The 54,976-nt window shown below is 67.5% G+C and carries 60 protein-coding genes, 2 pseudogenes and 1 riboswitch (2 of these 63 only partly in view); of the genes and pseudogenes, 29 read left to right on the forward strand and 33 right to left on the reverse strand.

Annotated features, from left to right (window positions below; all coding sequences use genetic code 11):
- A protein-coding gene (locus tag C6A87_RS28210) for a rhodanese-like domain-containing protein (protein WP_311115250.1) crosses the window boundary here: on the reverse strand, positions 1-238 show its 5' portion. Its footprint begins 1,142 nt before the window's first position; only the first 238 of its 1,380 coding nucleotides appear in the window; the start codon lies at positions 236-238; its stop codon lies off the left edge, out of view.
- 198 nt (positions 239-436) lie between these two features.
- Between C6A87_RS28210 and C6A87_RS28215 the strand changes: the two genes are divergently transcribed.
- Genes C6A87_RS28215 through C6A87_RS28235 form a run of 5 tightly spaced genes read left to right on the forward strand, consistent with a single transcriptional unit; the run spans position 437 to position 4,023 of the window.
- Positions 437-1,018 carry a rhodanese-like domain-containing protein gene (locus C6A87_RS28215; protein WP_311115251.1) on the forward strand — a complete coding sequence of 194 codons (582 nt, stop codon included), beginning with the start codon at positions 437-439 and terminating at the stop codon, positions 1,016-1,018.
- Positions 1,015-1,890 carry a sulfite exporter TauE/SafE family protein gene (locus C6A87_RS28220; protein WP_311115252.1) on the forward strand — a complete coding sequence of 292 codons (876 nt, stop codon included), beginning with the start codon at positions 1,015-1,017 and terminating at the stop codon, positions 1,888-1,890. Before C6A87_RS28215 ends, C6A87_RS28220 begins: the two co-directional genes overlap by 4 nt.
- A gap of 57 nt (positions 1,891-1,947) precedes the next feature.
- Complete coding sequence (locus C6A87_RS28225) at positions 1,948-2,217, forward strand: metal-sensitive transcriptional regulator (RefSeq protein ID WP_311115253.1); 270 nt, start codon at positions 1,948-1,950, stop codon at positions 2,215-2,217.
- A gap of 34 nt (positions 2,218-2,251) precedes the next feature.
- Positions 2,252-2,659, forward strand: coding sequence for a DUF302 domain-containing protein (locus C6A87_RS28230; RefSeq protein WP_311115254.1), 408 nt, complete (start codon positions 2,252-2,254; stop codon positions 2,657-2,659).
- A gap of 17 nt (positions 2,660-2,676) precedes the next feature.
- A complete protein-coding gene (locus tag C6A87_RS28235) occupies positions 2,677-4,023 on the forward strand; it encodes an MBL fold metallo-hydrolase (protein ID WP_311115255.1) in 1,347 nt (448 codons plus the stop codon).
- Positions 4,024-4,025: 2 nt separating this feature from the next.
- Here C6A87_RS28235 and C6A87_RS28240 read toward each other — a convergent pair whose 3' ends face one another.
- The 4 genes and pseudogenes from C6A87_RS28240 to C6A87_RS28255 form a co-directional block, all read right to left on the reverse strand.
- Positions 4,026-4,364, reverse strand: coding sequence for a DUF202 domain-containing protein (locus C6A87_RS28240; RefSeq protein ID WP_311115256.1), 339 nt, complete (start codon positions 4,362-4,364; stop codon positions 4,026-4,028).
- A 1-nt stretch (position 4,365) separates the two neighbouring features.
- Positions 4,366-4,719, reverse strand: coding sequence for a DUF202 domain-containing protein (locus tag C6A87_RS28245; protein WP_311115257.1), 354 nt, complete (start codon positions 4,717-4,719; stop codon positions 4,366-4,368).
- A 150-nt stretch (positions 4,720-4,869) separates the two neighbouring features.
- Positions 4,870-5,367 carry a TetR/AcrR family transcriptional regulator gene (locus C6A87_RS28250; RefSeq protein ID WP_396837135.1) on the reverse strand — a complete coding sequence of 166 codons (498 nt, stop codon included), beginning with the start codon at positions 5,365-5,367 and terminating at the stop codon, positions 4,870-4,872.
- Positions 5,368-5,505: 138 nt separating this feature from the next.
- Positions 5,506-6,351, reverse strand: a pseudogene (locus C6A87_RS28255) (oxidoreductase); the annotation flags it as partial.
- A gap of 109 nt (positions 6,352-6,460) precedes the next feature.
- On the opposite strand from C6A87_RS28255, the gene C6A87_RS28260 reads away from it, so the two are divergent.
- On the forward strand, positions 6,461-7,036 hold the full coding sequence (locus C6A87_RS28260; RefSeq protein ID WP_311115258.1) for a TetR/AcrR family transcriptional regulator: 576 nt from the start codon (positions 6,461-6,463) through the stop codon (positions 7,034-7,036).
- A gap of 23 nt (positions 7,037-7,059) precedes the next feature.
- Here C6A87_RS28260 and C6A87_RS28265 read toward each other — a convergent pair whose 3' ends face one another.
- On the reverse strand, positions 7,060-7,683 hold the full coding sequence (locus C6A87_RS28265; protein WP_311115259.1) for a DUF308 domain-containing protein: 624 nt from the start codon (positions 7,681-7,683) through the stop codon (positions 7,060-7,062).
- 522 nt (positions 7,684-8,205) lie between these two features.
- Here C6A87_RS28265 and C6A87_RS28270 point away from each other — a divergent pair.
- On the forward strand, positions 8,206-8,856 hold the full coding sequence (locus C6A87_RS28270) for a cutinase family protein (RefSeq protein ID WP_311118113.1): 651 nt from the start codon (positions 8,206-8,208) through the stop codon (positions 8,854-8,856).
- 69 nt (positions 8,857-8,925) lie between these two features.
- Here C6A87_RS28270 and C6A87_RS28275 read toward each other — a convergent pair whose 3' ends face one another.
- Entirely contained in the window at positions 8,926-9,684 is a 759-nt protein-coding gene (locus C6A87_RS28275; protein ID WP_311115260.1) for an SCO6745 family protein, read from the reverse strand.
- A gap of 296 nt (positions 9,685-9,980) precedes the next feature.
- Between C6A87_RS28275 and C6A87_RS28280 the strand changes: the two genes are divergently transcribed.
- The 4 genes from C6A87_RS28280 to C6A87_RS28295 all read left to right on the forward strand — a co-directional run bounded on the left by C6A87_RS28280 (position 9,981) and on the right by C6A87_RS28295 (position 16,075).
- Entirely contained in the window at positions 9,981-10,496 is a 516-nt protein-coding gene (locus C6A87_RS28280; protein WP_311115261.1) for a DUF3592 domain-containing protein, read from the forward strand.
- Between the two features lie 64 nt (positions 10,497-10,560).
- Positions 10,561-11,187: a TetR/AcrR family transcriptional regulator gene (locus C6A87_RS28285; RefSeq protein ID WP_396836950.1), complete on the forward strand. Its 627-nt coding sequence runs from the start codon at positions 10,561-10,563 to the stop codon at positions 11,185-11,187.
- 99 nt (positions 11,188-11,286) lie between these two features.
- Entirely contained in the window at positions 11,287-13,155 is a 1,869-nt protein-coding gene (locus C6A87_RS28290) for a S9 family peptidase (RefSeq protein ID WP_311118115.1), read from the forward strand.
- Between the two features lie 67 nt (positions 13,156-13,222).
- Positions 13,223-16,075 (forward strand): cation-translocating P-type ATPase, encoded by a 2,853-nt coding sequence (locus C6A87_RS28295; RefSeq protein WP_311115262.1) that lies wholly within the window; start codon positions 13,223-13,225, stop codon positions 16,073-16,075.
- A 96-nt stretch (positions 16,076-16,171) separates the two neighbouring features.
- Here the strand turns inward: C6A87_RS28295 and C6A87_RS28300 are convergent, their stop codons facing one another.
- Positions 16,172-17,740, reverse strand: coding sequence for a PTS ascorbate transporter subunit IIC (locus C6A87_RS28300; protein WP_311115263.1), 1,569 nt, complete (start codon positions 17,738-17,740; stop codon positions 16,172-16,174).
- A gap of 7 nt (positions 17,741-17,747) precedes the next feature.
- On the reverse strand, positions 17,748-18,515 hold the full coding sequence (locus C6A87_RS28305; protein WP_311115264.1) for a PTS sugar transporter subunit IIA: 768 nt from the start codon (positions 18,513-18,515) through the stop codon (positions 17,748-17,750).
- Positions 18,516-18,658: 143 nt separating this feature from the next.
- Here C6A87_RS28305 and C6A87_RS28310 point away from each other — a divergent pair, with 143 nt between their 5' ends.
- Positions 18,659-19,597 (forward strand): aromatic alcohol reductase, encoded by a 939-nt coding sequence (locus tag C6A87_RS28310; protein ID WP_311115265.1) that lies wholly within the window; start codon positions 18,659-18,661, stop codon positions 19,595-19,597.
- Between the two features lie 26 nt (positions 19,598-19,623).
- Here the strand turns inward: C6A87_RS28310 and C6A87_RS28315 are convergent, their stop codons facing one another.
- Both C6A87_RS28315 and C6A87_RS28320 read right to left on the reverse strand, forming a co-directional pair.
- Positions 19,624-21,345 carry an MOSC and FAD-binding oxidoreductase domain-containing protein gene (locus C6A87_RS28315; protein ID WP_311118116.1) on the reverse strand — a complete coding sequence of 574 codons (1,722 nt, stop codon included), beginning with the start codon at positions 21,343-21,345 and terminating at the stop codon, positions 19,624-19,626.
- Between the two features lie 50 nt (positions 21,346-21,395).
- Positions 21,396-21,863 (reverse strand): nuclear transport factor 2 family protein, encoded by a 468-nt coding sequence (locus C6A87_RS28320; RefSeq protein ID WP_311115266.1) that lies wholly within the window; start codon positions 21,861-21,863, stop codon positions 21,396-21,398.
- A gap of 134 nt (positions 21,864-21,997) precedes the next feature.
- Between C6A87_RS28320 and C6A87_RS28325 the strand changes: the two are divergent.
- Positions 21,998-24,245: pseudogene (locus C6A87_RS28325) on the forward strand (glycoside hydrolase family 3 C-terminal domain-containing protein).
- Here the strand turns inward: C6A87_RS28325 and C6A87_RS28330 are convergent.
- Both C6A87_RS28330 and C6A87_RS28335 read right to left on the reverse strand, forming a co-directional pair.
- Entirely contained in the window at positions 24,202-24,873 is a 672-nt protein-coding gene (locus C6A87_RS28330) for a histidine phosphatase family protein (RefSeq protein ID WP_311118117.1), read from the reverse strand. The pseudogene C6A87_RS28325 and the gene C6A87_RS28330 sit on opposite strands and share 44 nt — an antisense overlap.
- Positions 24,874-24,904: 31 nt before the next feature.
- Entirely contained in the window at positions 24,905-25,342 is a 438-nt protein-coding gene (locus tag C6A87_RS28335; RefSeq protein ID WP_311115267.1) for a hypothetical protein, read from the reverse strand.
- Positions 25,343-25,381: 39 nt separating this feature from the next.
- Positions 25,382-25,522, forward strand: a riboswitch (cobalamin riboswitch).
- 35 nt (positions 25,523-25,557) lie between these two features.
- Between C6A87_RS28335 and C6A87_RS28340 the strand changes: the two genes are divergently transcribed.
- On the forward strand, positions 25,558-26,268 hold the full coding sequence (locus tag C6A87_RS28340; protein WP_311115268.1) for a (2Fe-2S) ferredoxin domain-containing protein: 711 nt from the start codon (positions 25,558-25,560) through the stop codon (positions 26,266-26,268).
- 15 nt (positions 26,269-26,283) lie between these two features.
- Here the strand turns inward: C6A87_RS28340 and C6A87_RS28345 are convergent, their stop codons facing one another.
- Both C6A87_RS28345 and trxA read right to left on the reverse strand, forming a co-directional pair.
- On the reverse strand, positions 26,284-26,766 hold the full coding sequence (locus tag C6A87_RS28345) for a glucose-6-phosphate dehydrogenase (protein ID WP_311115269.1): 483 nt from the start codon (positions 26,764-26,766) through the stop codon (positions 26,284-26,286).
- Between the two features lie 99 nt (positions 26,767-26,865).
- Entirely contained in the window at positions 26,866-27,324 is a 459-nt protein-coding gene (trxA, locus tag C6A87_RS28350) for a thioredoxin (protein ID WP_311115270.1), read from the reverse strand.
- 195 nt (positions 27,325-27,519) lie between these two features.
- Here trxA and C6A87_RS28355 point away from each other — a divergent pair, with 195 nt between their 5' ends.
- The gene (locus tag C6A87_RS28355) at positions 27,520-28,524 is read left to right on the forward strand and encodes a 1-aminocyclopropane-1-carboxylate deaminase (protein WP_311115271.1); all 1,005 of its coding nucleotides are present in this window, start codon (positions 27,520-27,522) and stop codon (positions 28,522-28,524) included.
- 16 nt (positions 28,525-28,540) lie between these two features.
- On the opposite strand, the gene C6A87_RS28360 is transcribed toward C6A87_RS28355, so the two are convergent.
- The 6 genes from C6A87_RS28360 to C6A87_RS28385 all read right to left on the reverse strand — a co-directional run bounded on the left by C6A87_RS28360 (position 28,541) and on the right by C6A87_RS28385 (position 32,478).
- Positions 28,541-29,227 carry a response regulator transcription factor gene (locus C6A87_RS28360; RefSeq protein ID WP_311115272.1) on the reverse strand — a complete coding sequence of 229 codons (687 nt, stop codon included), beginning with the start codon at positions 29,225-29,227 and terminating at the stop codon, positions 28,541-28,543.
- A complete protein-coding gene (locus C6A87_RS28365) occupies positions 29,215-30,438 on the reverse strand; it encodes a histidine kinase (protein ID WP_311115273.1) in 1,224 nt (407 codons plus the stop codon). Before C6A87_RS28365 ends, C6A87_RS28360 begins: the two co-directional genes overlap by 13 nt.
- Complete coding sequence (locus C6A87_RS28370; protein ID WP_311115274.1) at positions 30,438-31,310, reverse strand: CPBP family intramembrane glutamic endopeptidase; 873 nt, start codon at positions 31,308-31,310, stop codon at positions 30,438-30,440. The genes C6A87_RS28365 and C6A87_RS28370 overlap by 1 nt, the downstream gene beginning before the upstream one ends.
- A gap of 69 nt (positions 31,311-31,379) precedes the next feature.
- Entirely contained in the window at positions 31,380-31,502 is a 123-nt protein-coding gene (locus C6A87_RS28375) for a hypothetical protein (protein WP_311115275.1), read from the reverse strand.
- Complete coding sequence (locus tag C6A87_RS28380) at positions 31,478-32,071, reverse strand: hypothetical protein (RefSeq protein WP_311115276.1); 594 nt, start codon at positions 32,069-32,071, stop codon at positions 31,478-31,480. Before C6A87_RS28380 ends, C6A87_RS28375 begins: the two co-directional genes overlap by 25 nt.
- A gap of 272 nt (positions 32,072-32,343) precedes the next feature.
- On the reverse strand, positions 32,344-32,478 hold the full coding sequence (locus C6A87_RS28385; protein ID WP_311115277.1) for a hypothetical protein: 135 nt from the start codon (positions 32,476-32,478) through the stop codon (positions 32,344-32,346).
- Between the two features lie 155 nt (positions 32,479-32,633).
- Between C6A87_RS28385 and C6A87_RS28390 the strand changes: the two genes are divergently transcribed.
- The 7 genes from C6A87_RS28390 (at position 32,634) to C6A87_RS28420 (ending at position 39,134) form a co-directional block, all read left to right on the forward strand.
- Positions 32,634-33,461, forward strand: a complete 828-nt coding sequence (locus C6A87_RS28390) for an MOSC N-terminal beta barrel domain-containing protein (RefSeq protein WP_311115278.1) — start codon at positions 32,634-32,636, stop codon at positions 33,459-33,461.
- A 30-nt stretch (positions 33,462-33,491) separates the two neighbouring features.
- Complete coding sequence (locus C6A87_RS28395) at positions 33,492-34,685, forward strand: macrolide family glycosyltransferase (protein WP_311115279.1); 1,194 nt, start codon at positions 33,492-33,494, stop codon at positions 34,683-34,685.
- A 30-nt stretch (positions 34,686-34,715) separates the two neighbouring features.
- Positions 34,716-35,195, forward strand: coding sequence for an SRPBCC family protein (locus tag C6A87_RS28400; protein ID WP_311115280.1), 480 nt, complete (start codon positions 34,716-34,718; stop codon positions 35,193-35,195).
- 72 nt (positions 35,196-35,267) lie between these two features.
- Positions 35,268-35,945 (forward strand): class I SAM-dependent methyltransferase, encoded by a 678-nt coding sequence (locus C6A87_RS28405; RefSeq protein ID WP_311115281.1) that lies wholly within the window; start codon positions 35,268-35,270, stop codon positions 35,943-35,945.
- A gap of 464 nt (positions 35,946-36,409) precedes the next feature.
- Complete coding sequence (locus tag C6A87_RS28410) at positions 36,410-37,180, forward strand: hypothetical protein (RefSeq protein ID WP_311115282.1); 771 nt, start codon at positions 36,410-36,412, stop codon at positions 37,178-37,180.
- A 248-nt stretch (positions 37,181-37,428) separates the two neighbouring features.
- Positions 37,429-38,004: a dihydrofolate reductase family protein gene (locus C6A87_RS28415; protein ID WP_311115283.1), complete on the forward strand. Its 576-nt coding sequence runs from the start codon at positions 37,429-37,431 to the stop codon at positions 38,002-38,004.
- Positions 38,005-38,105: 101 nt separating this feature from the next.
- Positions 38,106-39,134: an alpha/beta fold hydrolase gene (locus tag C6A87_RS28420; protein WP_311115284.1), complete on the forward strand. Its 1,029-nt coding sequence runs from the start codon at positions 38,106-38,108 to the stop codon at positions 39,132-39,134.
- A gap of 60 nt (positions 39,135-39,194) precedes the next feature.
- On the opposite strand, the gene C6A87_RS28425 is transcribed toward C6A87_RS28420, so the two are convergent.
- The gene (locus C6A87_RS28425) at positions 39,195-39,779 is read right to left on the reverse strand and encodes a TetR family transcriptional regulator (protein WP_311115285.1); all 585 of its coding nucleotides are present in this window, start codon (positions 39,777-39,779) and stop codon (positions 39,195-39,197) included.
- 84 nt (positions 39,780-39,863) lie between these two features.
- On the opposite strand from C6A87_RS28425, the gene C6A87_RS28430 reads away from it, so the two are divergent.
- Together C6A87_RS28430 and C6A87_RS28435 are read left to right on the forward strand one after the other, a co-directional pair.
- Positions 39,864-40,910 (forward strand): NAD(P)-dependent alcohol dehydrogenase, encoded by a 1,047-nt coding sequence (locus C6A87_RS28430; RefSeq protein ID WP_311115286.1) that lies wholly within the window; start codon positions 39,864-39,866, stop codon positions 40,908-40,910.
- A 97-nt stretch (positions 40,911-41,007) separates the two neighbouring features.
- Positions 41,008-41,379 (forward strand): nuclear transport factor 2 family protein, encoded by a 372-nt coding sequence (locus tag C6A87_RS28435; RefSeq protein WP_311115287.1) that lies wholly within the window; start codon positions 41,008-41,010, stop codon positions 41,377-41,379.
- Here the strand turns inward: C6A87_RS28435 and C6A87_RS28440 are convergent.
- Positions 41,358-41,960: a TetR/AcrR family transcriptional regulator gene (locus tag C6A87_RS28440; RefSeq protein ID WP_311118118.1), complete on the reverse strand. Its 603-nt coding sequence runs from the start codon at positions 41,958-41,960 to the stop codon at positions 41,358-41,360. The two genes, C6A87_RS28435 and C6A87_RS28440, sit on opposite strands and share 22 nt — an antisense overlap.
- A gap of 113 nt (positions 41,961-42,073) precedes the next feature.
- On the opposite strand from C6A87_RS28440, the gene C6A87_RS28445 reads away from it, so the two are divergent.
- Positions 42,074-42,820, forward strand: a complete 747-nt coding sequence (locus tag C6A87_RS28445) for a 3-oxoacyl-ACP reductase family protein (RefSeq protein WP_311115288.1) — start codon at positions 42,074-42,076, stop codon at positions 42,818-42,820.
- Between the two features lie 126 nt (positions 42,821-42,946).
- Positions 42,947-43,903 carry a threonine/serine dehydratase gene (locus tag C6A87_RS28450; RefSeq protein ID WP_311115289.1) on the forward strand — a complete coding sequence of 319 codons (957 nt, stop codon included), beginning with the start codon at positions 42,947-42,949 and terminating at the stop codon, positions 43,901-43,903.
- A 15-nt stretch (positions 43,904-43,918) separates the two neighbouring features.
- Here C6A87_RS28450 and C6A87_RS28455 read toward each other — a convergent pair whose 3' ends face one another.
- From C6A87_RS28455 to C6A87_RS28465, 3 genes are all read right to left on the reverse strand, one after another.
- Complete coding sequence (locus tag C6A87_RS28455) at positions 43,919-44,845, reverse strand: LysR family transcriptional regulator (protein ID WP_311115290.1); 927 nt, start codon at positions 44,843-44,845, stop codon at positions 43,919-43,921.
- A 231-nt stretch (positions 44,846-45,076) separates the two neighbouring features.
- Positions 45,077-45,478, reverse strand: coding sequence for a tautomerase family protein (locus C6A87_RS28460; protein WP_311115291.1), 402 nt, complete (start codon positions 45,476-45,478; stop codon positions 45,077-45,079).
- 60 nt (positions 45,479-45,538) lie between these two features.
- Positions 45,539-46,606: an alcohol dehydrogenase catalytic domain-containing protein gene (locus C6A87_RS28465; protein ID WP_311118119.1), complete on the reverse strand. Its 1,068-nt coding sequence runs from the start codon at positions 46,604-46,606 to the stop codon at positions 45,539-45,541.
- 262 nt (positions 46,607-46,868) lie between these two features.
- Between C6A87_RS28465 and C6A87_RS28470 the strand changes: the two genes are divergently transcribed.
- On the forward strand, positions 46,869-47,786 hold the full coding sequence (locus C6A87_RS28470; protein ID WP_311115292.1) for a LysR family transcriptional regulator: 918 nt from the start codon (positions 46,869-46,871) through the stop codon (positions 47,784-47,786).
- A gap of 60 nt (positions 47,787-47,846) precedes the next feature.
- Here the strand turns inward: C6A87_RS28470 and C6A87_RS28475 are convergent, their stop codons facing one another.
- From C6A87_RS28475 to C6A87_RS28490, 4 genes are all read right to left on the reverse strand, one after another.
- The gene (locus C6A87_RS28475; protein ID WP_311115293.1) at positions 47,847-48,497 is read right to left on the reverse strand and encodes an NAD(P)H-binding protein; all 651 of its coding nucleotides are present in this window, start codon (positions 48,495-48,497) and stop codon (positions 47,847-47,849) included.
- Positions 48,498-48,636: 139 nt separating this feature from the next.
- Positions 48,637-48,942, reverse strand: a complete 306-nt coding sequence (locus tag C6A87_RS28480) for an antibiotic biosynthesis monooxygenase family protein (protein ID WP_311115294.1) — start codon at positions 48,940-48,942, stop codon at positions 48,637-48,639.
- Positions 48,942-49,625, reverse strand: a complete 684-nt coding sequence (locus C6A87_RS28485; RefSeq protein WP_311115295.1) for a type 1 glutamine amidotransferase domain-containing protein — start codon at positions 49,623-49,625, stop codon at positions 48,942-48,944. Before C6A87_RS28485 ends, C6A87_RS28480 begins: the two co-directional genes overlap by 1 nt.
- A 211-nt stretch (positions 49,626-49,836) precedes the next feature.
- Positions 49,837-50,835, reverse strand: a complete 999-nt coding sequence (locus C6A87_RS28490; protein WP_311115296.1) for an AraC family transcriptional regulator — start codon at positions 50,833-50,835, stop codon at positions 49,837-49,839.
- 199 nt (positions 50,836-51,034) lie between these two features.
- On the opposite strand from C6A87_RS28490, the gene C6A87_RS28495 reads away from it, so the two are divergent.
- Positions 51,035-51,835: an IclR family transcriptional regulator gene (locus C6A87_RS28495; protein WP_311115297.1), complete on the forward strand. Its 801-nt coding sequence runs from the start codon at positions 51,035-51,037 to the stop codon at positions 51,833-51,835.
- Positions 51,836-51,940: 105 nt separating this feature from the next.
- On the opposite strand, the gene C6A87_RS28500 is transcribed toward C6A87_RS28495, so the two are convergent.
- The 3 genes from C6A87_RS28500 to C6A87_RS28510 form a co-directional block, all read right to left on the reverse strand.
- Positions 51,941-52,756, reverse strand: a complete 816-nt coding sequence (locus tag C6A87_RS28500; RefSeq protein WP_396836951.1) for an SDR family oxidoreductase — start codon at positions 52,754-52,756, stop codon at positions 51,941-51,943.
- A 124-nt stretch (positions 52,757-52,880) separates the two neighbouring features.
- Positions 52,881-53,246, reverse strand: coding sequence for a cupin domain-containing protein (locus C6A87_RS28505; protein WP_311115299.1), 366 nt, complete (start codon positions 53,244-53,246; stop codon positions 52,881-52,883).
- A 75-nt stretch (positions 53,247-53,321) separates the two neighbouring features.
- Positions 53,322-54,710: an NADP-dependent succinic semialdehyde dehydrogenase gene (locus C6A87_RS28510; RefSeq protein ID WP_311115300.1), complete on the reverse strand. Its 1,389-nt coding sequence runs from the start codon at positions 54,708-54,710 to the stop codon at positions 53,322-53,324.
- A gap of 243 nt (positions 54,711-54,953) precedes the next feature.
- Here C6A87_RS28510 and C6A87_RS28515 point away from each other — a divergent pair, with 243 nt between their 5' ends.
- A protein-coding gene (locus C6A87_RS28515) for an alpha/beta hydrolase (protein ID WP_311115301.1) crosses the window boundary here: on the forward strand, positions 54,954-54,976 show its 5' end (the start). 790 nt of this gene lie beyond the right edge of the window; the window shows 23 of its 813 coding nt (coding positions 1-23); its start codon is at positions 54,954-54,956; its stop codon lies off the right edge, out of view.

Below are 54,976 nucleotides of genomic sequence, written 5' to 3' on the forward strand. Positions count from 1 at the left end.
ACGAGTACACGATCTTGGCGCCGGTGGCTGCGGCCAGTTCCAGGTGGCCGGACAGGAAGTCGGCGTGGAAGTGCGTCTCGATGACCAGTTCGATGGTGTAGCCGTTCTCCTTCGCGTCGGCCAGGTACTCGGCGATATCCCGCTGCGGGTCGACAACGACTGCGCGGCCGCTGTTTTCGTCGGCGATCAGGTAGGACGCGTGCGACAGACAGTCCAGGTAGTACTGGGTGAACTTCATGGTGAACGGACCTTTCGTCGGTTGGGCGGGTCGGGCTCCTGATCCCAGGGTGCCTATACCCCTCTGGGTATGTCAAGTACCCTCGGGGGTATCCATATTCCACTTCGCGCGTACCCCCGGGGGTATGTGTACCCTGAGTAGGGTATACCCCCGCCGGTATCAGATCGACGACCGGCCACCCTCTCGGAAAGGACCGCGATGACTTCGCCCGCCTCGACGCCCACCACGATCAACTCGCACGCACTCGACCAGATGCTCACCTCGGCCACCCCGCCGCGGGTGCTCGACGTGCGAACTCCCGGCGAGTTCGAGACCGCCCACATCGCGGGCTCTTACAACGTGCCGCTGGACCTGCTGCGCGAGCACCGCGACGAGATCGTCAAGCACCTCGACCAGCAGGTTGTGCTGGTGTGCCGCTCGGGTCAGCGCGCCACGCAGGCCGAGGCCACGCTGCGCGAGGCCGGCTTGTGCAACGTGCACGTCCTCGACGGCGGCATCACGTCATGGGAGGCCAGCGGCTTCACCGTCAACCGCGGCGCCCAGCGCTGGGACCTCGAACGCCAGGTCCGCCTGGTCGCGGGCTCGATCGTCCTCACCAGCATCCTGGGCAGCATCGCGGTGCCCAAGCTCAAGTGGGTCGCCGGCGCGATCGGCGGCGGACTGACCTTCGCCGCACTGTCCAACACCTGCGCGATGGGCATGCTGCTGGCCAAGCTGCCGTACAACCGCGGCGGGTCCTGTGACGCCCGGACCATCGTGTCGCAACTGGTCGACGAATGATCGCACTCGCCATCGGTCTGGCGGTGTTCGTCGGGATAGCGCTGGGCCTGCTCGGCGGCGGCGGATCGATCCTGACCGTCCCGCTGCTGGCCTACGTCGCGGGCATGGACGCCAAACAGGCCATCGCGACGTCACTGCTGGTCGTCGGCGTGACCAGTGCGGTCGGCGCCGTGTCCCACGCTCGCGCCGGCCGGGTGCAGTGGCGCACCGGCCTGATCTTCGGCGGGGCAGGCATGGCCGGCGCCTATGCCGGCGGTGTGCTGGCCCGGTTCATCCCGGGCACCGTGTTGCTGATCGGGTTCGCCGTGATGATGGTGGCCACCGCGGTGGCGATGCTGCGCGGCCGCAAGTCAGTCGACGAGAGCAGCACCGGTGACGATGCCGGGCGCAGGCTCCCGGTGCCGAAGATGCTGTCCGAGGGTCTGGTGGTGGGCCTGGTCACCGGCCTGGTCGGCGCGGGCGGTGGATTCCTGGTGGTCCCGGCGCTGGCGCTGCTGGGCGGGCTGCCGATGCCGGTCGCGGTCGGCACCTCGCTGATCGTGATCGCGATGAAATCGTTCGCCGGGTTGGGCGGCTACCTGTCCAGCGTCCAGATCAACTGGACCGTCGCGCTGGCAGTGACCGCCGCGGCCGTGGTGGGGGCACTGGTCGGTGCCCGGCTGACGGCGAAGGCCGACCCCGACGCGCTGCGCAAGGGTTTCGGCTGGTTCGTGCTCGCGATGGCGTCGGTGATCCTGGCCCAGGAGCTCCACCCAGGCGTCGGAATCGCCGCGGCGGTGCTGACTGCCATCGCCGTGATCATGACCGTGGCCTGCACCCGCTACACCCACTGTCCGCTGCGCCGGCTCGGTGCCCGGGGCGCCGCGGCATGACACCGGGAATACCCCCGCGGGTACCATCGCTGCCATATCCGAGGAAAGGAATCCGCCATGGTTGGTGACGAAGAAGCGATCGCTGCGGTGCTGAACAGGCTGCGCAGGGCACAGGGCCAACTCGCCGGCGTGATCGCGATGATCGAACAGGGCCGCGAGTGCAAGGACGTCGTCACCCAGCTGGCCGCCGTGTCGCGCGCGCTCGACCGGGCGGGTTTCAAGATTGTCGCCACCGGTTTGCGGGAATGCCTGACCGGAGACGCCGCCGACGGCCAGCAGCCGATGACCGAAGCGGAGTTGGAGAAGTTGTTCCTGGCCCTGGCCTGAATCGGGCGGGTCCGACGAGAGACCGGAGGAGACAATGGGTTACGCGTTGTCCACGACTCTGCACACCACGTTCGAGGACGCGGTCGAGCGCACCCGGAAGGCGTTGGCCGATCAGGGTTTCGGCGTGCTGACCGAGATCGACATGAAGGCCACGCTGAAGGCGAAGCTCGGCGAGGACATCGAGGACTACCTGATCCTGGGAGCCTGCAATCCGCCGCTGGCGCACCGCGCGGTCAACGCCGACCGCCAGATCGGGTTGCTGCTGCCGTGCAACGTCGCGGTGCGCTCCGACCCGTCGGCCGACGACGCCGTGATCATCGACGCGATGGATCCTCAGATCATGGTCCAGGTCTCGGATGCACCGGAGCTGCGTGAGGTGGCCGACGAAGCGGCCACCAAGCTGAGGGCTGCGATCGACGCTCTCGGATCCGCCGACCACTGACAGGAGGGCGCGACTTCGTGGACGTCGCCGTCATCGAGACTTCAGGCCTGGGCGACCGCAGCTATCTGGTGTGCGCCGACGGCATCGCCGTGGTGGTCGACCCGCAGCGCGACATCGACCGCGTTCTCAGCCTGGCCGGGGAACGCCAGGTACGGATCACCCATGTGCTGGAGACACATATCCACAACGACTATGTGACCGGAGGCCTCGAGCTGTCCCGGGTCACCGGCGCCGAGTACGCGGTGCCGGCCGGCGACGAGGTGGGCTATCCGCGGCGGGCCGTCGGCGACGGGGACGTCATCGACGCAGGCCCGATCACGTTGCAGGTGGTGCACACCCCCGGCCACACGCACCACCACGTCAGTTACGTGCTGCACGACTCCGACGGGTCGGTCGCCGGCGTCTTCACCGGCGGGTCGATGCTGCACGGGACGACCGGCCGCACCGACCTGCTGGGTGCCGAGCACACCGAGGAACTCAGCCACGCGCAGTACCACTCCGTCCGCCGATTGGCCGACGAGCTGCCCGATGCGGCCGAGGTCTACCCCACCCACGGCTTCGGCAGCTTCTGTTCGGCCACCCCCGCCAGCGGCGACTCCTCCACCATCGCCGAACAGCGCCGCACCAATCCCGCACTGACCCAGGATGAGCAGACCTACGTCGACGAGTTGCTCGCCGGTCTGGGCGACTACCCCGCCTACTACGCGCACATGGGCGTGATCAACGCGCAGGGTCCGGAGCCTGTCGATCTGTCCCTGCCCAGGCCGCTGGACCCCGACGAACTCCGGCGCCACATCGCGGCCGGCGACTGGGTGGTGGATCTGCGCACCCGCACGGCCTTCGCGACCGGCCACCTCGATGGCACGCTGTCTTTCGAGTTGTCCGATTCTTTCGTCAACTATCTCGGCTGGCTCTACTCATGGGGGTCTCCGTTGGTGCTGGTCGCCGACGACGTCGACCAGATCGCCGACGCCCGGCGAGAACTGGTGCGCGTCGGCATCGACGAAGTCAGCGGGGCCGCGGTCGGTGACATCGGCACGCTGGCCGGCGACACTCCGCTGCGGTCCTACCGGGTGGCCGAGTTCACCGATCTCGCCGGGGAACTGGGCGATTCGCCGCCGACCGTGCTCGATGTCCGGCAGAGCCGCGAGCACGACGAGGGCCATGTCCGCGGCGCGCTCAACATCCCGTTGCACGAACTCGGCAAGCGGCTGGCCGAGGTTCCGTCGGGCGAGATCTGGGTGCACTGCGCGTCCGGGTACCGCGCGGCGATCGCCGCGTCGATGATCGACAGCGACGACCGCCGGGTGGTCCTCGTCGACGACACCTTCGAGAAAGCCGGCGAGCTGAACATCGTCGGGTAGCCCTACCAGGCGAACAACAGCACCCCGGCCACGGCCAGTGCGAAGGCGATCGTGGCAGCCCCGATCAGCACGACCTCATTCTGCGGCGCGGCGAGGACCACCCGACCGGCCACCACCGGGCTGTCCCTGATCTGCCGGGACCGCCGGTAGCCGAGCACGAGGACCAGCAGGGCCAGCAGCGCCGCGAGCACCGCCAGCCATATCCGCTCCGGACCGAGCGGCCCGTGCTGGCGCAGCAGGACCAGCGCCCCACCCACCAGGAATCCGAACGAGCTTCTCTCCCAGGACAACAGGGTGCGCTCCCCCGGCAGCCCCGGCTTGCTCGGCGCGCGGCGAGCCATGTCACTGACCGGCCGGCGGCCAGACCACCAGTACCACGAGCACCACCATGGTCACCACGAAGATCCCGCCGCCCAGCAACAACGGCACATGGGTGGTCGGCAGGTCCTCGTCGCGCCGCATCGCGGTCTGGACGTGCTGCCAGCGCCGCACCGCCAGGGCGGCCAGCACTCCGCCGCCCGCGGTGAGCACCACGCTCAGGCCGTGGCGTACCCCGGGAATGCCGAAGGACGGCACGAACTGGACCACGGCGATGCCCCCGGCGATCAGCGCCAGCGCCGTCCGGATCCACGCCAGGAAGGTCCGCTCGTTGGCCAACGTGAAGCGATAGTCGGGTTCCTGCTCCCCCGAGCTCATCGGCGCACGTCCCTTCGAGCACACATCGCGGTCAGCCTACGTCGCCACCGGGCGAGAACGGACCATCCACGTCACGTGATCGGCGGGTTCCTCGTGATGGTCGGTCATGCCGCCCCCGTGTCCGTCCCGTTGCACATCGGGCACGGCGGCTCAGCCCGATGTGGCCATGCGCTTCCATACCGCCTCGCAGGTCTGCGCCGCGCGGTCGAGTGCCTCCGGGGAGACTTTGGACGCCTGGTAGAAGCTGCGTTCGATCATCCAGCACAACGCTCGTGCCAGCGCCTGCGCATCGGCCGGCCCGTCACCGGTCGGTACGCCGCCGCGGCGCAGGACCTCGGCGATGGCGTCGATGGACACCTCGGCGGCGCCGGTCCACATCCGGTCGACCTCCGGCACGGTGGAGCCGAGATCGACGGCCATGCGCATCACCGGGCCGTGCTCGCGCCACAGCTGTGCGGTGCGCTGCAGTGCGGCGGCGATGACCTCGTCCACCGGACCGGTGTCGGTGCGGGCGGAACCCGCCTTCTCCTGCAGGGCCTGCACGGTGCGGGCGACCAGCGCCGTGAGCACCTCTTGCTTCGACCCGAAGTAGAAGTACAGCGCGCCGCGGGTGATTCCGGCCGCCGCAGCGATGTCACCGACGGTCATGCCGGCATAGCCGGTGGACGAGAGCAGGTCCTCGGCGGCATCGAGGATCTGCCGCTCACGCAGGTCACCCTTGCGTACCGCGGGGGCCGTGCGCCGCGAGGGCCAGGATTTGGTCACCGTTCTCCGAACACTCCTACCGGCGGCCAGTTGTGCACCGTCAGCGAAATCGGTACTGCGAGAGAGGCGGTCCCACCGCCTGATGTCCTCCTCGACGGCAGCCCGGGCCGCGCCGATCAACCTCAGAGCGTCCGAGCCGAGAACGAGATGCGCCGGCGGGTCAGCCTCGTCCAGTATCGCCAGGACCGCATCGGCGGCCTTCGCGGGGTTACCCAGCTGATTACCGCTCGCGTGGACACGCGCCTCGCGAAGGGGTTCGAACAACGCGTCGTAGTCGGCGATGGAACGCTGCGCACGGGTCATCGATCGGCCCGCCCAGTCGGTGCGGAACGATCCCGGCTCTATCGCTGTGACGTGAATGCCGAACGAGGCCACCTCTTTACGGAGGCCTTCCAGCATCCCCTCGACGGCGAACTTGCTCGCACAGTAGGCGGACATCCCCGGGACCGCCATCAGACCGGCCATCGACGTGACGGCCATCAGGTGGCCGGCACGCCGTTCGCGCATGTACGGCAGCGTGGCCTGCAATGTGGCTGCGACGCCGAAGACGTTGGTGGCGAACTGCGCCCGGAGTTCCGACAACGGCGTCTCCTCGAAGACTCCTTCGAGGCCGTATCCGGCATTGGCGATCACGACGTCGATGGGCCCGACTGTCGATTCGACGTCAGCCACCGTCGCGAAGACGGCCGAATCCGCGGTCACATCGAGGATGCGGGCGTGGGCACGCCCGGGCGCCAGCGACCTGAATGCCGCGGCGTCCTCGGTTCTGCGCACCGTGCCCACCACCTGGTGCCCGGCCTCCAATGCCCCGATCGCGAACGCCCGCCCCAGGCCGCTACTCACGCCGGTGATGAGAAAAGTCCTCACAAGTCCTCCTGGAACGTCACTGATCTACACAGTGTCGACTCTGTTCGACGGTCCGTCAAGTAAGTACCTCCTCGTCCGCTCCGGCCGAGTCGGGCGCTAACGTAGTCGGGTGACTACGGCAGAAGGTGGCCCCACCGATGCCGCAGCACGCATCCGACCGGTCGTGCTGTCGCACGCGGCTGACCTGTTCGCCGAACGCGGCCCGGCGGCGACGACCCTGCGTGACATCGCCGCCCGTTCGAAGGTCAACGCGGGACTGATATTTCGTCATGTCGGCAACAAGGACGCCGTGGTGGCGGCCGTGCTCGACCACCTCGCCGACGAGCTTGCGGTCGCGCGGGACTCGGACATGCCGCCCGACGAGATCGAAGCCCGCGCCGAACGGAGCTGGCGGGTGATCGCCCGCGCGCTGCTGGACGGATTCGACGTGGGCGGGCTCCAGCACCGGTTTCCCAACATCGAGCAACTCGTCGCGGCCGCCCGCGAACACTGCGACGACGATTACGCGGCTCGGGTTGCCACCGCGGACGCCCTCGCCCTCCAGCTGGGCTGGCGACTGTTCGGCCCTTACCTGAGGGCCGCGACCGGGTTGAGCGACCGCCGCGGCCGTACCGTCCCCAAACCACCGGTGACCGGTCCGCTCGGCGAGCATCTCGCCGACCCCCGCGGCCTACCGCAGGACTGAGGCATCGCCGCTCCGCGCCGACGTCAGCGACTCCCCTCCAAGGACGAAGCGCCCGCGGCGGTGTCGGCCGAGCGCCGGCGTCGTCGCGCAGCCGACACGATCAACCAAGCGGCCGAGACGAGGAAGTAGAAGGCGCCGAACGCGGCATACGGCGCGATGTCGGCGACGCTGGGCACCTCCGGGGCGCCGGCCGCCCGCAGGAACATCGCGCCGGCAAACGCCGATTGCGCACCGCTGATGATCATGACCCACTGGCCTCCGGCGAGCTTCCAGCGGCGCACCGCCGTCGCCAACTGGAGCAGACCCGACAGGGCGGCCCACACTCCGAATACGCCCAGAACGGCGTTCATGCTCGCAGCGAGCGCGAACGCCACGGCGACTGTGGTCACGATGCTGACCGCGGCGTTGAACGTCTGGGTGGGATTACGCCGGAGACCGCCGTTGCGCCGGGCGTCGACGACATTCGCCAGGGCGTCCCAGGCCGGATAGATCAACAGCAAGGTACTTGCGACGATCGGGGACTGAGGGCCGACAGCCACCGCGGCCGCAACCCAGACGAGCGAAACCACACCCCGCAGTGCGTAGTAGGACTTCAGCCACCGGTCGGTATCCGAGGACTCCCGGCCGTTGAGCGCGTTGTCTGTCATCGTCTCTCCTCAAACGAGGCGCAAGCGTGAGGCGCTCACTCCTCCTGTTGTGCCACAGGGATTTTCGCTATTGGCACCCGTTGGACGACGTTGTGGTACGGGATGCCGGCCTGCGCAGCGGGGGTGGTTACCCAAATTCCGGATGCGCATGCAGTCAGCTGACTACACGCTAATGTAGTCAGCTGACTACGGCAAGGCGTGGCTGGCAGCCTGAACGTGGACGCCACTCGTTGCCAGAACTTCCGCGGTCTGGATGCCGACCTTGCGGAGCCGGGGGTAGCCTTCGAGTGGGTCCTCTCGCTTTCGACGCGGAATGCGATGGGAAGAAGCGGTGTTGACCAGAACGGTGCCGCATCGATGCCGATGCGGCAAAGTCGTGTCTTGTTGCGTGTAAACCACTGCGCACCAACACGTTCCGCGCGTGTGCACCGTTACCTGCTTCAATGGGGTCGGAGCTCGGGAGGGGAGTTGAAGGTGGGTATCAGAAAGGTCTTGGCGTTACCCGGCGCGGCGGCACTGGCGATGATGGCGGTGTCGACCAGCCTGGCGTCGCCCGTTTCTGCCCAGGAGTGTCCGGACGTCGAGGTGATATTCGCCCGCGGAACCAATGAGCCACCGGGTGTGGGCCCTACGGGGCAGGCGTTCATCGATGCACTACGCCCGCAGATCGGCGATAAAACGCTGGCCGTATATCCGGTCAACTACCCGGCCATCGACCAATGGGCCACCGGCGTGGAAGGCGTCAGGGACGCGAGCACCCGCATCCTCTCGATGGCAAGTACCTGTCCCAGTACGGATCTGGTGCTCGGCGGGTACTCACAGGGCGCGGCCGTGGCCGGGTTTGTCACCTCGGCGGCGGTGCCCGCCGGCGTGGATCCCGCGACGGTGCCCAAGCCACTGGATCCCGAGGTCGCCGAGCACGTCGCCGCCGTTGTGCTGTTCGGTATGCCGAACCCTCGGGCGATGGGTTTCCTCGGCGAGCCGACGGTGACCATCGGTCCGCTTTACGTGTCGAAGACGAGCGCGTTGTGCGCCGTCGAAGACCCGGTGTGTTCGGACGGACTGAATTTCGCCATGCACACCCCTGGCAGCTACAACGGCGACCTGACCCAGCGGGGAGCAGAGTTCGCCGCCAGTCGCCTCAACGGAACCGGCGACGTGACGCCGCGCTGAGTTCGCCCTCGACACGCACCGGCCTGCCCGGGACGCAGACCGATTGGGGGGCAGGGCAAGTCGCGGAGATCAGCTCGGTACGGCCGCCTTCAACGTCGCCAGCGCGGCGGCACTGAGCCGGGCAAGCTCCTCGGCGCCCTCGGGATCCAGTGCGCTGCCGACGATCTCGGCCATCCGCCGGTTGGTCGCCTGCTCGGCCTCGGCAAAGCGGTCCTTCTTGTCCGCGCCGTCGCCGTACGGCTCGGGCCAGCCGAACATCGCGGTATACCCCGGGCCCTTGTTGAGCATGTGCGCTTCCACCGGGGTGACGCCCGACAGGGACAGCGCGTTGAAGTGCAGCCCGGCGCGCAACTCCCGCAGCACGAACATCACCTGAAGCGCCCTGGCGGGGGCATCGTCGGCCAGCGGCATCGCGCGCCAGCCGGCGAACAACGGCAGGCTCGCGATCGGCGTCGCCGCGATGATCTTCTCCCCCAGCGCCGCAATGCGGTCCAGCCCGTCGGCTGCCGCGAGGTACTGACGCCCGAACTCGGCGGTCTGGTCCCAGTAGACCTCCGCCGCCCCGGCCGCGCCGCGCACAGCGATCCCCTCGTCCCACATCGCCGCCAGCCCGGTCGGCTCGAACACCGCGAACACCGCGGCGACGGTGGTGCCGGTGGCCTCGCCCAACACCCCGCCCCGGCCGGCGACATAACCCGCCAGCGGATTCTCGTAGCCGGCGGCGACGCTGCCGGCGTACGTCTGTGGATGCAGCATGAACACCGCAACCGCTTCCTCGATGGCCGCGCCGGCGGCTGCCACGGACTCGATCAGGCCGGTATCACTCATGGGGGGAAGGGTAGCGCTGCCACTTGTGGCAGCGCGACAAACGCGGCGCGATGTCCTTGTGTCGCTGGTCCAAGCCCCGCACGGCGATTCTGGCCACCATGGAGAGTGTCGACGTCTGTCCGTCGCCGGAGACCATTGCACAGGAGGCAAGCACAGTGCGCCCGCACAGAGCCAGGAGTGAGCACGAGGCCGGTACCGATCGGGCCGGGGACGACGGCTGGACGCCGTTCAGTCTCGACGTTCCTCGGCTCCCCCTCGTCACGCGGCTGCGGGGGCGCCACCCGCTCGTCCGTTCCGTGGACCGGATCGAGGCCGCGTTGCTGGTGTTGGCAGTGGCGATGTCGCTCTTCGCTCTTCCGATCGCCGCCGCGGCGGGCACGGCCGTCTACGACTCGCTGCGCCACAGCCACGTCGAGCAGACCGCGAACCGCCAGATGGTCGAGGCGACGGTCGGTGAGGTGTCGGTGCGGGGTGATCGGACCCGCCGCGCCGATGTTCCGGCCACCTGGATCGTCGGCGGCGTCCAGCACAGCGGCACGGTGCGGGCGCCGGCGACCGTCGAGCCCGGCGACACCGTCGAGGTGTGGGTCGACGAGGCCGGCAGGCAGGTTCCAGCACCGGCGTCGGTCGGTTCGGCCCCGGCGCAGGCCGTGACCACGTCGGTGCTGATCTGGGCGGGCGCCGTCGTCGTCGCGGCGTCGATGTTCGGGATCGGCCGCGCGCTGTGCTCCCGCGCTCGTGACACCCGCTGGGACAGCGGTCTGCACAAGCTGGCGGATTCCGGCGGCGGGCCCGCGCGGGACCGCCCCTGATCACACCTTTGACAACATTGTCACTTAGTGACACAGTGGTGCTGTCACTAAGTGACAGGAGGTTGTGAACATCGGCACCAAAGACAAGCAGGAGCACGCACGCCTGCAGGTGTCGCGGCACGCGTGTGAATTGTTCTGGGACCGGGGCGTCTCTGCCACCAGCGGGGACGACATCGCCTCGGCGGCAGGGCTTTCCACCCGCACGGTGTGGCGTTACTTCCGCAGCAAGGAAAGCTGCGTGGAGCCGGTGCTCGCGCAGTCCGCACAGCGTTTCATCACACTGGCCCGGCAGTGGCCGAAAGAGTTGTCCCTCGCCGACCACCTGGCCGCCTACACCGCCCGCAATCCGCTGACCGAAGAGGAGATCGTCGATGTGCGGAGCGCACTGCGCATCGCGACCGTGTCGGTGCGGGAACCCGCGTTGCGGACCTCCTATCTGATGGTGCACGACCAGATGGAGCGTGACTTCATACCCGTTGTCGCCGAACGGCTTCGCCTACCCGAGCAACACCTGACCGTTCGCCTGTGCGCCGCCGCGGTCACCGGCGCGTTCCGCGTCATCGACGAGGAGGTAGGCCGTCGGGTGATCACCGACAACGAGAAGGTCAGCCAAGCCGAGGCACTCGACATGATCGACCGGGCCGTCACCGACGCCACCAACGGCCGGTTCGGCGGACCCGTCGCGGACTGACCGGAAACACCCAGTACGACAACCGCATACGCACGCATCCCGGCCGTGGACACCCGCCCGGTGATCGACTCTGCGCTGCTGACCCCAGGAAGGGCCCACATGGCACTGCCCGAGCACATCTCCGTCGAAGACTTCTTCAACCCGCCCACCCGCGCCGGAGCGATCATTTCGCCCGACGGCCGTCGCATCGCGTTCCTCGCACCGTGGAAGAACCGCCTCAACGTGTGGGTCCAGGACCTCGACTCCGACGAGGCGCGGTGCGTGACGGCCGACGACCAGCGCAGCGTGCACCATTTCGACTGGACCGACGACCCGCGCTGGATGATCTATCTCCAGGACACCGCCGGTGACGAGAACTGGCACCTCTTCCGCATCGATCTCGACGATCCCGAGGCCTTACCCGTGGACCTGACCCCGTTTCCCGGTGTGATCGCCGCACCGATCCGGGAGGTCAAGAACGGCAAGGCGGTGGTGATCACGAACCGGCGTGACGTCCAACTGTTCGACGTGTACGAAATCGACATCGCCACCGGTGAGTTGACACTGCTCGCCGAGAATCCCGGAAACGCGTCCGACTGGCTCTGCAGCGACAACGGTCACCTGTTCGCGACGTCGCTGACCCCCGACGGTCATGTCGAACTGTCCCGGTGGGACGGCGACGCGGCGACACTGACCCCCATCGCGACGTTCGACGGGTCGGATCGCCCGTTGGGCATTTACCCCCTCGTGCTCACCCCGGACGGCACCGGGGCGTGGATGGGTTCCAGCAAGGGCACCGACCGGACCCGCCTGGTCCGCGTCGATCTGACCACGGGCGAGGAGACCGAGGTGGACAGCCACCCGGAATTCGATCTCGACATCCACGGCCTCTTCGATCCCCTCCGGTCACAAACCCTGATCCAGGACCGGAGCACCGGCGCGCTCATCGGTGTCCGCTACCAGCGTGAGCGACAGGTGATCCATGCGCTCGAGCCGCACTTCGCCGACGTGCTCGCGAATCTGGAGAAGTTGTCCGACGGTGACCTCGGCCGGATCACATCCGACGAGAAGGGCCGGCGCTGGGTGGTCAGCTTCACCCACGACCGCGATCCCCACGCCACCTATCTGTACGACCACGACACCGGCGAGAGTCGGCTGCTGTACCGGCCGTACCCGCACCTCGATCCCGAGCAGCTGGCCCCGATGCAGCCGGTGGCGATCACCTCACGGGACGGCCTCACGCTGCACTCGTATCTGACCCTGCCGGTCGGGGTGGAGCCGAACGGGCTGCCGATGGTCCTGATGGTGCACGGTGGCCCGTGGTATCGCGACAGCTGGGAGTACAACCCCGCCGCGCAGCTACTGGCCAACCGGGGATACGCGGTGTTGCAGGTCAACTTCCGCGGCTCGCTGGGCTTCGGCGCATCGTTCCTGAAGGCCGCGATCGGCGAGTTCGCGGGCAAGATGCACGACGATCTGATCGACGCTGTGGACTGGGCCGTCCAGCAGGGCTACGCCGACCGGGATCGGGTCGCGATCTTCGGCGGGTCCTACGGCGGCTACGCGGCGCTCGTCGGCGTCACGTTCACCCCGGACGTCTTCGCCGCCGCGGTGGACTACGTCGGCATCTCCGACCTGGCCAACTTCATGCGGACCCTGCCGCCGGTGGGACGCCCGCACCTGGCCAACAACTGGCACCTCTACGTCGGCGACCCCGACGACCCCGAGCAGCTGGCCGACATGATGGCCCGCTCGCCCATCACCAGGGTCGACCAGATCCGCACACCGCTGATGGTGATCCAGGGCGCCAACGACGTCCGCGTGGTGCACGCGGAGTCCGACAACCTGGTGAACGCTCTGCGTGCCCGCGGCGTCGAGGTGGAGTATCTGGTCCAGACCGACGAAGGCCACGGCGCGGTCAACCCCGAGAACGTGATCGAGATGTACCACGCGATCGAACGATTCCTCGCCCGCCACCTGAAGGATTGACCTCGGCGGGGAGACCGTCGCCGCTTTCCCCTTGGTTCGGCGCGTCGCCGGGAGCATCATCGGTCAGGTGACGGTGTCTGTCGGCGCGTCGCAAGATCCGTCGACACGCGACGCCGCCGAGGTGGCACGTGACCTTGCAGTCGAACCTGCGACCGGCCTCACCTCGGCGGAGGCCGACCGCCGCCTCCAGCGCGACGGACCCAATACGTTGCGGGCCAAGGCGCCGGTGCCGATGTGGCGGAAGGTCCTTCGCCAGTTCCAGGATCCCCTGGTCTATCTGTTGCTCGTCGCGGCTGCGATCTCGATGGCGGCCTGGGCGGCCGAGGGGGCGGCCGGCGCACCGATCGACGCGCTGGTCATCGCCGCGATCGTCCTGCTCAACGGCATCCTCGGGTTCGTCCAGGAGAGCAGGGCCCAGGCAGCGGTCGACGCGCTGCAATCGATGACCGCGGCGACCTCGACGGTGCTGCGTGACGGAGAACTGCGCACGGTGTCGTCGACGGACCTGGTGCGCGGGGACGTTCTCGTGCTCAACGAGGGCGACGCCGTCGGCGCCGATGCGCGGCTGCTCACGGCCGCGGCGCTGCGCCTGGCCGAGGCGTCGCTGACCGGCGAGAGCGAACCGGTGACCAAGGCCGCCACCACGTTGGCACACCCGATGCCCCTCGGTGACCGCACGGACATGGTGTTCCGCGGCACCTCGGTGGTCCAGGGAGTGGGTCGCGCGGTCGTCACCGCCACCGGGATGGGCACCGAGGTCGGTGCGATCGCCGAGATGCTGGAGACCACCAAGGAGGACACGACCCCGCTGCAGAAGGAGATCGCGGGGGTCAGCAGGCTGCTGGGCGTCACGGTCATCGTCATCGCCGTGGTGGTCATGGCCGTCACCGCGCTGGTGAACGAGATCTCCACGTTGAGCCATCTGGTCACCGTGCTGCTGCTGGGCGTCTCCCTCGCCGTTGCGGCGGTTCCCGAGGGGCTGCCCGCCATCTTGTCCGTCGTGCTGGCCATCGGGGTCCAGCAGCTGGCCAGGCGCAACGCGGTGGTGAAGCAGCTGCACTCGGTGGAGACCCTGGGTTCGGCCACCGTCATCGCGTCGGACAAGACCGGCACCCTGACGAAGAACGAGATGACGATCCAGCGCATCCGCACCGCCTCGGGCGAGGTCGAGCTGACCGGCGTCGGTTACCGCCCCGACGGCGCGGCACTGACCGGCGGCCGGCCGTTGACCGATCCGGCGCTCTCACGCGAGGCGCGGATGGTGCTCACCGGCGGCACCCTGGCCAACAACGCGCAGCTGACCGTGCACGACGACGAATGGCAGATTCAGGGCGACCCGACCGAGGCGGCGTTCCTGGTGGCCGCCCACAAGCTCGAAGGCGCCGCCGATCGTGCGCGGCAGTTCGAGCGGCTGGGCGAGATCCCGTTCACGTCGGAGCGGAAGATGATGTCCGCGTTGGTCGCTCGGAGCGACGAAAACACCGGGGTCGCTCGGAGCGACGAGGACACCGGTGTCGCCGGCGACGACACGGGCACCGCAGTGGTGGCCAAGGGCGCGCCCGACGTGCTGCTGAAGCGCTGCACCGCCGTCCAGGTCGGGGATCAGGTGGTACCGCTCGATCCCGACCGGCGCGCGGCGGCAGCCGCGGCCGTCGAAGAACTGTCCGCGCAGGCCTACCGCACGCTGGGGGTCGCCTACCGCCGGGTCGATGCCGACACCGCCGACGATCTCGACGCCGATGACGAACAGGATCTCGTGTACCTCGGCGTCGTGGGGATCATCGACCCACCCCGCCCCGAAGTGGCAGCCGCCGTCGCCGAGGCCCACCGGGCGGGCGTGCGGGTCATGATGATCACCGGCGATCACCCCACCACCGCGGCGCGCATCGCCGAGGACCTCGGCATCGTCGGGCCGGGAGCCGTCGCGGTCACCGGCGCCGAACTCGACGCGCTGTCCCCCGATCGGCTTGCACAGGTGACGGCCGCGACGTCCGTCTACGCCCGGGTCGCACCGCGGAACAAACTCCAGATCGTCGACGCGCTACAGGCCCGCGGTGAGGTCGTGGCGATGACCGGCGACGGTGTCAACGATGCGCCCGCACTGAAGGCAGCCGACATCGGTGTGGCGATGGGGATCACCGGGACACAGGTGACCAAGGAAGCCGCGAAGATGATCCTCGCCGACGACAACTTCGCCACCATCGTCATCGCGGTCCGCCAGGGCAGGGCCATCTTCGACAACATCAAGAAGTTCCTGCGCTACCTGCTGTCGTCGAACATGGGTGAGGTCTTCACCGTGTTCTTCGGCGTGGTGCTCGCCGGCTTCATCGGGATCACCGCCGCGGAGGGCGAGACGATCGTCGTACCGCTGCTGGCCACTCAGATCCTGTGGATCAATCTCGTCACCGACTCCGGGCCCGCGCTCGCGATGGGCGTGGATCCGGAGATCGACGACGTGATGTCCCGGCCGCCGCGACGCCCGACCGATCGCCTCATCAACCGGGAGATGTGGCGGGGCATCATGTCCATCGGGTTGGTCATGGGCATCGCCACGCTGTTGACGATGGACATCTTCCTGCCGGGCGGTCTGGTGGCGGGATCGGATTCGCTGGACGTGGCGCGCACCGCCGGGTTCACCGCGCTGGTCTTCGCGCAGTTCTTCAACGCGTTCAACTCCCGCTCCGAGACCACCAGCGCGTTCCACGGTCTGTTCAGCAACCGCTGGCTGTGGGCCTCGGTCTGCCTCGGCGTGGTGCTGCAGGTTGCGGTGGTGCAGATACCGCTGCTGCAAACCGCTTTCGGCACGGCCTCACTCGACCTGACCCACTGGGCGGTGGCGATCGCGATGGCCTCGACGGTGCTGTGGTTCGACGAGCTCCGCAAGCTGGCGTTGCGCACACGGCGGACAGGACGGAGATGACGACGATTTCGCGGACCGTGCACGCCGCACACGACCTTGCCGGCCACCTTGAGTAGTTCCCCGACGCCGTCGCCCAGCAGCATGTGCGGCTGCCCGTCAGGCCCGCGGCGGCGGTGGCGGCGGCGCTCCGGCGGGCGGGGGGATCTTCGGGTAGCTGCGCCCACCCGTCGGCGCCGAGGTGGAGGTGGCCGCGGCGGCGGCGCCGGCACCGACCGGAAGCGGCCGGCCCGGAGAGGGATCCCAGTCGGTGTCGACCAGGCGCTTCTGCACCAGGATCGCCAGGCTCAGCAGGATGACGCCGATCATCAGCATCGTCACCATGCCCCACACGGTGCCTAGCTTGGCGGCATTACCCAAAAGAATTCCGTACCAACCGAAGTCGGTGTCACCGAAGGTGGTGTTCTCCGAACCGAAGGAGCCGAGCACCCGCACCAGCAGCGCAGGCAGGAACGTGATCAACAGGCCGTTGACGAACCCACCCGCGACCGCCCCTCGTCTACCGCCGGTGGCGTTGCCGTACACCCCCGCCGCGCCGCCGGTGAAGAAGTGCGGCACCAGGCCGGGCAGCACCAGCACCCAGCCGAACGCCGGTCCCAGCCACACCGAGAGCACTGCCAGCCCGACCAGACCGGCAACGAAGCTTGAGATGAATCCGATCAGCACCGCGTTCTGCGCGTACGGGAACACGATTGGTGCATCGAGGGCGGGCACCGCGCCCGGCACCACCCGTTCGGCGATTCCTTGAAATGCCGGTACCAGTTCACCCAGGATGGTGCGCACGCCGAACAGGATCACCGCAACGGACACTCCGAAGCTCAGTCCTTCGGTGACGCCCCTCATCAAGAAGTTGCCGACATCCACGGCAGCCCCGGCGCCGGTGTCGTCGGCGTAGGCGGCGAATGCGGTCTCCTGACCCGCTCTGGCCAGATACAGCAACGAGACGGCCAGATACATCAGCACCATCGACAAGGCGGTGGCGACCATCGAATCACGCAGGAACCGCAGAGATTCGGGCAGTTTGAGATCTTCGGTGGACCGGCTCTTGGACCCGCCCACGAACCGGCCGGTGACGCCCGAGGCGATATAGCCCAGGGTGCCGAAGTGGCCGATGGCGATGCTGTCGTCACCGGTGATGCGTCTGGTCCAGGGTTGAGAGATCGCCGGTAGCGACACCATCACCACGCCGAGTAGGAAGCCGCCGAGAAGGATGACGACGGGGGTGTCCAGTCCTGCGGTGGCCAGCACGATGGTCAACAGCGTCGCCATGAACAGCGCGTGGTGACCGGTGAGGAACACGTAGTGCAGCGGCGTGAACCGGGCCAGCACCAGGCTGACGGCGAAGCCCAGGATCATCAGCCAGGCCACCTGCGCCCCGTACTCGTCCTGCGCGATACCGACGATGGCCTCGTTGGTCGGTACCACGCCCTGGGTGCCCGCGGCGCCCTGGATCATCACACCCAGCGGTTCCAGCGAACTGACCACCAGTCCCGCTCCGGCGTTGATCAACAGGAAGCCCAGCGTGGCCTTGAGCGCGCCGCCGATCACCTGACCGGCGGACTTGCGCAGCGCGATCAGGCCGACGGCGGTGATGATGCCGATCAGATATGCAGGGACTGCGAGGATCTCGTTGACCAGGAATTCGGCGATGCCGACCAGCCAGTTCATCGGGCTCCTAGACGTCGTAGGAATCGCGCAGCGCGCTGTCCACTTCGGCGGTGGAGGTGAAGTTGTCGATCACCTTGACCGGTACCCCGACGTCGCCGAGGGTACGGGCGATCTCACCGGAGGTCAGAATCAGGTCGGCGCTCTTGGCCTTGCCCTTCGCCGAGATGGTGTCGGTGGCCTCGACGGTGATGAACGGCGCCCAACCCCAGGTCTGCAGCACCTGCTCGAGCGTGTTCTTCAGGAAGAGGCTGGTGCCCAGCCCGTTTCCGCACACCGTGAGGATCAGGTTGTTGGTCTGTGCGCGCGCGGCTGCGCTCGTCGCCGGCCGCGCACCACCGAGCAGCTCCATGACCTCGGCGGGCGTCGTCGCGGAGTCCAGCGCCGCGCGCTTGGCCTGGTCCCCGAGCACCTTCGCCAGTTGCGCCATCGCCGCGTTGTGCGCGCCCGCGTCGACCGCGGCCAGCGCCACCACCAGAGTCACCGGGTCGTTGGTCTTGTGTCCGAATTCGACCGGTTCGGCCAGCCGGACCCAGGACATCCCGGTGCGGTGCACCGCAGGCGAGGACCGGGCGTGCGCGAACGCGAAGCCGGGGGCCACCACGATGTACGGGCCGTTGGCCTCGACATTGGCGATCATCGAGTCGGTGTAGGCGGCGTCGGCGATCCCTGCCTGGTCCAGGAGCCGACCGGCGGCCTTGATCGCCGCCTGCCAGGTGTCGGCGTGCACGTCGAGCGCGATGCGCTCTTGGGACAGCAGATCGGCCAGCTCCGCCATGAACCCCACCCTAGACTCCCGCGGCCGGGCCGATGCGCTTTCCGGCCCCCGCCGTCCGCAGACCGGGAAACACATTCCGCGTGCACTGCGTTGCACCCTCCTGCCCGGCATCAGCGGGATCAGCCGGCCAAGGGAGGTACGTCGTGAAAATCCGTGACACCGAATCGTTCCTGATCGTCGGTGCCGGCGAACTCGGGACGGCAGTCGTCGACGCGCTGTCTGCACATATCCGCAAACGCCGAAGCGGTGACACGATCGCAGTCCTGCTCCGCCCGGCAGCCTCCCCGTCGGCGGGCAGAGCGCAACTGCTCCGCGACCTCGACACCTCTGGAGTCACCGTGGAATACGGCGACGTCGCCACCGCGTCGGTACCGGAACTCGCCGACCTTTTCGGCCGATACGACACCGTGATCAGCTGCCTGGGCTTCGCCGCCGGGGCGGGCATCCAGGTCAAGCTCGCCGAGGCGGCCCTGTCGGCGCAGGTACGGCGGTATCTTCCTTGGCAATTCGGAGTGGACTACGATCTGATCGGCAGAGGGAGCCCGCAGACCCTGTTCGACGAGCAGCTCGATGTGCGCGACATGCTGCGAAGCCAGGAGCACACCGACTGGCGCATCGTCTCGACCGGCATGTTCACCAGCTTCCTGTTCGATCCCTCATTCGGAGTGGTCGACCTACCCTCGCGCACCGTGCACGCGCTGGGCGATTGGGACACCGAGGTCACCGTCACCACCCCCGAGGACATCGGCACGCTCACGGCCGCGGTCCTGCACGCTCCACCGGGCGCCACCGACAAGGTCGTCCACGTCGCTGGGGACACCCTCAGCTACGGCCGGCTCGCGGACGTCGTCGAGGACGTGCTCGGTACCGAGGTGCGCCGGGTGCGCTGGTCGACCGAGCATCTCGATGCCGAACTCGCGGCGGATCCGCAGGACTCCATGAAGAAGTACCGCGCCGTCTTCGCCCGCGGCGTCGGCGTGGCCTGGCCGAAGTCGGCGACGTTCAATGCCCGCAATGGCATCGACACGACGACTGCACACGAGTGGGCCAGGAAGAACCTCGCACCGGCGCTCGAGTCCTGACTATGTTGTCGGACTGACGGATTCGGTCAGAGATCCAGGACGACGGGTGTCGCCGGCGCCGCGACACAGGGCAGGCAGTTGCCGTCGGCGGGCTCTTCCAGAGGTTCGGGGCCGTAGCGGATCCGTCCGGCCAACAGCCCCGTTTCACAGGTGTGGCAGACCCCGGTGCGGCACGACCATCGGGTGGGGATGTCGCACGCTTCGGCGAACTCCAGCAGGCTGGCATATCCGGAACCCCAGGGCGCGGAGATGCCACTGCGCGCGAACTGGACGACCGGCCCGTCGCCCACCGGTCCTGCGGGTTGATGCGGTGGCAGGGCGGACGCGGCGGCGATGCCCGGGGTGACGGCGGCGCGGCCGCCGAAGGCCTCGACGTGGATGGCGTCCCGGCGCATTCCGTGGTCGACCAGCACGCGGGCGATGTCGGCCATGAACAGATCCGGTCCGCATACGAACACCGATGCGTCCCTGGGTATCTGCAGCTCGGCGAGGGCTTCTGCGGTGATGCGGCCCCTGCGGTCGTAGTCGGCGCCGGGCCGGTCGGATCGTCCCGGCCGGCTGTAGAAGACAGCGCTGCGACTGCGCGGGAGGCGACGCAGCACCGCGCGTGCCTCGTCGGCGAACGGGTGTTCCGCACCATTGCGGGCGGTATGGATCCACCACAGCGGCCGATCGGGCCGGTCCGCGCTGAGTGCATGCAGCATCGACAGCACCGGGGTGACGCCCACCCCGGCCGACAGCAACACCAGGGGCCGTGCCGCGTCGTCGAGAACGAAGTCACCGCGCGGTGCGGCAATATCGATCTCGGCGCCGACCGGCAACTGGTCGTGGAGGTAATTGCTTGCAGTACCGCTGGTTTCCCGTTTGACCGCTATCCGGTACAGGTGTGCGGTCGGACTGTTGCACAACGAGTAGCTGCGTACCGCCGTCGCGTCCCCGACAGGGACGCGCACCGCAATCGACTGCCCGGCCCGCCGCGGCGGTAGGGGTGCGCCGTCGGGATCGCCGAGGGTCACCGAACGGACGTCACGGCTCTCGGCCCTGGCCGCGACGACGCGCAGTGCGCGGAACCCCGGCCAGGCCGGTGGCCCGGTGGCGGCGCCGGTCAACCCGCTGTTCCCCGATACGGCGGAATCACTCTGCGCCAGCAGGCTTTCCACCGATCCCTGCCATCCCGGGCTGAGCGCCGGGATGCGCAGCGCGCGTTCGAGGCTGTCGCGGGGGTGCCCCGGCAGATAGAGCAGCCCGTCGATGTCGGCGACCGTCACGGCCTCTGGCCCCTGGCTGATCTGTTCGATCGGGTGCCCCGCTTCGATCTCGCCCTCGGCGAGCACGCGGCAGTAGAAACCCGGCCGACGGTGGGCGACGAGCAGCGCCGCCATCCGGGGCTCGCGGATTCGGATCCCGACGCGGTAGCAGGTCACCCGGGGCTGGGTCACTTCCAGCACCACGTCGCCGATGCGGTAGCGGTCGCCGATGCACACCTCGCTGTCGGGCAGGCCGTCGACGGTGAGGTTCTCCCCGAACACGCCCGGCGAGAGGTCGTCGCGGCCGAGTTCGCGGGCCCAGTGGCGGTAGGACTCCATCTGGTAGACCAGCACGGCGCGGTTCTCCCCGCCGTGTCCGGCCAGGTCGCCCTGACCGTCGCCGTCGATGTTCAGCCGCCGGACCGTACGCGGCCCCGCCACCGGCGTTTTCCAGATACCCGTGTGCACCACGCGGCCGTTCCAGTCGACGTCCGCGGGCATTCCGACGTTCACCGACAGCAGCGTGGCCGGGCCTCTGGTGTCGGCGGCCGTCAGCACAGCGGAAGCTCGGCGTCGGGACCGCGTTCGTCGTCGCCGCGGGGACCGAAGATCCGGCGCTCGGCCGGCTCGATACGTACGTCGTTGATGCTGGCCTCGCGCCTGCGCATCAGGCCGTGGTCGTCGAACTCCCACAGTTCGTTGCCGTAGCTGCGCCACCACTGGCCGGAGCCGTCATGGCATTCGTACTGGAACCGGACTGCGATGCGGTTTCCGCTGTAGCTCCACAGGCTTTTGCGCAACGCGTAGTCGAGTTCCCGCTCCCATTTGGCGGTGAGGAACTCGACGATGGCGTCCCGGCCCGTGACGAACTGGTCGCGGTTCCGCCACACGCTGTCGACGGTATAGGCGAGGCTGACCCGGTGCGGGTCGCAGCTGTTCCAGGCGTCCTCGGCCGCCTGGACCTTCTGCCGGGCGGTGTCGAGATCGTAGGGCGGAATGGGCGGGCGGGCCTCGGTCATCCCCGATGCTCCCATGAACCGAAGCAGCCCCGCCGGACAATGATTCCAGCCAACGATCCAGCCACGGCTCTGGCCGGTCCGAGGAATCGGCCCTATGCTCGGCCGCACGACCGCGCCGATCCGCTGGGAGCAGGATGAGCATCTCCGACCCCCCGCACGGAACCTCCCCCGGCGCTGCAGCGGACGCGTCGACCTTGCCGTTGCGGGTCAAAGCCGGGCTAGTTAGCGGCGAATCGTTCTGGCACACCAAGTCCGCCGCCGGACTGCCCGCGGTGACACTGACCGACGGCCCCCACGGCGTGCGGATTCAGCCTGGCCTGTCAGATCACCTCGGACTCGCCGCAAGCGAGCCGGCGACCTGCTTCCCCCGCCGCCGGCCTGGCGCAGAGCTGGGATCGCGAGCTGGTCGAACGGGTGGGTCGCGCGCTCGCCGACGAGGCCCGCGCGCTCGGGGTCGACGTCCTGCTCGGTCCCGCGGTCAACATCAAGCGCGATCCGCGCTGCGGGCGCAACTTCGAGTACTTCTCCGAAGATCCCCTGCTGAGTGGAACATTGGGCGCCGCGTGGGTCGAGGGAGTGCAGGCCGGTGGTGTGGGGGCGTCGGTCAAGCACTTCGCGGCCAACAACGCCGAGTACGACAGGATGCGCTCGGACTCCCTGGTCGGGCCGCGGGCGCTGCGGGAGATCTACCTGAAGAGCTTCGAGCGGGTGGTCACCGCATCCCGGCCGTGGACGGTGATGTGCTCCTACAACAAGATCAACGGCGTCTACGCGTCCGAGAACCGTTGGCTGCTCACCGATGTCCTGCGTGAGCAGTGGGGCTTCGCCGGTGCGGTGGTCAGCGACTGGGGCGCGGTCGCCGACCGGGTCGCGGCGCTTGCGGCGGGTCTGGACCTCGCCATGCCCGGCGGCGACCCGTCCCTGGACGAGGACGTCGTCGACGCCGTCGAGGCCGGACGACTCGACCCGACCGTCGTCGACGAAGCAGCGGCCCGGGTCCTCGACCTGCTTGCCCGCGCCGCCCGCAACACCGAGCCCGCAACCGCGGTCGACCTGGACGCCCACCACGCGCTGGCCCGCGAAGCCGCCGCCCGCAGTATCGCGCTGCTGAAGAACACCAGTGACCTGCTGCCCCTGCGGCACGACGCCACGCTGGCCGTCGTCGGCGCGTTTGCCGCGCACCCCCGGTACCAGGGTGGCGGGAGTTCGCACGTCAACGCCGCCAGGCTGGACATCCCGCTGGACGAGATCCGTGCCCGCGCGGCCGGTGCGGTCACCTATGCGCCCGGATACGGCGGCGGCGACGACCCGCAGCGCCTCACCGACGATGCGGTCGCGACCGCGGCGGCCGCCGACGCCGCCGTGCTGTTCCTCGGACTACCCGACAGCGCGGAATCCGAAGGATACGACCGGACCGACATCGAGCTGCCGGCTGAGCAGTTGCGTCTACTGGCGGCTGTCGCTGCGGCGCAACCTCGCACGGTCGCCGTGCTGTGCCACGGCGGTGTGGTCCGGCTGGCCGACGTGGACCGGCTGGCGGCGGCGGTCCTCGACGGCGCCCTTCTGGGCCAAGGCGGGGGTGCGGCGGTCGCCGACGTGCTGTTCGGCGTGGTCAACCCCAGCGGTCGGCTCGCCGAGACGGTGCCGGAGCGTCTGCAGGACACGCCGTCCTTTCTGAACTTCCCGGGCGAACACTCCCGGGTCCTCTACGGCGAGGGGATCTTCGTCGGGTACCGCGGCTACGACGCCCGAGCCGTCGAGGTGACCTATCCGTTCGGGCATGGGTTGTCCTACACGACGTTTCGCTACGACGCCGCCACCGCCGTCGTCGAGGGCGACGAGATCGTGGTCACGGTCGCGGTGACCAACACCGGACCTCGCGACGGTCGCGACGTGGTGCAGGTCTACTCCGCCAAGCCGGTGTCCGGCATCGCCCGGGCCCCGCAGGAGCTGCGGGGATTCCAGGTCGTCGAGCTTGCCCGCGGAACCACCAGTCCGGTGACGGTGCGCATCCCGCGCACGGATTTCGCCTACTGGGACGATCGCGTCGACAAATGGGTGGTCGAAGGTGGCGAGTACAGCCTGCGGATCGGGCAGTCGAGCCGGAACATCCTCCACACCACCGTGATTCACCTCGACGGTGACGACGTGCGAGTCCCGCTCACCGAGAACTCGACGATCGGCGAGGTGTTCGCCCATCCGGTCGCCGGGCCGCGGCTCATCTCGATCTTCCAACAGAACATGGCGGCCATGCCCGACCAGGACAGCCTGGGGACCGAGACGTTGAAGATGATCGAGTCCATGCCCCTGGGGCGACTGAAACTCTTCGGGGTCGCGCTCAGCCGCGACGTGCTCGACCACCTCCTGCAAGCCCATCCGTGACGGCCGCGGTGTCGTCGGCGAGGTGGCTGATATCGGCGAGGACGCTGACCTGCCTGTTGTGGAAGTAGTCGTCCTCAACGAGGGTCGTGATGCTCCCCGGGGCCGCCGTGAAGCCGGCGCGGTCGACATGCGCGATCGGTACCCCGAGCCAATCGGTGATCACGTAGGTCAAGGCGAAACCGTGGGTCACGATCACGATGTCTTGTGTTGAACCAGAGAGTATTTCGTCCACGGCAGAGTAGATCCTCGCGGCGAACTCACCTTTGGTCTCCGCACCGGGGATTCCTTCGTCATGGGACATTCGGTCGCCGGTGACCGGCGGCGGGATGAATCGCGCATCGAGCCAGCTCTGCGGCCTGCCTTCGGCTACCCCGTAGGACTTCTCGCGCAATCGCTGGTCGAGCACCGGGACGGTGTTCAGTGCCGCCGCGACGACCTCGGCCGTGCGTCGGGCGCGCAGCAGATCAGAGGAGAACACCTCGGCCCCGCAGCCCGTGAGCACGTCACCCAGCGCACGGCCGATGGCGGTGGCATGCCGGGCGCCACGCGCCGTCAGGTCGGAGTCGTGCCAGCCTCCGACCACGCCGTCGACGTGGTGCGTCGCCTCCGGGTGGGTGACGACATAGATGCGCCTGCCATGCCCTCACGGTAGCGGGCGGCTACGCGGTGACCCGCAGTTCGGCGCCGGGGTGCGAGCTGAGCGTGACGACCACGGTGCCGGCGCCGGTCTGGAACATCGTGTTGGCGTACCCGATGAACCCGTAGTGCCCGTCGATCGTCGAGACCGCGGTGATGTCGCCGTGTCCGGAGGCTCCGGTGTCGAGATTGGCCCACGCCGCGGTGACGGTCAGCGAGCAGGACCCGTCGTATCGACCGGCGTCGTAGTTGATCGCCACCCGGACACCGTTCTCCACCTGATCGAAGGTCTGCACGGGTGCCACCTGTGCCTCCGCCCTGACGGTGCCCCCGCACGTCGGCGATGCCACCACCGGGACCGCGGGAAGCTGCGCGAACGACTGGGCGTGCGCGGTCGCCATCCCCGGCCAGGGCGCGATCAGCGCGACGGCGAGCGCGGCGGCAGCACGGACGAGAGCCATACCTTGCTATCGCCGGCTCTGACGACGGCGTTAGCAGTGGGCGTCCTGCTAGCCTCTGGTCCGTCCATTGCGATGGGATCCGAGGAAGCCGGTGTGAATCCGGCGCGGTACCGCCACTGTCAGCGGCGCTTCGTCCAGCGTGCGTGAGCCAGACACTCGACCCACCGCACCTTGCGAACTCGGGGCGGTCTACCCCGAGAAAGGTCGTGCCCGTCGTGCACCCATCTCATGCCCACACCGAAGCGGTCCGAGTCCTCGTCGGGATGTCGATCCGGGAGGCCAATGCCGCCGAGGATCTCGCGGCCACCGCTGCCGCCCTCGGCGCCCGCCTGGCCTTCCTGCAGATCACCGAACCCTCCCTGCGCACCGTGCTCACCGAGCTCGCCGACGGCGGGACCGGGCGGATCGAACTGGTCGGCGTCGCGTTCGGACAGCTGGCGCCCGGTAACTCGTGGCTGCGCCGGATCGCCTCGCACTGGTGGCGCGAACGTGGGGCGGGAGCGCCGGAAGTCGTCGTCGCCACCAGGCTGCTCGACACCGACCCGATCGACCCTGCCGCGGTCACCGCAGCGCTGGAGAAAGCGCGGCCGGTCACCGGCTCGGAGTCGCCCCTGACCTCGGCGGCCTGGGCCGAGGTCCCCGCCTACCGTCACCACGTGCTGGTCTGCCGGGGCCCCCGGTGCAGCGCCCGCGGCGCCGAGAAGACCTGGGCCGCCCTCGCGGAGGGACTGTCACGGCGACGCCTCCGGGACAGTGACGTCCTGACGACCGCGGCGGGCTGCATGTTCCCCTGCAACCACGCCCCGGTCGTCGCGGTCCAGCCCGACGACGTCTGGTACGGCGGCATGACCCCCGACCGCGTGGACCGGCTGATCGACGGCCACCTGACTGCCGGCGAGCCGATCGAGGACGCCCGGATCCGGTAGCCCGTCAGCCGGGGTTCAGATCGCCGGCCCGGTTCGCGGCAGGGTCACCCGCAGCGCCAGATGCTCGTCGAGGATGCGGCGCAACGCGGCGTCCATCGGGTGGGCTGAGGCCAGCTCGCGGCCGAACCGGCTGTCCACGACCACGACCTCGCCGTCGCGGAGTTCGGACGTTTCGGCCTGGTCGACGAACGGATCGAACAACGCCGGCGGCGTGGCCAGGTAGTGCAGCGCCCGGTGGACCCCGTTCACCTCGGCGGCGTACATCAGGCCGTGCTGGGTGATCACGAAGAACTCCTCGGCGATCCGGGCGTGCGGGATCTCGGTCCGACCCCACTCCATGGCGCCGTGGCGGCTCTGTTCCAGCGGATCCTGAACGGCGTCGGTCAGCATGAACATCCGCTCGACGGCCCCTACGCCCCATGGCGGATACATGTCCATCGCGGGCTGGAAGTACCGCGCGCAGACCTCACCGAAGAAGTCGTGAAGTTGCTCGCTCATCGCGGCCCCCTAAATTCGAACGACACCTCGAGTGTGCGCCCCGAATCGCCGGTTCGGCCAGACGTCCCGGCCAGAGGTCATGAACTCCGCGCAACGGGATCAGCGGTGCGCCGGACCGGAAGTCGACCCCGCCCCACTCAGCGCCCGATCCAGCCAGGCCCGCAAACAGGCCACCGGGGCGGCGCCCGCCTGACGGGCCAGCACCGAACCGTCCGCCAGGACGAGCAAAGTGGGCACCGACTGGACCGAGAACCGTGCCGCGGTCCGCCGCGCGGTGTCCACGTCGACCTTGACGACCTTCAGCTCTCCCGCGTGTTCGGTGGCGAGTTGCTCGAGTGCCGGACCGACCGTCTGGCACGGACCGCACCACGCGGCCCACAGATCCACCAGCACCGGTACCTTGGAGCGCTCGGCGACCTCGGCGAAGTCGGCGTCACCGGCGACGGCGATCCACGGCAGCGGCTCATGACATCTGGCGCAGCCGGGAGTGCCGTTCGCGGCGGCGGGAATCCGGTTGACCGTCGTACAGTGCGGACATTTCACGTTCGTGGTTGTCATGGTGCTCCACGCTCACTCAGGTCTGAAAGCCAGTTCCTGCACCTAAGCCTAAGACGGGACGCGGCACCGGGTCAGCGGTTCCGGCCGGACGATTTCGGAGAATTTCTTCGCGGTCGGCGTGCGGTAATATATTGCATGTTGCACACTGGACGGAGAGCCCGCGCCCGCGGGCGGGCGACGAACTCTGGAGAACGCATGGCCATCGAAGACTTCCCGCGCTACCCGCTGACCTTCGGCCCCAGCCCGATCCATCCGTTACCCCGGCTCAGCGCGCACCTCGGGGGCGCTGAGATCTGGGCCAAGCGCGAGGACGTCAACTCCGGTATCGCGTTCGGCGGGAACAAGACCCGCAAGCTGGAGTACGTCATTCCCGACGCGCTGGAACAAGGCGCCGACACCTTGGTCTCGATCGGCGGGGTGCAGTCCAACCACACCCGTCAGGTGGCCGCAGTCGCAGCCAAGCTCGGCCTGAAAGCGGTACTGGTGCAGGAGAAATGGGTCGACTGGCCCGATTCGGTGAACGACAAGGTCGGCAACATCCTGCTGTCGCGGATCATGGGCGCCGACGTCCGTCTCGACCCCGCCGGATTCGGCATCGCGTTCAAGGACAGCTGGCATCACGCCATCGAGGACGTGCGCCGCGCCGGTGGCACCCCGTACCCCATCCCCGCGGGGGCGTCCGATCACCGTCTCGGCGGACTCGGTTTCGCCAACTGGGCCTATGAGGTGCAGCGCCAGGAGGACGAACTCGGGATCTTCTTCGACACCATCGTGGTCTGCACGGTCACCGGCTCGACCCACGCGGGAATGATCGCCGGGTTCGCCGGTCAGCGACGCCCGCGCCGGGTCATCGGTATCGACGCGTCGGCGACACCGGCAGAGACACGCGCTCAGGTCGCCCGCATCGCACGCAACACCGCCGAACTCATCGGGTTGGGCCGAGACCTGACCGACGACGAGATCGTCGTCCTGGAGGGTTGGGCCGGTGACCGCTACGGCATCCCGGTGCAGTCGACCGTCGATGCCATCAGGCTGACCGGCCGGCTCGAAGGGGTCATCCTCGACCCGGTGTACGAGGGAAAGTCCATGGCAGGACTGATCGACCTGGTCCGGTCCGGCCAGATCGGGCCCACCTCCAAGGTTCTCTACGCGCACCTGGGTGGGCAACCCGCGCTCAACGCCTACAGCGGCGTCTTCTGAATCGGCGCGCCGGCGGTCACGACTCGTTGAGATAGGTCAGCACGGCGAGGACTCGCCGATCCCCGTCGTCAGCCAGCGGGAGCTTCGCGAAGATGCCGCCGACGTGTTTCCGGACCGCCGCCTCGGACACGACGAGCCGCTGCGCGATGCGGGAGTTGGTCAGGCCCTGCGCCATCAGGCTGAGCACCTCCTCCTCACGCGGCGTCAGTGTCGACAGCACGCCTCGTCTGCGGGAGGCGCCGACCAGTGCGACCACGATGTCCGGATCGATGATGGTTGCCCCGCCGGCGATGTCGCGGACCGCGTCGAGAAAGTGCCGCACGTGCGCGACACGGTCCTTGAGCAGGTAGCCCAGCCCGCCGCGCCCGGCAGCAGCGGTGCGGTCCAGCAATTGGTCCAGCGACCCGACCGACGTGTACTGCGACAGGATCACCACCGGGAGGCCCGGTGTGGCGCGGCGCAGTTCGATCGCGGCCCGGATGCCTTCGTCGGTGTGGGTGGGCGGCATCCTGACATCGGTGACCACCACGTCGGGCTGGTGGGTCCGCGCCGCCGCCCGCAGTTCGTCGGCGGTCTCGACGGCCGCGCACACCTGATGGCCGTCGGATTCGAGCACCGTCACGATCCCGGCGCGCAGCAACGGCGCGTCCTCGGCCAGGACGATGCGCAGCCCTTCGCCGGGACGAGGCGTCACACCGGGCATCGCATGCTCATCTCGGTGGGTCCGCCGTCCGGGCTGGAGATGGTCAGCGTGCCGTTGACGGCCTCCACCCGGGCGGCCAGTGTGGCCAGCCCGCGCCCCGGGCGCACGCTGGCGCCGCCGCGGCCGTCGTCGCGGACAGTGAGCCACCACCTGCCGTCCTGCCGGTCGGCGGTGATCGTCACGGCCGACGCCGACGAGTGTTTGACGACGTTGCTCAGCGCTTCGTTGATGACCAGATAGGCGGTGTGCTCGATCACCGCGGGCAGGCGCCCCGGTCTCTCGGTGGCCCCGAAGTCGGTGCTGACCGGCAGCGGGTAGGCGCCGATCAAGTCGGTGACCGCCGCCGCGAGCCCGTGTTCGGTGAGCGCCCGCGGGAGGATGCCCAGCAGCACCGCCCGCAGTTCGGCGAGGGTGTCGTCGAGCTGCCGGTGCGCGTCGGCGGCCAGCCGGCCCGTCTCGTCGTCGCCGTGCACGCTCTCGGCGATGCCCAATGTCAGCGCCAACGCCACCAGACGGTGCTGCACCCGATCGTGCAACTCGCTTTCGATACGCCGCCGCTCCTGTTCGACCGCGTCCAGAAGCGCGGTGCGCGACTGCTCGAGCCGGGCCACTTCCCGTTGCAGCGCTTGGGGATCGGTCATCGCGATGACAGTCAGCTGCCCGAGCGCCGCGGCGTAGGCCCCGACGAGGTAGGCGGTCAGCACCAGCACCGCGAGGCCCGTCACCGCCGCGACCCAGGCCTCCCCGGTGGTGTCGATCAGCCACAGCGCGACGTTGATCGGCTCGCCGGGCCGCACCAGCCACGGCGCCGCCACCATGACGCCGACAAGGATCGCCATGAACGCCACCAGCACCGCGCCCCACGGGCCCGTGACCAGCGCCGTGAACAGCATGTGGCCGACCTGGCGCGGACTCGGCACCTGCTGCTGCGCGCGAGCGCTTGCCACGTCGTGCCTGACCCGTTCCGCGGCGGGCTTGTCGATCAGCGACAGCCGCGCGCACTCCAACTCCAACAGCGGCTTCCAGACCGCGTTGCGCAGCGAACGTGAGCCTGCCCCAAGGATTGTCAGTGGTGCGGTGGCGACGACCACAGCGCTCAGGGCGGCGCCGGACACCGTCCACAACAGCGCGCGCCACGGCCACGACGACACCAGGTACCGCGGCCCCGACGCCATCGCGGCGCCCAACGATCGGGCAGGGACCTGGACCATCACGCGAGTCTATGGCCCACTCGACCGGTGATCACGATCGCCGCCACGAACGGGAGAAGACCGGCGCAGAGCAGGAACGAGGTGGCGCTGACGCCGACGGTGCCGCCGAAAACGTGGAACATGCCGAGCGAGGCGACGAGATTGGCACCCGCGTGCAGCATCGCCGGCGGCCAGACCGACCCGGTGCCCGACCACAACCAGCCGATGACGAACTCCAGCAGAATGCTCATCGGCACCCACCACAGCATGCCCCAGATAGCCTCTGCCACACCGACTTCCCCTCCGAAGTAGCCGACCCAGGGCAGCGGCCAATGCCACACGCCCCAAATCAGGCCGGTCAGGAATGTGGTGGCGACCGGTCGCCCCGGAACCAGACGGTCACGCAGGTAGGCCGTCCAGCCGTACTCTTCGCCCCAGAACAACGGCGCCGTCGCCGCGCAGACCAGCGGTCCCGCCGCCAGATACACCCATGCCGTGACCGGCATGTCCAGGTCCGACGGCGACCACCACCCGGCGAGAACCGCGACGGCCACCGCGAGGAGCAGCACGCCCCAGGGGATCGTCGCGGCGGCGACGTAGTAGGGCCACGACGATCTCCAATGCAGGCGCAGACCGGAATTGGCGAATCCCTCCCTGGTGATCCAGCGTCGGACGACGCACGCCGCGAGCGCGGGGACGAAGGCGGCGGTGGCGAGTTGGGTCGCCAGATCGTCAAGGGACCCGCCGAGCAGGTACACGCCGAGCCACGGGATCCACGCGCCCAGGAACGCGAGGGCCAGGAACCACTTGATACCCCGGTGGCGTCGGGCGGGTGTGGTGTGGGGCGTCCCGTCGACGGGGTCGCGGGCGTCGGTGGTGGGTCGAGTGGTCATCCACCCAGTTCAGCCTGTTGCGGCGCGGAGGTCGGTCCCCCAGGGGCCCGTTCGGGGGTAGCGCGCACGCTACCGGCCGGAGGCGCGGGAGTGCTCGTAGATGAGCGAGCTGGTGTTGCCCTGCACGTGACGGGTCGCCTCGGCGACTGCGGCGGTGTCGGGAACCTCTATCCCCCCGATGATTTCGGACATGGCTTGTGCTCCTTCTGTGATGGCTGCGGGAGTATCCCTGCCATCCATGCTCGCCCTGTCCGTGTCTTCCGCGCCGCCTTCTTCCGGCCAGGAAATCCTTGAATCCGGACAAGCGACTCGCCGAGCGCGTGCGCGAGGCGGGCGACGTCGCCATCGGAGTCGATCACCGCGTACGACGTGGTGACCGGTCGAAGTCCGTTGATGACGCACTCGTAGTCGACCCTGCGCGCCAGGCGCCGGAACACGCCGACCACCCGGGCACGCTGACCGAACGTGAGGCGCCTACCGTCGCAGACCACGAAGACCGAGCGCGCTCCGGTGTCGAGCGCGCCGGCGACGACCAGGTCGCAGGCGTCGTTCTCCCACTCCCCCGTCCGCCGACGTGACCGCCAGGAAGAACCCGCGGCGAACAATTCCTCGGCCAGGTCTCCGTCGATGACAAGGATCATCGACTCGGAGGCGGCCACCCGGCCCGCCGGCCCGCGCCGTGCGGGTGCCTCGATCACCGAGACGCCGCGGCGCCGCAACGCCGCGGCCATCGATGCGGTCAGTTCCGAGGGACGACCCACCACCATCACCGACGTGCTATGGAGCTCTCGAATTGGCACGGCAACCTCGCTGACCGTCGAATACCGATTAATTCAGTCAAATGATATTCCGGCGCCGCAATCGTTCCTCGAAGCCATTACAAGAATGGCGCAAACGCGCTCTGTTCACCCGGCATATCGAATTCTAGGTCCGATCGCAGGTCCGGTCGAGGGCATGCCGGGACAGCGCGCCCGCGGTGTCGGCCGTGGCAGTACCATCCGACGACCGACGCCGCGAGCAGTGGCTTTTCCGCTCAGGCGCGGTCCACGCGCTTGCGCCGGGGGACGACCTCGCCCGACTCGACCACCTTGGCCCGCTTGAGCGCACGGCGCTCCTTGAGGGTCATCGCAGGCTTCTTGATTTCTCGACTTCGCGATTTGTCAGCCATCGTTGCTCCTTTTCTCGCAACCATCACCGAGCCCGACCATACTGGAGAAATAAATAAAAGCCAGTCCGGCGGAATTCGTACCGCTGCGGGCGTTGACTGCGGTCCGGGGCACGGGCGGACCTGACCTCGCGGCACGGCACGCCTAAGGTGCGCTCATGGACGTCGGAACCACGGAACCGCAGATGCGCGTCGCGAAGCTGTACCGCTATCCCGTCAAGTCGATGCTCGGTGAGACCGTCGACGCGCTGTCGGTCGATGCCGGTGGCGCCGACGGTGACCGGCGACTCGCGCTGATCGACCGGGAGACCGGCCGGGTGGCGAGTGCCAAACAGGCGCGACTCTGGCGCGACCTGCTGATGTGCAGCGCCACGATCGACGACGGCCGCGTGCGGATCCAATTGCCCGACGGCACCAGTGTGGCGGCCGACGACGAAGACGTCGACGGTGTGCTCTCCGCCCTCGTCGCCCGACCGGTGCACCTCGCCGACCGCAGGCCACAAGCGGCCACGCTGGAGCGCGCCGACCCCGAGCAGGTGCTCGAGCGTGGCCTCGACGCCGAGGTCGAGGCACCCCTTCTGGAACTGGCCGAGGGCACCCCCGGTGACTCCTTCGTCGACCTCGCGCCCCTGCACGTCATCACTACGGCGACGCTCGAGCGCATCGGGACAGAAGCCGAGCGCTACCGGCCCAACCTCGTGATCTCTACGCCTCCCGGCTATCCGCCGTATTCGGAGAACGAATGGACGGATCGCACGCTGACCGTGGGATCGGTGGTGCTGCGGGGCATGGGGCCCACGCCGCGTTGTGTGATACCCACTCTGGAGCAGCGCGGTTTGGGGCGGGCAGTCCATGCGCTCCGGACGCCCACTGCCGAGAACCGTGTCGAGTCTTTCGGTCTGGGTCAGCTCCCGTGCGCGGGCGCCTACGTGGAAGTGGTGAAGCAGGGCATCATCGAAACCGGGGCCCCGTTCTCCGTTGGCTGATCCCCGCGGTCGACGACTCAGGAAAACCGAATGAGCCACATCGCGATCTGTGTGCCGGTGGGCACCGGACACGTCAATCCGACGTTGGGGGTCGCCGCCGAACTGGTGGCCCGGGGACACCGGGTGAGCTACGCCGCGACCACCGCACACGCCGGCCGGGTGGCCGATGCCGGAGCACGGCTGGTGCCGTACCGCACCCTCATGAACGACGCGGGACCCCCGCCGCAGTTCACAGGACAGGATTTTGCCCATGCGATGACGGTGGCGCTTGACGAGACGGAATTCGTGCTGCCCCAAGTGCTCTCGGGGTTCCACGGTGATGACCCGGACCTGGTGCTGCACGACGCGACCATGGCGTGGTGGGGCAGACTCGCCGCCGCCAGCTGGTCCGTGCCGGTGGTCGCGGGCTGGCCGAATCTGGTGGGCAACAGACACTGGTCGATGAACAGGTACGTCAAGGTCAACCCGCTGCGCCCGAAGATGCTGCGCGCGCTGTGGCGGGCGCAACGGCTTGCCCGCCGACACGGCCTGAACGTGGCGAACCTCCTGCAGTCGGCCGGGGCCGATGCGCAGTTGGTGTTCCTGCCGCGGGAATTCCAGTACGCCGGGGACACCTTCGGACCGCCTTACGCGTTCGTCGGCCCATGCCTCACCGACCGGCCCTCGGACGGGGACTGGGAACCACCAACTGAACGGGCCACCGTGCTGGTCTCTCTCGGCACCGCCTACCACGACCGGCCCGACATCTTCCGTGCCTGCCTGGCAGCATTCGCCGATGCGCCCTGGCACGTGGTGGTGGCGATCGGGAGCGCCGTCGACGCAGGGGATTTGGGCGCGGTAGCGCCACACATCGAGGTTCGTGCCGCGGTGCCGCAACTCAAGGTGCTGCCGCACGCGGCAGCCTTCGTCAGTCACGCCGGCATGGGCAGCACGATGGAGTCGCTGGCATTCGGTGTGCCGGTCGTGGCGTTACCCCAGATGACCGAGCAGCAGGCCAATGCCGACCGGATCGCCGAACTGGGGCTGGGGGTGACTCTCCCCGCTACCGAGGTCAACCCCGAGGCACTGCGTGCCGCGGTGGACCACGTGATCACCAGCGCGCAGGTCGCGGAGAACGTGCGTCTTATGCGGGAACGAATCCGTGCTGCAGGTGGCGCACACGCCGCAGCCGACGTGGTCGAGCGCCTGCTCGCGACGCGGTCCGACGTCCCGCGGACGCGATGAGTTTCCAGACCGGCGGCGGTCAGTACCGGCATGACTGACGAATTCATGCGCGCGGCGCGCACCATCGACGCACCCCCCGAAACCGTGTTCGACGTGCTGGCCGACCCGACCACCCACCAGGCCATCGACGGCACCGGCTGGGTGCGGGAGTCCCTCGACGGCAAGCGGCTGACCGAGGCCGGACAGGTCTTCCGAATGGCCATGTACCACCAGAACTATGGCGGCATGCACTACGAGATGGCCAACCGGGTCGAGGTGTTCCAGCCACCCCGGGCGATCGGCTGGCTACCGGGCCAGGGAGACGACGACGCCAAACTCGACTTCGGCGGCTGGACGTGGCGCTACGACCTTGCACCGGTGGGCCACGAACAGACCGAGGTCACCCTGACATACGACTGGTCGGGGGTGCCGCCGACGATCCGCGAAGAGATCGAGTTCCCGCCTTTTGACCGCGAGCACCTCGACAACTCGCTCGAGCACCTCTCCGCGCTGGCCCGGGAACGAGCGTAGCCGAGGCATCGGGTTTTGCCCTTTTGACAAGTCGCCTTGCCAGCCGTCTGCCCCGGGCATGACTATCGGGACATGACCCACGCATTCGATGCTCCGCGAGATGCCTTGTCCTACGCCGATCGCGTCGCCCGTATTGTGCCGATGTATCGGGACGTGCATCGCCTGGCGGCGATCTTGATGGCCGAACACGCGCCGACCGACGCCCGGATCCTGGTGCTCGGGGCAGGAGGCGGGCTGGAGACAAAGTCCTTCGCCGACGCCCAGCCTGGCTGGACCTTCGATGCCGTCGACCCTGCGGCCGCCATGCTCGACCTGGCGGCCGAGACGCTTGCGCCGCACTCCTCTCGGGTGCGGTTCCACCACGGTTACATCGACGACGCCCCGCCGGGGCCGTTCGCTGCCGCGACCAGCCTGCTCACCCTGCACTTTCTCGAACCGGACGAACGGCTCCGTACCGCGGCCGCGGTGCGGCAACGACTGTCGCCCGGGGCCCCGTTCGTCGTCGTGCACGCGAGCATCCCGCAGCGGGACGCCGCCGAGCGGGCGCTGTGGATGCACCGGCATCGGGCAGGCGCCGTCGCGTCGGGCATCGACCCCGCCGATGCGGACAAGATGATCACCGCCGTGAACGATGAGGTGCCGGTGCTGACACCGGCGCAGGACCGCGCCATCCTGGAGCAGGCCGGCTTCACCGAGGTGACCGAGTTCTTCACCGCGTTCATCTTCCGTGGTTGGGTGGGGTACGCCTGACCCCCGCACTTCACTCTGGAGCCCGACGCCGCCCCTCGCTCCGATGGCCGGACGACAAGGGGTATCCCCCATTCCCTCCCGGGCGTTCCCGGCCTATGTTTGCGCCATCTTGTCTTCCGGGTTCCGGGTGGAGGCGTCGAACGTAGGGGTGGATCATGGGTTTTGTCATACGATCTGGCGCCGCCGTGGCAGTTGCGGCGATCACGGGTGCGGGGGTCCTGACCGCGCCGGCCGAGAGGGCTGCGCCCGCGGCATCGCCCGGTGCCGCCGGCGCTTCGACTGCCGTCGATCTGACAGTGGCGTCGCGCGCGCTGCATGCGTGGCCACTGCGCTCGGCGCCGGACCGGGTCGCGCCTCGGACCGGGGGTGCGGCTCCGACGGGTACCCCGGCGTCCGCCGGCCACCCACTGGGTGTGATCGCGGATCGCGTTGACGCGTCAGTCGATCTTGCGGAGGTGTCGCGTGTGCTGAACCGCGGGACCGGAGCGCTCGCACCGAACGGGACATCGCGTGCGGGCGACCAGGACGCGCCTGCCGCGGCGGCACAGGAGGTGGTGGCGGCGGCGGCCTCGACTCTGGATTCGATCGACCAGGCGTTCATCGATTTCCGTCTCGCGGTCCGCACCAATTTCACCGCGTTCGCCAACCAGCTCGGTTACCTCGGCAAGCAGCTCTACATCGTGTTCAACTTCGCCGAGAGCATCGTGGCCAGCGTCGTCTTCAACGGCACCGACATCCTCCGCGGCGAGGGCCTGCTGACCAATCTGGGTGAGATCGGCCGCGACCTTGCCGAATCCGCTGTCTTCTTCGCCATCGACCAGATCGCGCTCACTCAGCCGGAGGTCAACCCGCTCCCCATAGCGCGGCCACCGTTGGACCGGCCTGCGGGTTGGGTGGATGCGTTGCCTCCGCACCCGACGCTGCCCCTCGCGGTGCCGGGTCAGGCCCCGGCGCAGAGGTCCTCCGGCGTGCTCGCCGTCGAGGACGCCGACACCGATGACCTCGCCAACGATGAGGACGTCGTGGAACGTCCCGCTCGTAAGGGGTCAGAGACGGATCCGACGGAATCGCCCGAGGTCGACGACACCGCCCTCGACGACACCGCCCTGGACGAGGCCGACGCCGAGGAGAACGCCGAGGAGAGCACCCCTGACGAGGCCGAGGGCGAGTCCGAGCAGGAGGAGAAGGAGGCTCCGGCCGCACCGGACTCCGAAGCAGGCGGTGCCGACGAGTGACCGCTGCTCGCTGACGTGGTTCCCGCGCTCGCCGACCGCCCCGTAGATGCTCCAGCCCTAGTTGAGTGGCTCGGTCAGTGAATTGCTCTGCAGGACAGCGGGGCTGACGTCCCGTTTCCTACCGTCGGGCATCTGAATGCTCGCGGGAAGGGCGTGTGCGAGCGTCAGGTCGAGCGGCGATGAGTTTCGCACCGGTTCACTGTCTGCACTGACACACCCGGTCGAACACCGCCCCGAAGGAGAGCACCATGGTCACTTACACTTTCGACGTCTTCTCCAGCCTGGACGGCTGGGGCGGTATCAGCGGCGGGGATTGGGGCGGTTACTGGGGCAAGCAGGGCCCCGAGTTCCTCGAGCACCGCCTCGCACAGTATGCGACGGATCAGCGGATGGTATTCGGGCGCAACACGTATCAGGCTTTCACCCAGATGCTTCGATCAGACACCGAGGAGTCCGTCCGTGACCCCTGGGTCACCCGGATGATCAGCCTTCCGGCGACGGTGGTGTCGTCGACCCTGACGGGACCCCTCGACTGGCACGACGCGACCCTCGCGAGTGGGGACGCCGTCGGCGTGGTCGCGGCCCTCAAGCAGGAGTCCGACGTGCCGTTGCGTTCGCACGGCAGCCTGTCGATGAACCGGGCACTGATGGCCGCCGGTCTCGTGGACCGCATTCAGCTGACGGTCTTCCCGGTGATCACCGGGAAGACCGGTGACGACCCGATCTTTCTGGGCGCGGCCGATTTCGATCTGGAGATGAGCGAAAGCCGGACGTTCGACGGCAGAATCCAGGAACTCACCTACCGACCCCGCCTGCACAGCTGAGCTCGCCGATCCAGCAACTCCCCTGCCACGCGCATGGGAGTTCGTTATGCTCCGACGAATCAAGGCATTTCGGTGCCGGAATCGACAAGAGGTGCCGTTCGATGGATGAATTCCCGCAGGACTACCAGATCTTCGACCTCGGCGACGTGACGCTGCAACACGGTGCGACGCTGCGCGACGCGAAGCTCGCGTACAAGACCTACGGCGAACTGAATGCCGACAAGACGAACGCGGTCGTGTTCCCGACGTGGTACTCCGGCCGCCACTGGGACAACGAGTGGTTGATCGGCGACGGGATGGCTCTGGATCCGGCGAAGTACTTCATCATCGTCCCGAACATGCTGGGCAACGGGCTGTCGACCTCGCCGTCCAACACGCCTCCGCCCTACGATGCGGCGCGGTTCCCGAACGTCACCTTCTACGACCAGGTCGAGCAGCAGCACAAGCTCGTGCGGTCGTTCGGCATCGAGACACTGGCACTCGTGACCGGCTGGTCGATGGGTGCCGGGCAGACCTACCAATGGGCCGTCAGCTATCCGGACATGGTGCAGCGCGCCATGCCGTTCTGCGGTTCCTCCAAGACCAGCGAGCACAACATCGTGTTCCTCGAAGGCGTCAAGGCCGCGCTGACGGCAGACGCCGCGTTCAAGGAGGGCTGGTACACCGACAAACCGGTCAGGGGACTGCGCGCCGCCGCCCGCGTCTACGCCGGGTGGGGTTTCTCGCAGGCCTTCTACTGGGAGCAGGAGTACAAGAAGATGGGCTACTCCTCCCTCGAGGACTTCCTCGTCGGCTTCTGGGAGGGCTTCTTCCTCGACCGCCGCGACCCCAACAATCTGCTGACCATGCTCTGGACATGGCAGAACGGCAACGTCGGTGCGACACCGGGCCGCGGGTTCGACGGCGATCAGGTCGCGGCGCTGAAAACGATCAAGGCCAAGATGATCGTCCTGCCTGCCGAAAAGGACCTCTACTTCCCGCCCGAGGACGAGGAGTTCGCGGTCAGCCACATCCAGAACGCCGAGTTGCGGGTCATCCCAGGCATTTACGGCCATTTCGCCGGTGGAGACGCCAACCCCGTGGACAACACGTTCATCGACGACGTCCTCAAGGAGCTCCTAGCCGACTGACTCGGAAGACACCCCCGGCCGATGTCCAAGGTGCCGGTTTCAGCAGTTGCCCGTGACGCCTCACTGCGGCCGGGTGAACGCCCTGCGCACAGCGGTGGCCAGCGCGGCGCGACGCCGATCGTGGAGGTCGGCGCCGTCGTCGGCTGATGCGGCGATCTGCAGGGATGCCGGTGACCAGCTCAACGCCATGGCGGTGACCATCGACAGGATGTCGACCGGGTCGATCGTGGGGTCCACGTGCCCCGCGGCTTGAGCAGCGGCGATCGCCGAGACTCTGCCGGCGTCCGGATCGCCGGGCAGCAGGTCGCCACTCGGGTTGCGTTCCAGACGCATCCACGCAGCCAGGCGGACCAACTCCGGCCGGTGCAGACACGTGTCGTAGAGCCCTACCGCGTATCCGGGCAGGTCGTCCACGTCGAATGTCACTTCGCCGACCAGCCTCTCGATGTGGATGGAGAACACCTCGTCGAAGAGGCGCTCTTTGCTGCCGAAGTATTGGTAGAGCTGGGCCTTGTTCGACCGCGCCGTTGCGACAATGCGGTCCACCCGGGCGCCGGCGATGCCGCGTTCGGCGAACTCGGCCGCGGCAGCCTCCAAGAGGCGTTGGCGGGTGACCTCACCGCGGCGGGTGGGCGCAGCAGGCATACCGCGGATTTTAGACAGACTGGTTGGTCTGTGAGCGAGAACCCGCTACTCTAAACAGACTAGTTGGTTTACTTTGGAGGCATCATGCCGCGACGAGTGCGAGGACTGGCCGCCGACGGCCAGGCGCAACCGCTCCACGAGTGGGAGTTCGATCGCCGGGACCTGCGCCCCGACGACGTAGCGGTCACCGTCGACTTCTGCGGCGTGTGCCACAGCGATGTGCACGCTTGGCACGGCGAGCCCAGCTACGGCGGCGCCACTTTCCCGCTGGTGCCGGGGCACGAATTCGTCGGCACCGTCGCGGAGGTGGGTGGCGCGGTGACGGAGTTCGCCGTGGGCGACAAGGTCGCAGTGGGTAACATCGTCGACTCCTGCCGGGTGTGCCAGATGTGCACCACCGGGCACGAGCAGTTGTGCGTCGACTTCCCCACCCTGACGTACGGAGGTGTCGACCGCCGCGACGGCCTGCCCACCTATGGCGGGTACTCGACGGAATACGTGGTGACCGAGGGGTTCGTGTACCACCTGCCCGACGGGCTGGACCCGGCCGGCGCTGCGCCGCTGATGTGTGCAGGCGTCACCGTGTGGGAACCGCTGGCGCAGTACAAGATCAGCCCCGGCATGACGGTCGGCATCGTCGGCCTGGGCGGTTTGGGCCACCTCGCCCTCAAGTTCGCCCACGCCCTCGGCGCCGACGTCCACCTCTTCACCACGTCGCCGGCCAAGGGCGAGGCGGCCCGCGCCCTGGGCGCCTCGGACGTCGTGGTGTCCACCCACGACGCGCAGATGGCCGACGCCCGCGGCCGGTATGACTTCATTCTCGACACCGTCCCTGTCTCTCACGACATCTCGAATCACCTCGCCACCGTGCGGCCGGGCGGCACCCTGTGCCAAGTGGGGGCTCTCGACGCGGTCACCTTCGAACCGGCGGCGCTATTGGGACGCAGTGTGGCGATGTCCGGAAGCGGCGGCCGGCCGGGCACACGCCAGATGCTGGACTTCTGCGCCGCACACGGCATCACCGCCGACGTGGAGGTGCTCCCGGCGACCGCGGTCAACGACGCGTTGGCCCGATTGGAACGCAATGACGTGCGATTCCGGTTCAGCCTCGACATGACCACGATGCGGTGATCCGGCCCAGCGCCTACCGTCGTTGGTGATGGTCGAGAAACGTCGTCTTCACGCGTGGCGGCGGGCACTGTTGACGGCCACCACGGAAGGACCCACGATGCCCGCCGCTTCCGATTCCGACCCGCTCGTTCTCGACCGGCTGCGCGAGGCGATCAATTCCGGCGACGCTTCGCGGGTGGCCGACTGCTTCACCGCTGACTTCCACGCGGAATTGCCCCACCATCCCGAGCGGAGCTTCACCGGCGCGGACCGCGTGCTCGCCAACTGGACCGCGGTCTTCACCACCGCACCCGATCTCACCGCCAGGGTGCTGCGCACGGCTCGCGGCGGCGCAGAGATCTGGTCGGAATGGGAGATCACCGGCGTCGACACCGCCGGCGCCCCGGTGACGTTCGCCGGGCCCGTGATCGTGACCACCCGCGACGGCCAGATCAACTGGGCGCGTTTCTATCTCGATCCCGTCACGTGATGACCCCACGCGTCATCGCTGTTCCCCTCGGACGCTGCGGTCGGCCAACCTGCCAACGCCAGGTCGGCGACGGCATGAAGATCAGCCCGGCTTGCGCCGCTGCGGGCTTGGATGGCTATCCCTTGGCACACGGCGGCAATCCAGCGCGCCAGGACCACGGTGTCGACGTCGGGTAGCTCACCGTCGGCCACCGCGGTGTCGAAGCGTTCAGCAAGCCGGTGCACCGTCGTCTCGCGGAACTCCGTCAGGCCCGGCGCCTCCCCGACGGTCAGGCAACCGTGGATCTCGCCACTGACGGTGTCGGCCGCGCCGTGCACCATCGCCTCGGCGACGTCGCGGGCCGTCGGCCGGCTCAGCGCATCGACCGTGTAGGCGCTGGGACCGGCGAGGTAGCGCCGCAAGGCCCGGTCGAACAGATTCTCCTTGGATCCGAACTCGGCATAGACGCTGCGGCGGTTCACCCCGGTCGCCGCCGTCACGTCGGAGATCGAGACTCCGTCAAAGCCTCTTTCCCAAAACAGCTTCATCGCCGCGTCCTCGACCTGCGCGGGGTCGAACTCCCGCGGACGTCCGATGCCCATCGCGATCCCTTTCTCTGTGATGCCAATCACAGCAGGAATGTGCTCGCCATTAACTGACTTGACCTGAGCATACTTAGTAACAACCCGGTTCGTAATGACGAGAGGCCAGCACAATGAGCACAGCACCCCTGACCGGACGGCGAGCACTGGTGACCGGAGGTTCGCGCGGGATCGGCGCGCAGATCGTGCGCCGACTGACCGCGGACGGCGCCGCGGTGGCATTCACCTATTCGGCCTCAGCCTCGAATGCCGACGAGCTCGTCGCCGAACTCACCGCGAACGGCGCCACGGTGGTCGCCATTCAGGCCGACGCCGCCGACCCGGCCCAGAGCGCGGACGCGGTGGAACAGGCGGTCACCGCACTCGGTGGCCTGGACGTGGTCGTGAACAACGCCGCCGTCGCCCATCTGGCCCCGATCGACGAGTTCCCCGCCGAGGAGTTCGACCGGTTGGTGGCCATCAACATCGGGAGCGTCTACTGGACCACCCGCACGGCCGTCAAGCACCTCGGTGAGGGGGCGCGGATCATCAACATCGGCAGCATCAACGCCGACCGGATTCCGGGGCCCGGATTGTCGGTGTACGGCATGACCAAGGGCGCGGTGCAGTCGTTCACCCGCGGCCTCGCCCGCGACCTCGGTCCGCGCGGCATCACGGTGAACAACGTGCAGCCGGGCCCCATCGACACCGACGCCAACCCCGACCAGGGGGATTTCGCCGAGAGCCTCAAGCAGGTCACCGTGCAGGGCCGCTACGGACACACCAGCGACGTGGCCTCTCTGGTGAGCTTCCTGGCAGGCCCCGAATCCGGTTACATCACCGGCGCGCACCTGAACGTCGACGGTGGCTTCACCGTCTGACGGCGGGCCATCAGGCGCGATCGAATCGACCATCCCCGCCAACGCGCTGGATGTGAGCGGCTCCTACCGAAGCGTGGTAGCGACACGTCCGGACCCCAGAGCTGACAGACTGAACGAAGGTGGCCGGTGAACAACCCACCGAGTATTGACATCCGGCGCGACGACGTGCTGGAAGCGCGACGCCGAATCAACGGCTACGTGCGCCGAACTCCGCTTCTGAGGGCGGAGGTAGCCGGCACGCAGCTGTGGCTCAAGTGCGAGTTCATGCAACATGCGGGCGTGTTCAAGACACGTGGCGCATTCAACCGTCAACTGGCCGCGCGAGAGCGCGGTGAACTCGATCCGAGGATCGGCATCGTGGTCGCCTCCGGCGGGAACGCGGGCCTCGCGCATGCCTATGCGGCACAGCGCCTGAGCGTCAAGGCGACCGTCTTCGTTCCGGAGACCGCACCACAGGTGAAAATCGACCGCTTGACCGAGTACGGCGCGGATGTCAAGCAGATCGGTACGGAGTACGCCCACGCATACGACGCCGCGCGTGACTACGAAGCGGACAGCGGCGCCCTGTTCTGCCACGCGTACGACCAAGTCGAGATATGCGCAGGGGCCGGAACGATCGCCGAGGAGATCTTCGAGTCGGCGCCGGAGGTGACGACCATCGTGGTGGCGGTCGGCGGAGGCGGCCTGTTCAGTGGGCTCTCCGCAGCAGCCGACGGTAGGGCCGACATCGTTGCCGTTGAGCCGCAGCGGATTCCGACGCTGCACGCCGCGCTGGCGGCTGGCGCACCGGTGGACGTCGAGGTGTCGGGTATCGCCGCGGACTCGCTCGGTGCACGACGACTCGGCGATATCGCCTTTGCCCGCGCCGCCTCTGCTCCTCCGCAGTCGGTGCTGGTGTCGGATCAGCAGATCGTCGAGGCCCGGAACGATCTGTGGCAGTCGTTTCGAATCCCGGCCGAGCATGGTGCCGCGGCGGCGTACGCCGCCGTCGCTTTCGGTGCGTACCGACCCACCCGGGACGAAAACCTCGCCGTGATCATTTGCGGCGCGAACACTGATCTCGGCACCATCGGTGACGCTTGACCGTTCGGCCGTGCATCACCACGGGTCCGGTGTAGTCCGGTACGGGTCGCCGGGAGGTAGCCAACTCGTGTCGCCATCCGGTGGCGGGCTGGTCACGCCCCGGGTGAACGCGTCGATCGCCGCGTGTACCGCCGGCCGATCATCATCGAGCCGCCAGACCAGCGACCACGTCCACATCGGGGCAGGATCGACGATCGGACGCTGGACGAGGTCGCGCGGCAATTGCGCCGACTGCCCCATCGGCGAGTTGAGGACGGGCCGTCGCGTGCGCCGCACGTGTTCGAAGAACGTAGGCCCCGTGATTCCACCGTCGGCAATGGCAAGGGTGCGCGCACCGCACCGCTCTGCGAACAGTTCGCCGTAGCGATTCCACGACCGCCAACTCTCACCGTCCGCATCGAGAAGTACCAGAACGTCGGAGGCCCTCACCGGGGAGTCGTCTGCGCCAACGCCCACCGCATACAGGCGGTCCACCCCGATCAGGTGTGCGCCGAGCCCGGAATCGTTCAGGTCCCTGGTCTGCACCCAACAGATGGCAAGGTCGAGGCTCCCCTGCGCGACGCGAGCGGCCTGGATGTGTGACGGCATGACCCAGTTGTCGATCTGCAGATCCGCCACCGCTGCGGTACGTTCCGCCCAATCGATGGGACACCAGGCTACGTATCCCAAGCGGACGGGCGCCGCTGTCATGCCGATGGCTTCCCTGCGCATCTCGTCGGCTTGATCCACCAAGGCCCGGATATGGGGCAGGAGTGCCGCACCGCCCGGCGTGAGGACCACGCCCCGGCGATCTCGATCGAGCAACCGCACCTTGAGATCGCGTTCGAGCACCTTGATCTGCTGCGAAAGCGACGGACCCGCGATGTGCAGGCGTTCCGCTGCCCGGCCGAAGTTCAACTCTTCGGCGACCGTCACGAAGTAGCGCAGGTGTCGAAGTTCCATCTACGCGATCCTAATCCGCTGCCACGCGGCGACGGGACATGTTGAAACACACCTCATTTCAGAGGACCTCACACGGTGCTGCCCGTCGGTTCGGGCCGCGTCACCGCAAGGACGGCCGGCACGCTCAGCAAACTCCTAGTGGACACCCCGCTCGGAGGAGGGCGCGCCGGGGTCATGCCCCGGCGCGCCGGCCCCGCCCACCGAGTCAGCTGGGCGTCACGCAAGGAACCGTCAGATGGGCTTTTCACCCTCGGGCGGGTTGCGCAGGTCGTCGAGCACCACCGGCGCACCGAACAATCCCCAGTCTTGAGCCGGGACGTCGCGGATCAGGACATAAGCGGGTACGCGCTCGTCTGCCGGGATGTCGGCATGCTTCCTGACGCTGTCGGTGAAGGCGGCGATCAGCTTTTTCTTCGCCTCGGCGTCCAAGCCACCGTCAACGATGTTGACCTCGAAGCTGATGACCTTCGTCCCACCGGGCTTTCCGCCGTGATAGACCCGTCCGGCCGGGAACTCCGTGGCGTAGACCCAGGTGGTGCTCCGGACGAAGGGGGTGTTCGGCAGTCCCTCGCACTCGAGCCCGGCCGTCGTGATGTCGTCGGCAAGGGCGTCGATCGCACCTTCCGGGAACATCCCCTCCGGGTAGTTGACGTAAATCAGTGGCATGACTTCCTCCTTGATCTGTTGGCGAACTCAGAATTTTGTGATGACGACGTAGCCGCGGGTGCCGAAGTCGGGGAGTACGTCGAAGACACCCTGCACGTCGTCGAACCCGATCTCGCGGCGAACATGTTGGTGGGGAGCGAGTTTCCCGTTCTGGACCATGGCCAGCAGTTCGGGGTAATCCGCGTGGGGATTGCCGAGGCTGCCCGAGATCGACCATTCCTTGGCCACCATCTTGTCGATGGGGATGGTGAGTTGGCCGTCCTCGCCGCGCGTCGTCAGCCCGACGGTGGCCAATCGCCCACCCTTCTGCAGCGACTCCAGAGCTGCGAGCGTCGCATCGTTCATCCCGACCGCGTCGATCGAGACCTGCGAACCGATGCCGCCGTTGACGGCCTGGACTCGTTCGCCGACTTCCACCGGAGTCATGCCGTCGGAGTCGATGACTTCCATCGCGCCTAGCTTCGTCGCCTCAGCCAGCCGATCGGGCTGCTTGTCGACTGCGACGACCTGTGCTCCAAGGGCAGAAGCGATTTCGACTGCGGCAAGGCCGACCCCGCCGAGTCCCACGACCGTAACCGTCTCGCCGGCACGCACCGACGCGCGTGTGCGGACTTGCCGGTAAGCCGTCATGTAGCGGCAACCCAGCACCGCCGCATCGAGTTCAGTGACCTCGCTCGGGAGGGGAATGCAGTTCAGGTTGGCGTTGGGGACGCGGACGTACTCCGCGAATCCCCCGGAACCTTCGACCAGGAACGGCCACGCCCAGTTGTCGCAGAGATTCTGCAGGCCCCTTCTGCAGTAACGGCATTCACCACAAGCAAGATTGAATGGGATGGTGACCCGGGTGCCGGTCGACACGGCGGTCACCTTGCTGCCCACGCTCTCGACCACGCCGCCGATCTCGTGACCCAACGTCGTAGGCAGTGGAGGGTGAAGCCCGATCCACGCCCAGTCGCCGTTCCAAACGTGCCAGTCAGTGCGACAAACTCCCGATGCGGTCACCCGGATCAGCGCGTCGTCGTCGCCGATCTCGGCAACGGGGACATCACGTATTACCAATTGCTTTCGAAAAGCGTCCATCTGCACAGCGCGCATCTCGGTCAACGCTCCCTTCATCTTGTCTGTGGATTCTCGGACCGTGGCGTCAAATTCACTGTCGTGTCCGTGCCGCGTCAATCGGCCCTCGTCAATCGTCAGCGGAGCACGCCCGATATCAAAGGACGGCGTTCCTCCCAGCTTGGAGCCACAACCTCAGACGCAACGGTCGGGCCACACCGCCCATGTCACCCGACAGGCTAGGCAGCGATTCGACGGCATCGGTCGTGATCCGGCCCGGTCTGAGATAACGTGAGATGCCATGGAGTTCAGGCAGTTGCGGTACTTCCTGGCGGTCGCCGAGGAGCTGAACATCGGCCGCGCAGCGCAACGCCTCCACATTGCTGCGCCGTCGCTCTCCCAACAGATCACGGCACTGGAGAACGACCTCGGGGTAAGGCTGTTCGACCGTAGTCGCCAAGGCGTCAGCCTGACTTCGACCGGTGCAGCGTTGCTGTCCAGAACCCGCGCACTGCTCGACAGTGCCGACGATCTCAGTGAGCGCATCGCCAGTGTCAGAACCGAATCACCGGTTCGACTTGGATACGTCGTGTGGTGCCCGTCCGACTGGGCCGAGCGTGTCGCCGGCGTCGCGCCGATGTCCATCGACGTGTGGACCTGTCCGTCGCACATGTTGGCGGTGAGAGTGGCCGAAGGCACGCTTGACTTGGCCATTTGCTGGATGCAGATCTCGGACCTGGAAGCCTTGGGTCTGGAAGCGCATCTGCTGGGGGTGGAGGAACTCTGGGCACTGAGCACCGGTCCGGATACCGCACGAGTCAACGCCGCTGATGCGGTGGTGCTGGTAGACACTAGGAACGACAGCTGGTCGTCCTGGAACCGATACGCGACCTTGTTCGCGCAGGACACGGGTGCCACCCTGGAACACATCGACGACGGCGGCATCACAGGCACGGCGTTCTTCAACCATATCCGTCGGCGCCAGGCGCCGGTGTTGAATTCTCCAGTGGGACAGTCTATGCCATTCCCTCGCGATCTACACCGGTGTCCGGTTATCGGGCCGACGCCGCTGTGGACGTGGTCGCTCGTGGTCCGCCGAGACAACGACCGCGCTTCGGTACGAGCGGTCATGAAGGCGGTGACCCGGGATGTCGAACTTCCCGACACCCGCGATGGTCAGTACTGGCTGCCGCCTGGTGACCCGCACCGCGGGCCGTAACGCCGCGCGTCGATGCCCCGACCGTCAGTCGGCCCGGTCAGAACGAAGTCACGTCCGGCATCAGACGCCTAATGCCCCGATCGCTTCTCGAATCCGAGTCGGCCCGTCGGTGACCTCGAGGATGACGCGGGACACCTCGGGCCGGTGCACCAACTCGGCCAGAGTGGCTGCCACGTTGTCGCGAGACACCGTCGTGTGAATCAGCGCGGGCGAAATCGAGATGGTGGCATTGCCGGTTCGATCAGTGAGTTCGGCGGGCCGCAAGATCACCCAGTCGAGATCGCTGGCAGCCAGTTCGACGTCGGCTTGCTTCTTGACGGCGAGATAGTGTTCGAACCCTTCGTCGCGTGGGCGTTCGCGCCAGGCTTCCGGAAACACCGACACCAGGATGAAGCGACGAACGCCGGCCGCCCGGGCAGCCGCGATGGACTTCGACACACCCTCCCCGTCGATACTCGAAGTCAGTTGTGCGCCAACGCCGCCGGCCCCGGCGGCGAAGACCAGAGCGTCCGTGCCGGCGATCATCGAAGCCAGGTCATCCTCGGTCATCGCTGCCAGGTCGGCGTGGAACGGCTCAGCACCGGCGGCACGCAGATCGCTTGCTTGCTCGGGCCGCCGATGCAAGGCCCTCACGTCGTCACCGCGCTCGATCAATGCGCGCATCAGGCGATGTCCGACACCTCCGGTCGCGCCGATCACGAAGACCTTCATCTGTGGCACCTTTCCGTAGCCTCGTCCGCCATCCGGACTCCATTCATGATCTTCCGTCGCGATGGCTCCTGAAGAGACGGAAAACCGCTCCCGCAGAAAGGAACAGCCTCGCTGCGGATGCGCCCCACTGCACCGTTGCCTAATCGGGATCACGCGGCTGCAGAAGCTCCACCGTTCTGTCCGTCAGTAGCGGCCGGATCCGTGCGACGACCAAATCCTGATAGTGGGGCGAATCAAGGTGTGCGTCGAGGGCGGTGCTGTCGCGGTAGTGCTCGACGAGCACCACATGCGTCGGATCCTCGGTGTCCTGCAAGATTTCGTAGCCCAAGCATCCAGGCTCGGCCAGTGAGAGGGGACGTGCAGCGGCCGCATACTCGAGAACCTGGGGCAGGTCGGCCTCGGTGGTTCGCCAGTGCGCGACGACGACGACCGTCGGAGCGGCCATCACGAGACCCGCAGGGCGTCGGCGAGCGCTTTGCCGATCGCATTGCCCGACTGCGGGTTCTGGCCCGTGATCAGCCGGCCGTCGACTACTGCCTTGGAATGCCAGGGCTCAGCCGCTTCGAAGAGTGCGCCTTCTTCACGAAGTGCGGTTTCCAGGTCGAAGGGGACATCGTCCTTGGCGTAGCCATCCTCTTCGGCTTTGGAGAACGCGGTGAGCTTGCGGCCTCGCACAAGTGGCGCACCCTCGACGGTGACACCCAGGAGTGCCGACGGACCGTGACATACCGCCGACACGATCAGGCCCGCTTCCCAGGCGCGGCTGACGACTGCCTGCACCTCGGGGTTGCCTGTGATGTCGACCATGGGACCGAGGCCGCCGGGGAAGAAGACGGCGTCGTAGTCGAGCACGTCGACCTCGGAAAGCTTGTGGCTGCGCGCGAGCCGGCGATAGGCCTTCGAGTCACGAAATTCCTGCTGGCTGGGGTCGTCGCCGTCGAATCCGTCCTCGGGCGGCTTCCCGCCTGACGGAGAGGAGAAGTCCACGGCAATTCCGGCTCTGTCGAGTTCCTGTACCGGGTGGGCGATCTCGCGGAAGAAGTACCCCGTCGGCCTGTGGTTCGGGCCGATGACGGCGGCATTGGTGGCGACGACGAGTACGTAGGGAACAGACACGACGTGCTCCATTCGATGGCTGAATTCATGAAACCGGCGATAGCGAGTCACATTTCAGTGTTCTGGCGAATGCGCGACGGCAACCTCTCCGGTGCGTCGCCACAATGACACCACACTGGCCGGCCCATGGCTCCTGCGGAGATCCACCTCACCCAGAACGGGTCATCGTACGGTCGGATCACGATAGTGAGGTGGCGATCCGCCGCCACGGCAGATGTTTTCGTTACGAAGCGACGACGCACCGGGAGCCGGTGAGCGTGCCCGTCCGAATCGACGAAACCGAGCTCACGCTGGACGTCAGAGCCAACGTGGTTCGCGCCGTGCCCGGCGTGATGCCGAACCGACCGCGGAATTCCCGGATGAAATGCGACACGCTCGTGTAGCCGACCGCGCGCGCTACATCGGCGACGCCGAGGCGGCCTTCATCGAGCAACAGCTGGGCCCGTTCCAAACGCAGGGTCTTGACGAACTGGTAGGGCGATTGGCCGGTCATGCCACGGAAGGCCCGGGAGAAAGCTGACGGGCTCAGGCACGCCTGAGCCGCCAGTGAGTCGACGGTCAGCGCCTCGGCCAGATGTGTGGCGATGTAGTCCACGACGGTCGCGATCGGGGCCCCGGTGGGCTGCCTGGACGCCAGCGCAAGGACGTTCGAATCATCGTTTCGCTGCACCAGTCGGTAGACCAACTCCTGCAGATGAAGCGGCGCCAAGACCTGTCGGTCGCGGGCCTCCACCAGTGACGCCAAGAATCGCGTGAAAGCGTCGGCCAGCTCAGCGTCGAGCTCGGGTACCGCGGTCTGGTGGTCTGACGCGGCGATCTGGCCAGCCGCCGGCACCGCGCCGCGCATACTGGCCGCCACCGTACGGATTTGCTGCGTATCGAGTGGCAGAACGAGCGCCAGAACTGGTTGTTCAGGTGAGGTCGCCACGACGAGGCAATCGACATGCCGGGTGCCATCGAAGACGACATAGCTGGAGTGAGCGGACAAATCGGCTGCACCGAAGTGCGCGCGGGCGCGCGGTGACCTGACGATGACGCCGACGGACAGACGTCGAATTTCGTTCCAGTACAACCGGCTTGGACGAGACATCCGATAGGTGAAGGACCCGGGCCACAGGCCGTCGTTGACGCCTTCAGTCTGCGCCTGGTCGCCCAGTACGTCGAACAACGAGGGCGTGCCGTTTCGACTCCCCGTGCCGACCACGCCATCTGGTGTCGTCATGGACCCTGCTTCCTTGAGCTGATCGGTGGGGGGAGCCGACAGGAACTCTGGGGAAATGTGAGACTAACGAAGGCAGTCCGATAAGTTGTTTCATATATGGAACTTATGGTCCATATATGGCTAATATTGAGACACAACGTGCCTGCGATGTCAAGCGCTCGATCGAGGCCCGGGGTGTACGGGCAGGCGAGGAGAACCTGTGTCGACTTCGGTAGTCGGCGGAGACGCTGATGGCGCACAATCGGACGGCACCCGCGCCGTCTACGGAGCGTTCCAGATCCTCGACGCGATCGCCGCGGCCTCGGAGCCGCCCCGAATGACCGACATCGTTAACGCGGTCGAGCTCCCGAAGTCCAGCGTGTATCGCTTGTTGCGGGCGCTCGAAGCGACCAACGCGGTCCGCAGGGGTGAACGGGACAAGCGCTACCGGCTGGGTTCGAAGTTCGACGACTATGCGAAGGTTTCCCAGACGCCATTGCTGGTCAGTCGGTTCCACGACGTGGCTGCGCCGCTGCTTCGCCCCCTCGACGAGACGGTCCAGCTCGGTGTGCTCACGGGTGTCGACGTGACGTTCCTGGCGTGCATCGACTCGACCAAGCCCGTCCGTTTGGTCAGTTATCCAGGGCGGACGCTGCCGACCCACGCCAGTGCGACCGGTAAGGCCATTCTTGCCTTCGCCGGGGAGCAGGCACTGCACACCGTGCTGGACGGAGGGCTTCCAGCGCTGACCCCGCAAACGATAACGAGCCCTGAGGTACTGACGAACGAATTGGAGGACGTTCGCCGACTGGGATATGCCACCGAGTCGGAGGAGTCCGTGTCGAACTTGTCCTGCATCGCTGCGCCGGTGTGGGGCAGCGCCGGCGAGGTCGTGGCCGCCATCACCGTGTGCATCCCACGGGCAACGCTGCCCACGGAGCGCCTCCCGGAGATTCGGGATGCGCTTCTGGAAGCGGCGCAGCGCCTTTCAGGTCGGCGGGCGGCGGCGCCGCCGAGCTGACCCCGTATCTGGTTGATGTGGTTTTGGCGGTTCTGCTGAGCGCCAGGTCTCGGGGAGGTCGCCGACATGGTTGTGGGGTCGACCCGGATGCCACAGCTGACAGCGTCACGCCGCCGGGACCGGGTCCTGGTCGTCCCGTAGCTGCTCCGGGGTCATGTCGAACGCCTTCTGGATTCCCGCGTTGCGGGTTCCGAGGCCGTCGGTGGTCTTCTTGTCCCAGGGCGCCATGATCAAGCTCTTCGTTTCGTCGATCATGGATTTCGGTTCCAGATTCCGATATGTGTCGATTTCGCCCGCGGCCAGCGCGGTCAGGGTCGCGTAGACCGGCTCGGGATTGAACTGTGCGCGAGGGAACGCCAACTTGGAATAGTCGTACAACCGCTCGGCGGGGTCATCGACCCAGCTTTCCCAGGTCTGGAAGATGCGGTCGTTGAACCCGGTCAGGAACGGTCCTGGGTTCATGGTCGCGACCTCGACGCCGAACTCCTGCAGTTCGTCCTTCATGCTCTCCGCTATCGCCTCGACCGCGTGCTTGGACGCCGAGTAAAGGCCGGTGAACGGGTTGACGTTGAGGCCTTCACGCGAAGAGACCCACACGATGCGGCCGGCGCCGCGCTTGGCCATCTGCTTGGCGATGCCCTGGGTGAGCAGTAGTGGACCGGTCACATTGACCTCGAACTGATTGCGGATGTTGGCCGCCGGGATGTCGACGGTCGCCCCGCCCTCGCCGACTCCGGCGTTGTTCACGAGGATCTCGATACCCCAGCCGAGCGCCTTGCGCCGGTCTCCATCGTTGGTCACGTCCAGTTTCTCGACGTGAAGCGTCACACCCCGCTTGGCGGCTTGCCTCTTGAGACTTTGCACCTGTCCGTATATTTCAACGCCGGCCACCACGTCGAAGCCCTTCTCGGCCAGACGCATCGCCACCTCGTAGCCGAAACCGGTGCCCGCTCCGGTGATGAGCACTTTCTTGAGGGAGGCTGGGTTGGTCATGTCGTTGGTTTCCTGTCTGATCGGTGGAATTTCGGGGTGATCGGTCGGCCGTTCACGACGAGGCCGACTGCACGAAATAGGTTGGCGCGCCCGGTTTGAACACCACGTAGGCCCGTTTCCATGGCGCATCGTCGATCAACCGCCACCTGTGCCCGCTGCCGGTATCGTCGACGGCAAGCAGGACGTCGCCGGGGTGAACGGTGAACGACTCGCCGCCAACGGTCTCGAACTCCAGGACGCCGGACAACGTGATGACGTACTGAGGGATTGGATCGTTGTGCCAGTCGAAGGACGAATGCGGTTCAGTCTCTTTGAACTCGACGGATACTGCGTCCACCAACTTCCCAGCATCGATGCTTCCGCGCTCGACGTGGGAGTTGCCATCGGGACCCGTGTAGAGGCGATACGCGCGAATCATCGTTTCCTCCTTCGATGAGTGCTGACTCAATAGGGTTCTTCCGCCTGCTACCAATTCCTCGCGGCGTTTTCGCGGTCAGGCATTCGCGCCATCTCCGATCCAGACGGTCTTGGCGTTCATGAACTCCCGCATCCCGAGGTCGGAGAGCTCGCGGCCATACCCGCTCCGCTTCACCCCGCCGAAAGGGATCTCGGGGTAGCTGGTGGTGTTGCCGTTGATGAAGGCCATGCCCGACTGGACGTCCCGAATGAATGTGTCACGCTCTGCTTGGTCTTCACTCCACAGGCTCGACCCCAACCCGTATGGATGGGCATTGGCTAACGTCAGTCCGTCCTCCAGCGACGACACCGACCACACCTGGGCCACCGGACCGAACACTTCTTCGTGGTACATGTTCATCGCCGGTGTGATGTCCGCCAGCACCGTCGGAGGGTAGAACCATCCCGGGCCATCCGGCCGTTTCCCGCCCACGACTACTGTGGCGCCCTTGGCCACCGCGTCGGCGACGTAGGCATCGACATCGTCGCGACCCGATTCGGTTGCCAGCGGACCGATATCAGTGGCGGGGTCCATCGGGTCACCGACGACGAGAGCGCCCATCTTCGAGGCGAACAGCTCCAGGAACGCGTCGTAGATGTCGGCGTGGATGAAGAATCTTTTGCCATTGATGCAGGACTGCCCGTTGTTGAGGGTGCGCGCCTTTACCGCCACGTCGCTGGCACGTTCCAGGTTCGTTGAAGGCATGACGAAGAACGGGTCCGAACCGCCGAGTTCGAGGACCAACTTCTTGATCTCCTCACCGGCGATCGCCGCCACGGATCTACCCGCAGGCTCGCTACCCGTGAGCGTCGCAGCTTCAACACGGGGGTCACGTAGCACGTGCTCCACGGTTCCCGACGAGATGAGCAGGGTCTGGAATACGTCGTCGGGGAAGCCGGCGTCGCGGAAGAGCTGCTCCATGTAGAGCGCGGTCTGGGGCACGTTAGACGCGTGCTTGAGTAGACCGACGTTGCCGGCGGTCAGGGCAGGTGCCGCGAACCGCATCGCCTGCCACAACGGCACATTCCACGGCATCACCGCCAGCACCACGCCGACCGGCTGATAGCTCACATAGGTCTGCCGGGCATTGACGGGCCCTCCATCATGGGGCACCGCCCGTAAGAACCCCGGCCCCTGATCGGCGTAGAACCGCAGTCCTTGTACGCATTTGGCTACCTCTTCTTGCGCCGCTCGGTACGGCTTGCCCATCTCGGTGACGATCAGCGTGCTGATCTCGCCGGCATCCCGCTCCAGAATGTCCGCCGCCCGGCTAAGCCATGTGACCCGCTGCTCGATGGTCGTCAATCTGTACTTCCCGGCAGCGGCTGCCGCGCGAGCGAGTTTGTCCTCGAGCTCCTCGGGTGAGAGTTCGTCGAAGGTCTTGAGCACCTCACCGGTGACGGGACTGGTTGTCGCAATAGCCATGTGAATCAGGACTACTCGTCTTGTGGCGCCTCCGTGCGGTCGAATTGCTTTCGCGACAGAATCGGCTCGAAATGCGGCATCTAGCCGACATGGGCTGTGAGAAGCCTGTCGGCGTGAGTAACCAGAGCTGGAATGCGCTATTAAACAGTTCTTTTCGGCAGTCATCGGCACATGACGCCCCACTAGGCTCGCAGTTGGCGGACAAGCGCCGTCAGCAGCACCCACCCAAGGAGCGAATGTCAGATGAAGAACGTGGTCCGTTCTGG

The sequence above is a fragment of the Mycobacterium sp. ITM-2016-00317 genome, assembly GCF_002968295.1.
Taxonomy (GTDB): Bacteria; Actinomycetota; Actinomycetes; order Mycobacteriales; family Mycobacteriaceae; genus Mycobacterium.

Coding starts and splice junctions, on each gene's coding strand:
- C6A87_RS28300 (WP_311115263.1), bottom strand. CDS start 17,740: ATGAACTGGCTGGTCGGCATCGCCGAATTCCTGGTCAACGAGATCCTC.
- C6A87_RS28445 (WP_311115288.1), top strand. CDS start 42,074: ATGAGCACAGCACCCCTGACCGGACGGCGAGCACTGGTGACCGGAGGT.
- C6A87_RS28485 (WP_311115295.1), bottom strand. CDS start 49,625: ATGGAGCACGTCGTGTCTGTTCCCTACGTACTCGTCGTCGCCACCAAT.
- C6A87_RS28405 (WP_311115281.1), top strand. CDS start 35,268: ATGACCCACGCATTCGATGCTCCGCGAGATGCCTTGTCCTACGCCGAT.
- C6A87_RS28360 (WP_311115272.1), bottom strand. CDS start 29,227: ATGCCCGGTGTGACGCCTCGTCCCGGCGAAGGGCTGCGCATCGTCCTG.
- C6A87_RS28415 (WP_311115283.1), top strand. CDS start 37,429: ATGGTCACTTACACTTTCGACGTCTTCTCCAGCCTGGACGGCTGGGGC.
- C6A87_RS28220 (WP_311115252.1), top strand. CDS start 1,015: ATGATCGCACTCGCCATCGGTCTGGCGGTGTTCGTCGGGATAGCGCTG.
- C6A87_RS28395 (WP_311115279.1), top strand. CDS start 33,492: ATGAGCCACATCGCGATCTGTGTGCCGGTGGGCACCGGACACGTCAAT.
- C6A87_RS28225 (WP_311115253.1), top strand. CDS start 1,948: ATGGTTGGTGACGAAGAAGCGATCGCTGCGGTGCTGAACAGGCTGCGC.
- C6A87_RS28265 (WP_311115259.1), bottom strand. CDS start 7,683: ATGACAGACAACGCGCTCAACGGCCGGGAGTCCTCGGATACCGACCGG.
- C6A87_RS28240 (WP_311115256.1), bottom strand. CDS start 4,364: ATGGCTCGCCGCGCGCCGAGCAAGCCGGGGCTGCCGGGGGAGCGCACC.
- C6A87_RS28480 (WP_311115294.1), bottom strand. CDS start 48,942: ATGGCCGCTCCGACGGTCGTCGTCGTCGCGCACTGGCGAACCACCGAG.
- C6A87_RS28375 (WP_311115275.1), bottom strand. CDS start 31,502: ATGTCCGAAATCATCGGGGGGATAGAGGTTCCCGACACCGCCGCAGTC.
- C6A87_RS28465 (WP_311118119.1), bottom strand. CDS start 46,606: ATGCGCGCTGTGCAGATGGACGCTTTTCGAAAGCAATTGGTAATACGT.
- C6A87_RS28390 (WP_311115278.1), top strand. CDS start 32,634: ATGGACGTCGGAACCACGGAACCGCAGATGCGCGTCGCGAAGCTGTAC.
- C6A87_RS28455 (WP_311115290.1), bottom strand. CDS start 44,845: ATGGAACTTCGACACCTGCGCTACTTCGTGACGGTCGCCGAAGAGTTG.
- C6A87_RS28320 (WP_311115266.1), bottom strand. CDS start 21,863: ATGACCGAGGCCCGCCCGCCCATTCCGCCCTACGATCTCGACACCGCC.
- C6A87_RS28400 (WP_311115280.1), top strand. CDS start 34,716: ATGACTGACGAATTCATGCGCGCGGCGCGCACCATCGACGCACCCCCC.
- trxA (WP_311115270.1), bottom strand. CDS start 27,324: ATGACAACCACGAACGTGAAATGTCCGCACTGTACGACGGTCAACCGG.
- C6A87_RS28420 (WP_311115284.1), top strand. CDS start 38,106: ATGGATGAATTCCCGCAGGACTACCAGATCTTCGACCTCGGCGACGTG.
- C6A87_RS28435 (WP_311115287.1), top strand. CDS start 41,008: ATGCCCGCCGCTTCCGATTCCGACCCGCTCGTTCTCGACCGGCTGCGC.
- C6A87_RS28290 (WP_311118115.1), top strand. CDS start 11,287: ATGGCACTGCCCGAGCACATCTCCGTCGAAGACTTCTTCAACCCGCCC.
- C6A87_RS28275 (WP_311115260.1), bottom strand. CDS start 9,684: ATGAGTGATACCGGCCTGATCGAGTCCGTGGCAGCCGCCGGCGCGGCC.
- C6A87_RS28475 (WP_311115293.1), bottom strand. CDS start 48,497: ATGAAGGTCTTCGTGATCGGCGCGACCGGAGGTGTCGGACATCGCCTG.
- C6A87_RS28305 (WP_311115264.1), bottom strand. CDS start 18,515: ATGGCGGAGCTGGCCGATCTGCTGTCCCAAGAGCGCATCGCGCTCGAC.
- C6A87_RS28490 (WP_311115296.1), bottom strand. CDS start 50,835: ATGACGACACCAGATGGCGTGGTCGGCACGGGGAGTCGAAACGGCACG.
- C6A87_RS28250 (WP_396837135.1), bottom strand. CDS start 5,367: ATGACCGTCGGTGACATCGCTGCGGCGGCCGGAATCACCCGCGGCGCG.
- C6A87_RS28385 (WP_311115277.1), bottom strand. CDS start 32,478: ATGGCTGACAAATCGCGAAGTCGAGAAATCAAGAAGCCTGCGATGACC.
- C6A87_RS28460 (WP_311115291.1), bottom strand. CDS start 45,478: ATGTTCCCGGAAGGTGCGATCGACGCCCTTGCCGACGACATCACGACG.
- C6A87_RS28430 (WP_311115286.1), top strand. CDS start 39,864: ATGCCGCGACGAGTGCGAGGACTGGCCGCCGACGGCCAGGCGCAACCG.
- C6A87_RS28245 (WP_311115257.1), bottom strand. CDS start 4,719: ATGAGCTCGGGGGAGCAGGAACCCGACTATCGCTTCACGTTGGCCAAC.
- C6A87_RS28505 (WP_311115299.1), bottom strand. CDS start 53,246: ATGATTCGCGCGTATCGCCTCTACACGGGTCCCGATGGCAACTCCCAC.
- C6A87_RS28470 (WP_311115292.1), top strand. CDS start 46,869: ATGGAGTTCAGGCAGTTGCGGTACTTCCTGGCGGTCGCCGAGGAGCTG.
- C6A87_RS28370 (WP_311115274.1), bottom strand. CDS start 31,310: ATGACCACTCGACCCACCACCGACGCCCGCGACCCCGTCGACGGGACG.
- C6A87_RS28425 (WP_311115285.1), bottom strand. CDS start 39,779: ATGCCTGCTGCGCCCACCCGCCGCGGTGAGGTCACCCGCCAACGCCTC.
- C6A87_RS28440 (WP_311118118.1), bottom strand. CDS start 41,960: ATGGGCATCGGACGTCCGCGGGAGTTCGACCCCGCGCAGGTCGAGGAC.
- C6A87_RS28355 (WP_311115271.1), top strand. CDS start 27,520: ATGGCCATCGAAGACTTCCCGCGCTACCCGCTGACCTTCGGCCCCAGC.
- C6A87_RS28365 (WP_311115273.1), bottom strand. CDS start 30,438: ATGGTCCAGGTCCCTGCCCGATCGTTGGGCGCCGCGATGGCGTCGGGG.
- C6A87_RS28500 (WP_396836951.1), bottom strand. CDS start 52,756: ATGCGTCTGGCCGAGAAGGGCTTCGACGTGGTGGCCGGCGTTGAAATA.
- C6A87_RS28215 (WP_311115251.1), top strand. CDS start 437: ATGACTTCGCCCGCCTCGACGCCCACCACGATCAACTCGCACGCACTC.
- C6A87_RS28315 (WP_311118116.1), bottom strand. CDS start 21,345: ATGCCCGCGGACGTCGACTGGAACGGCCGCGTGGTGCACACGGGTATC.
- C6A87_RS28345 (WP_311115269.1), bottom strand. CDS start 26,766: ATGAGCGAGCAACTTCACGACTTCTTCGGTGAGGTCTGCGCGCGGTAC.
- C6A87_RS28510 (WP_311115300.1), bottom strand. CDS start 54,710: ATGGCTATTGCGACAACCAGTCCCGTCACCGGTGAGGTGCTCAAGACC.
- C6A87_RS28335 (WP_311115267.1), bottom strand. CDS start 25,342: ATGGCTCTCGTCCGTGCTGCCGCCGCGCTCGCCGTCGCGCTGATCGCG.
- C6A87_RS28270 (WP_311118113.1), top strand. CDS start 8,206: ATGATGGCGGTGTCGACCAGCCTGGCGTCGCCCGTTTCTGCCCAGGAG.
- C6A87_RS28230 (WP_311115254.1), top strand. CDS start 2,252: ATGGGTTACGCGTTGTCCACGACTCTGCACACCACGTTCGAGGACGCG.